The organism is Enterobacter chinensis, from assembly GCF_034008295.1.
Taxonomy (GTDB): Bacteria; Pseudomonadota; Gammaproteobacteria; order Enterobacterales; family Enterobacteriaceae; genus Enterobacter; species Enterobacter chinensis.
Map to the genome: position 1 here is coordinate 398,190 of NZ_JARDVI010000005.1, position 56,765 is coordinate 454,954.

Annotated in this window: 56 protein-coding genes (1 of these 56 only partly in view); 21 read left to right on the forward strand and 35 right to left on the reverse strand. The window is 54.9% G+C overall.

What is annotated here, in order from left to right:
* Window positions 1–762 carry the 5' portion of a LacI family DNA-binding transcriptional regulator gene (locus tag PYW49_RS17005; RefSeq protein ID WP_134349454.1) on the reverse strand. 297 nt of this gene lie to the left of the window's left edge, so only the first 762 of its 1,059 coding nucleotides appear in the window; it begins with the start codon at window positions 760–762; the stop codon falls past the left edge of the window.
* Between the two features lie 192 nt (window positions 763–954).
* On the opposite strand from PYW49_RS17005, the gene PYW49_RS17010 reads away from it, so the two are divergent.
* From PYW49_RS17010 to PYW49_RS17030, 5 genes are all read left to right on the forward strand, one after another.
* Window positions 955–2,106: a Gfo/Idh/MocA family protein gene (locus PYW49_RS17010; protein WP_320387032.1), complete on the forward strand. Its 1,152-nt coding sequence runs from the start codon at window positions 955–957 to the stop codon at window positions 2,104–2,106.
* Between the two features lie 16 nt (window positions 2,107–2,122).
* Entirely contained in the window at window positions 2,123–3,307 is a 1,185-nt protein-coding gene (locus PYW49_RS17015) for a Gfo/Idh/MocA family protein (RefSeq protein WP_320387033.1), read from the forward strand.
* On the forward strand, window positions 3,304–4,371 hold the full coding sequence (locus tag PYW49_RS17020) for a Gfo/Idh/MocA family protein (protein WP_320387034.1): 1,068 nt from the start codon (window positions 3,304–3,306) through the stop codon (window positions 4,369–4,371). The genes PYW49_RS17015 and PYW49_RS17020 overlap by 4 nt, the downstream gene beginning before the upstream one ends.
* Window positions 4,372–4,383: 12 nt before the next feature.
* Window positions 4,384–5,406, forward strand: coding sequence for a Gfo/Idh/MocA family protein (locus PYW49_RS17025; protein ID WP_320387035.1), 1,023 nt, complete (start codon window positions 4,384–4,386; stop codon window positions 5,404–5,406).
* Window positions 5,407–5,485: 79 nt separating this feature from the next.
* The gene (locus tag PYW49_RS17030) at window positions 5,486–7,033 is read left to right on the forward strand and encodes an MFS transporter (RefSeq protein WP_320387036.1); all 1,548 of its coding nucleotides are present in this window, start codon (window positions 5,486–5,488) and stop codon (window positions 7,031–7,033) included.
* 241 nt (window positions 7,034–7,274) lie between these two features.
* On the opposite strand, the gene PYW49_RS17035 is transcribed toward PYW49_RS17030, so the two are convergent.
* Complete coding sequence (locus PYW49_RS17035; RefSeq protein ID WP_407057615.1) at window positions 7,275–7,769, reverse strand: YrhA family protein; 495 nt, start codon at window positions 7,767–7,769, stop codon at window positions 7,275–7,277.
* Between the two features lie 16 nt (window positions 7,770–7,785).
* Window positions 7,786–8,928: an HNH endonuclease signature motif containing protein gene (locus tag PYW49_RS17040; RefSeq protein ID WP_320387038.1), complete on the reverse strand. Its 1,143-nt coding sequence runs from the start codon at window positions 8,926–8,928 to the stop codon at window positions 7,786–7,788.
* A gap of 378 nt (window positions 8,929–9,306) precedes the next feature.
* On the opposite strand from PYW49_RS17040, the gene PYW49_RS17045 reads away from it, so the two are divergent.
* A complete protein-coding gene (locus PYW49_RS17045) occupies window positions 9,307–10,644 on the forward strand; it encodes a hemolysin family protein (protein ID WP_134349447.1) in 1,338 nt (445 codons plus the stop codon).
* Between the two features lie 71 nt (window positions 10,645–10,715).
* On the opposite strand, the gene PYW49_RS17050 is transcribed toward PYW49_RS17045, so the two are convergent.
* On the reverse strand, window positions 10,716–10,922 hold the full coding sequence (locus PYW49_RS17050; protein WP_008501430.1) for a DUF1107 domain-containing protein: 207 nt from the start codon (window positions 10,920–10,922) through the stop codon (window positions 10,716–10,718).
* Window positions 10,923–11,246: 324 nt separating this feature from the next.
* On the opposite strand from PYW49_RS17050, the gene PYW49_RS17055 reads away from it, so the two are divergent.
* Entirely contained in the window at window positions 11,247–11,804 is a 558-nt protein-coding gene (locus tag PYW49_RS17055) for a YtfJ family protein (RefSeq protein WP_134349446.1), read from the forward strand.
* On the opposite strand, the gene cysQ is transcribed toward PYW49_RS17055, so the two are convergent.
* A complete protein-coding gene (gene cysQ, locus PYW49_RS17060) occupies window positions 11,798–12,538 on the reverse strand; it encodes a 3'(2'),5'-bisphosphate nucleotidase CysQ (RefSeq protein WP_320387039.1) in 741 nt (246 codons plus the stop codon). The two genes, PYW49_RS17055 and cysQ, sit on opposite strands and share 7 nt — an antisense overlap.
* A gap of 190 nt (window positions 12,539–12,728) precedes the next feature.
* Here cysQ and PYW49_RS17065 point away from each other — a divergent pair, with 190 nt between their 5' ends.
* Window positions 12,729–14,672: a bifunctional 2',3'-cyclic-nucleotide 2'-phosphodiesterase/3'-nucleotidase gene (locus PYW49_RS17065; RefSeq protein ID WP_320387040.1), complete on the forward strand. Its 1,944-nt coding sequence runs from the start codon at window positions 12,729–12,731 to the stop codon at window positions 14,670–14,672.
* 38 nt (window positions 14,673–14,710) lie between these two features.
* Here PYW49_RS17065 and PYW49_RS17070 read toward each other — a convergent pair whose 3' ends face one another.
* A complete protein-coding gene (locus PYW49_RS17070; protein WP_320387041.1) occupies window positions 14,711–15,097 on the reverse strand; it encodes a winged helix-turn-helix transcriptional regulator in 387 nt (128 codons plus the stop codon).
* An 84-nt stretch (window positions 15,098–15,181) separates the two neighbouring features.
* On the opposite strand from PYW49_RS17070, the gene PYW49_RS17075 reads away from it, so the two are divergent.
* From PYW49_RS17075 to PYW49_RS17085, 3 genes are all read left to right on the forward strand, one after another.
* Window positions 15,182–16,030, forward strand: a complete 849-nt coding sequence (locus tag PYW49_RS17075) for an SDR family oxidoreductase (RefSeq protein WP_134349442.1) — start codon at window positions 15,182–15,184, stop codon at window positions 16,028–16,030.
* 81 nt (window positions 16,031–16,111) lie between these two features.
* Window positions 16,112–16,936: an AraC family transcriptional regulator gene (locus PYW49_RS17080; RefSeq protein WP_320387042.1), complete on the forward strand. Its 825-nt coding sequence runs from the start codon at window positions 16,112–16,114 to the stop codon at window positions 16,934–16,936.
* Between the two features lie 75 nt (window positions 16,937–17,011).
* Window positions 17,012–17,977, forward strand: coding sequence for a DMT family transporter (locus tag PYW49_RS17085; protein ID WP_320387043.1), 966 nt, complete (start codon window positions 17,012–17,014; stop codon window positions 17,975–17,977).
* A 79-nt stretch (window positions 17,978–18,056) separates the two neighbouring features.
* On the opposite strand, the gene PYW49_RS17090 is transcribed toward PYW49_RS17085, so the two are convergent.
* Window positions 18,057–19,706 (reverse strand): methyl-accepting chemotaxis protein, encoded by a 1,650-nt coding sequence (locus tag PYW49_RS17090; protein WP_320387044.1) that lies wholly within the window; start codon window positions 19,704–19,706, stop codon window positions 18,057–18,059.
* A gap of 244 nt (window positions 19,707–19,950) precedes the next feature.
* Between PYW49_RS17090 and ytfE the strand changes: the two genes are divergently transcribed.
* On the forward strand, window positions 19,951–20,613 hold the full coding sequence (ytfE, locus tag PYW49_RS17095) for an iron-sulfur cluster repair protein YtfE (protein WP_320387045.1): 663 nt from the start codon (window positions 19,951–19,953) through the stop codon (window positions 20,611–20,613).
* Window positions 20,614–20,699: 86 nt separating this feature from the next.
* Here the strand turns inward: ytfE and cycA are convergent, their stop codons facing one another.
* Complete coding sequence (gene cycA / locus PYW49_RS17100) at window positions 20,700–22,109, reverse strand: D-serine/D-alanine/glycine transporter (protein ID WP_024907315.1); 1,410 nt, start codon at window positions 22,107–22,109, stop codon at window positions 20,700–20,702.
* 311 nt (window positions 22,110–22,420) lie between these two features.
* On the reverse strand, window positions 22,421–23,041 hold the full coding sequence (fklB, locus tag PYW49_RS17105) for an FKBP-type peptidyl-prolyl cis-trans isomerase (protein WP_208527916.1): 621 nt from the start codon (window positions 23,039–23,041) through the stop codon (window positions 22,421–22,423).
* Between the two features lie 233 nt (window positions 23,042–23,274).
* On the opposite strand from fklB, the gene PYW49_RS17110 reads away from it, so the two are divergent.
* Window positions 23,275–23,919: an OapA family protein gene (locus PYW49_RS17110; protein WP_320387046.1), complete on the forward strand. Its 645-nt coding sequence runs from the start codon at window positions 23,275–23,277 to the stop codon at window positions 23,917–23,919.
* 68 nt (window positions 23,920–23,987) lie between these two features.
* Here the strand turns inward: PYW49_RS17110 and rplI are convergent, their stop codons facing one another.
* From rplI to rpsF, 4 genes are read right to left on the reverse strand one after another with little or no spacing between them, the layout of a single operon-like run.
* The gene (gene rplI / locus PYW49_RS17115) at window positions 23,988–24,437 is read right to left on the reverse strand and encodes a 50S ribosomal protein L9 (protein WP_047346138.1); all 450 of its coding nucleotides are present in this window, start codon (window positions 24,435–24,437) and stop codon (window positions 23,988–23,990) included.
* A gap of 41 nt (window positions 24,438–24,478) precedes the next feature.
* Window positions 24,479–24,706: a 30S ribosomal protein S18 gene (gene rpsR / locus PYW49_RS17120; RefSeq protein ID WP_000135199.1), complete on the reverse strand. Its 228-nt coding sequence runs from the start codon at window positions 24,704–24,706 to the stop codon at window positions 24,479–24,481.
* Between the two features lie 4 nt (window positions 24,707–24,710).
* Window positions 24,711–25,025 carry a primosomal replication protein N gene (priB, locus tag PYW49_RS17125; RefSeq protein WP_008502895.1) on the reverse strand — a complete coding sequence of 105 codons (315 nt, stop codon included), beginning with the start codon at window positions 25,023–25,025 and terminating at the stop codon, window positions 24,711–24,713.
* Between the two features lie 6 nt (window positions 25,026–25,031).
* Window positions 25,032–25,427, reverse strand: coding sequence for a 30S ribosomal protein S6 (rpsF, locus tag PYW49_RS17130; protein ID WP_014068637.1), 396 nt, complete (start codon window positions 25,425–25,427; stop codon window positions 25,032–25,034).
* A gap of 340 nt (window positions 25,428–25,767) precedes the next feature.
* Between rpsF and yjfY the strand changes: the two genes are divergently transcribed.
* Window positions 25,768–26,043 carry a DUF1471 family protein YjfY gene (gene yjfY / locus PYW49_RS17135; protein ID WP_320387047.1) on the forward strand — a complete coding sequence of 92 codons (276 nt, stop codon included), beginning with the start codon at window positions 25,768–25,770 and terminating at the stop codon, window positions 26,041–26,043.
* Between the two features lie 141 nt (window positions 26,044–26,184).
* Here the strand turns inward: yjfY and PYW49_RS17140 are convergent, their stop codons facing one another.
* The 6 genes from PYW49_RS17140 to ulaA are packed head-to-tail and all read right to left on the reverse strand — an operon-like array spanning window position 26,185 to window position 30,592.
* Window positions 26,185–26,871, reverse strand: a complete 687-nt coding sequence (locus tag PYW49_RS17140) for an L-ribulose-5-phosphate 4-epimerase (RefSeq protein WP_320387048.1) — start codon at window positions 26,869–26,871, stop codon at window positions 26,185–26,187.
* Window positions 26,864–27,724, reverse strand: a complete 861-nt coding sequence (locus PYW49_RS17145; RefSeq protein WP_320387049.1) for an L-ribulose-5-phosphate 3-epimerase — start codon at window positions 27,722–27,724, stop codon at window positions 26,864–26,866. Before PYW49_RS17145 ends, PYW49_RS17140 begins: the two co-directional genes overlap by 8 nt.
* A gap of 9 nt (window positions 27,725–27,733) precedes the next feature.
* Window positions 27,734–28,384: a 3-keto-L-gulonate-6-phosphate decarboxylase UlaD gene (ulaD, locus tag PYW49_RS17150; protein WP_134349434.1), complete on the reverse strand. Its 651-nt coding sequence runs from the start codon at window positions 28,382–28,384 to the stop codon at window positions 27,734–27,736.
* A 12-nt stretch (window positions 28,385–28,396) separates the two neighbouring features.
* Complete coding sequence (gene ulaC, locus PYW49_RS17155; protein ID WP_320387050.1) at window positions 28,397–28,864, reverse strand: PTS ascorbate transporter subunit IIA; 468 nt, start codon at window positions 28,862–28,864, stop codon at window positions 28,397–28,399.
* Between the two features lie 9 nt (window positions 28,865–28,873).
* On the reverse strand, window positions 28,874–29,179 hold the full coding sequence (gene ulaB, locus PYW49_RS17160; RefSeq protein WP_000218355.1) for a PTS ascorbate transporter subunit IIB: 306 nt from the start codon (window positions 29,177–29,179) through the stop codon (window positions 28,874–28,876).
* 12 nt (window positions 29,180–29,191) lie between these two features.
* Window positions 29,192–30,592, reverse strand: coding sequence for a PTS ascorbate transporter subunit IIC (gene ulaA, locus PYW49_RS17165; protein WP_320387051.1), 1,401 nt, complete (start codon window positions 30,590–30,592; stop codon window positions 29,192–29,194).
* A gap of 359 nt (window positions 30,593–30,951) precedes the next feature.
* On the opposite strand from ulaA, the gene ulaG reads away from it, so the two are divergent.
* A complete protein-coding gene (ulaG, locus tag PYW49_RS17170) occupies window positions 30,952–32,016 on the forward strand; it encodes an L-ascorbate 6-phosphate lactonase (RefSeq protein ID WP_134349431.1) in 1,065 nt (354 codons plus the stop codon).
* Window positions 32,017–32,126: 110 nt separating this feature from the next.
* Window positions 32,127–32,882, forward strand: coding sequence for an HTH-type transcriptional regulator UlaR (gene ulaR / locus PYW49_RS17175; RefSeq protein WP_134349430.1), 756 nt, complete (start codon window positions 32,127–32,129; stop codon window positions 32,880–32,882).
* On the opposite strand, the gene yjfP is transcribed toward ulaR, so the two are convergent.
* The gene (yjfP, locus tag PYW49_RS17180; RefSeq protein ID WP_320387052.1) at window positions 32,879–33,601 is read right to left on the reverse strand and encodes an esterase; all 723 of its coding nucleotides are present in this window, start codon (window positions 33,599–33,601) and stop codon (window positions 32,879–32,881) included. The two genes, ulaR and yjfP, sit on opposite strands and share 4 nt — an antisense overlap.
* Before the next feature lie 137 nt (window positions 33,602–33,738).
* Between yjfP and bsmA the strand changes: the two genes are divergently transcribed.
* The 3 genes from bsmA to PYW49_RS17195 all read left to right on the forward strand — a co-directional run bounded on the left by bsmA (window position 33,739) and on the right by PYW49_RS17195 (window position 36,596).
* Window positions 33,739–34,068, forward strand: coding sequence for a biofilm peroxide resistance protein BsmA (bsmA, locus tag PYW49_RS17185; RefSeq protein ID WP_134349428.1), 330 nt, complete (start codon window positions 33,739–33,741; stop codon window positions 34,066–34,068).
* A gap of 136 nt (window positions 34,069–34,204) precedes the next feature.
* Window positions 34,205–34,492, forward strand: a complete 288-nt coding sequence (gene yjfN / locus PYW49_RS17190; RefSeq protein WP_021240708.1) for a DUF1471 family protease activator YjfN — start codon at window positions 34,205–34,207, stop codon at window positions 34,490–34,492.
* Between the two features lie 172 nt (window positions 34,493–34,664).
* Window positions 34,665–36,596 (forward strand): methyl-accepting chemotaxis protein, encoded by a 1,932-nt coding sequence (locus PYW49_RS17195; protein WP_320387053.1) that lies wholly within the window; start codon window positions 34,665–34,667, stop codon window positions 36,594–36,596.
* On the opposite strand, the gene PYW49_RS17200 is transcribed toward PYW49_RS17195, so the two are convergent.
* A complete protein-coding gene (locus PYW49_RS17200; RefSeq protein WP_320387054.1) occupies window positions 36,593–38,215 on the reverse strand; it encodes an isovaleryl-CoA dehydrogenase in 1,623 nt (540 codons plus the stop codon). The genes PYW49_RS17195 and PYW49_RS17200 overlap by 4 nt on opposite strands.
* Before the next feature lie 194 nt (window positions 38,216–38,409).
* Between PYW49_RS17200 and PYW49_RS17205 the strand changes: the two genes are divergently transcribed.
* Entirely contained in the window at window positions 38,410–39,684 is a 1,275-nt protein-coding gene (locus PYW49_RS17205) for an MFS transporter (RefSeq protein ID WP_320387055.1), read from the forward strand.
* 91 nt (window positions 39,685–39,775) lie between these two features.
* On the opposite strand, the gene rlmB is transcribed toward PYW49_RS17205, so the two are convergent.
* The 14 genes from rlmB to nnr form a co-directional block, all read right to left on the reverse strand.
* Window positions 39,776–40,507, reverse strand: a complete 732-nt coding sequence (gene rlmB / locus PYW49_RS17210; RefSeq protein ID WP_023334255.1) for a 23S rRNA (guanosine(2251)-2'-O)-methyltransferase RlmB — start codon at window positions 40,505–40,507, stop codon at window positions 39,776–39,778.
* Between the two features lie 68 nt (window positions 40,508–40,575).
* Window positions 40,576–43,017: a ribonuclease R gene (gene rnr, locus PYW49_RS17215; protein WP_134349424.1), complete on the reverse strand. Its 2,442-nt coding sequence runs from the start codon at window positions 43,015–43,017 to the stop codon at window positions 40,576–40,578.
* A gap of 38 nt (window positions 43,018–43,055) precedes the next feature.
* On the reverse strand, window positions 43,056–43,481 hold the full coding sequence (gene nsrR / locus PYW49_RS17220) for a nitric oxide-sensing transcriptional repressor NsrR (protein ID WP_320387056.1): 426 nt from the start codon (window positions 43,479–43,481) through the stop codon (window positions 43,056–43,058).
* A 201-nt stretch (window positions 43,482–43,682) separates the two neighbouring features.
* Window positions 43,683–44,981, reverse strand: coding sequence for an adenylosuccinate synthase (locus PYW49_RS17225; RefSeq protein WP_047346433.1), 1,299 nt, complete (start codon window positions 44,979–44,981; stop codon window positions 43,683–43,685).
* 104 nt (window positions 44,982–45,085) lie between these two features.
* Window positions 45,086–45,283: a DUF2065 domain-containing protein gene (locus PYW49_RS17230; RefSeq protein WP_003855996.1), complete on the reverse strand. Its 198-nt coding sequence runs from the start codon at window positions 45,281–45,283 to the stop codon at window positions 45,086–45,088.
* Between the two features lie 71 nt (window positions 45,284–45,354).
* Complete coding sequence (hflC, locus tag PYW49_RS17235) at window positions 45,355–46,359, reverse strand: protease modulator HflC (RefSeq protein ID WP_028016442.1); 1,005 nt, start codon at window positions 46,357–46,359, stop codon at window positions 45,355–45,357.
* 2 nt (window positions 46,360–46,361) lie between these two features.
* Window positions 46,362–47,621 carry an FtsH protease activity modulator HflK gene (hflK, locus tag PYW49_RS17240; RefSeq protein ID WP_134349422.1) on the reverse strand — a complete coding sequence of 420 codons (1,260 nt, stop codon included), beginning with the start codon at window positions 47,619–47,621 and terminating at the stop codon, window positions 46,362–46,364.
* Between the two features lie 56 nt (window positions 47,622–47,677).
* Window positions 47,678–48,958 carry a ribosome rescue GTPase HflX gene (gene hflX / locus PYW49_RS17245; protein ID WP_047346122.1) on the reverse strand — a complete coding sequence of 427 codons (1,281 nt, stop codon included), beginning with the start codon at window positions 48,956–48,958 and terminating at the stop codon, window positions 47,678–47,680.
* A 74-nt stretch (window positions 48,959–49,032) separates the two neighbouring features.
* Window positions 49,033–49,344, reverse strand: coding sequence for an RNA chaperone Hfq (gene hfq / locus PYW49_RS17250; RefSeq protein WP_045284414.1), 312 nt, complete (start codon window positions 49,342–49,344; stop codon window positions 49,033–49,035).
* Window positions 49,345–49,429: 85 nt separating this feature from the next.
* Window positions 49,430–50,380 (reverse strand): tRNA (adenosine(37)-N6)-dimethylallyltransferase MiaA, encoded by a 951-nt coding sequence (gene miaA, locus PYW49_RS17255; RefSeq protein ID WP_320387057.1) that lies wholly within the window; start codon window positions 50,378–50,380, stop codon window positions 49,430–49,432.
* A complete protein-coding gene (gene mutL / locus PYW49_RS17260) occupies window positions 50,373–52,217 on the reverse strand; it encodes a DNA mismatch repair endonuclease MutL (RefSeq protein WP_320387058.1) in 1,845 nt (614 codons plus the stop codon). Before mutL ends, miaA begins: the two co-directional genes overlap by 8 nt.
* A 9-nt stretch (window positions 52,218–52,226) precedes the next feature.
* Window positions 52,227–53,567, reverse strand: a complete 1,341-nt coding sequence (amiB, locus tag PYW49_RS17265; RefSeq protein ID WP_320387059.1) for an N-acetylmuramoyl-L-alanine amidase AmiB — start codon at window positions 53,565–53,567, stop codon at window positions 52,227–52,229.
* Window positions 53,568–53,583: 16 nt separating this feature from the next.
* Complete coding sequence (tsaE, locus tag PYW49_RS17270; protein WP_134349419.1) at window positions 53,584–54,045, reverse strand: tRNA (adenosine(37)-N6)-threonylcarbamoyltransferase complex ATPase subunit type 1 TsaE; 462 nt, start codon at window positions 54,043–54,045, stop codon at window positions 53,584–53,586.
* Entirely contained in the window at window positions 54,038–55,561 is a 1,524-nt protein-coding gene (gene nnr, locus PYW49_RS17275; RefSeq protein WP_320387060.1) for a bifunctional ADP-dependent NAD(P)H-hydrate dehydratase/NAD(P)H-hydrate epimerase, read from the reverse strand. Before nnr ends, tsaE begins: the two co-directional genes overlap by 8 nt.
* Here nnr and queG point away from each other — a divergent pair.
* A complete protein-coding gene (gene queG / locus PYW49_RS17280) occupies window positions 55,560–56,699 on the forward strand; it encodes a tRNA epoxyqueuosine(34) reductase QueG (RefSeq protein ID WP_134349417.1) in 1,140 nt (379 codons plus the stop codon). The genes nnr and queG overlap by 2 nt on opposite strands.
* The last annotated feature ends 66 nt before the right edge of the window (window positions 56,700–56,765 follow it).

Consider the following 56,765-nt stretch of genomic DNA (forward strand, 5'->3'; position numbering starts at 1 on the left):
GGTACTGTTCGGGAAAATCACCTCCGGCCACTGGGATCTGTCATGACTCAATAGCCACGCATCCAGCGCCCGCTCGGCCTCTTCTGCTGTAAACCACTCCGTCACGAGCAAATCGCGCTGGGGATCAAAGGCAACGTGAAAATGGCGGTATGCCTCCTTTATGCCGTCCAGACGCGCGTAGAGCGTATCCCGGCGCAGGCAGGTGAGCGTGAGCACCCGGCGATGCCCCTGCTCAAAAAGGTACTGCATGGCGGTGAAACCAATCGCCCGGTGGTCGGGTGACACGGAATCCAGCACCCGATCCCGGTCAACGGAGTTAATCAATACGCAGGGCTTATTCAGCGTGCTTGCCAGTTTAAATATGGTGGAATCATCCGTCCCAATAATAATTATCGCGTTGATATTCTTATGACTGGCCTTTTCCATAAATAATTTCACATCGGCGTGCTGTTCTTCTAACCCACAGCAGCTGACCCACACGTTGTGCGGCGCGCAAGCTTCCGCAATGCCTTTCGTCACTTCCAGATAAAAAATGTCCCCACGTCCCTGAAAGGTTCTTTCCGGAGCAAAGACCGCAATGCCGTTAATCAGCAGCCGACCGCTTGCCATCGACTCAAGTACGCCCAGCTTTCGCGCGGTACGCACAATCGCTTCTCTCGCTTTCTCGCTGGTGTACGACTTGCCGCTCAGGACCCGCGAAACGGTGCTGACGGAATAGCCCGTGAGCGCCGCGATCTCCTCCATTTTTAACCTTCCCGACATAGTGTGACCTCGCTCTCAATCAGTTTTTGCAAATATTTGCAGAAACAGCACGTTGATTTTAAAACCAAATTTCACAAAGCCTGGAGATTACTTAACCACCCTGCGAGTATTCTCACAAAAACACATTGTCGCTGCGGCTCCCCTTTCCTATTTTCCGGTCATCACTCATTTCAACTGAAATTAAGGTGTGACATGGAGAAGGTACGTTTTGGCATTATTGGAATAGGTAATATCGGTACGGTCCACGCGCGTTATTTACTGGCGGGGACAGTCAGCGACGCCTGCCTTACCGCCGTTTGCGATAATGCGCCGGAAAAACATCCGGCCATTCGCCAGTTGGTCGGCACCCTCCCCCTCTTCAGTGACGCGCAGGAGATGCTCCAGAGCGGGCTTATCGACGCGGTGATTGTCGCGACGCCGCACTACGACCACCCGCGCCTGTCGATGCTGGCAATGCGCCACGGCATCCATACCCTGTGTGAAAAACCGGCTGGCGTATATACCGCCCAGGTTCAGGAGATGAACGCCTGCGCCCAGGAGTGCGATGTGGTGTTCGGCATCATGTACAACCAGCGCCCGAACCCGCTCTACCAGAAGGTGAAAGATCTGATCGACAGCGGCGAGCTGGGCGAGATCCGCCGCTCCAACTGGATCATCACCAACTGGTATCGCTCGCAGAGCTACTACAACTCCGGCGGCTGGCGCGCCACCTGGAAAGGGGAAGGCGGCGGCGTACTGCTCAACCAGGACCCGCATCAGCTCGATCTCTGGCAGTGGCTGGTCGGCATGCCGGTTCGTCTGCGCGCGTTTTGCCAGTTCGGTAAGCATCGAGATATCGAAGTGGAAGACGAGGTCACCGCCTATGCCGAGTATGCCAACGGTGCGACGGGCGTGTTTATCACTACCGTGGCGGAAACGCCGGGAACCAACCGGCTGGAAATCGTCGGCGATCGCGGCAAGGTGGTCGTCGAAGAGGGGAAACTGCGCTACTGGCGACTGCGTGAGTCCGAAACCGTCTTCAACGCCCGCTGGCAAAACGGTTTTGGTGAACCTGAATGCTGGGAGGTCACGCTTCCCGTCGCCGCGGAGTACAGCGAACACCACGTTATTATCGCCAATTTCTGTGCCGCCATCCTGCGCGGCGAGCCGCTTATTGCGCCCGGCCAGGAAGGGATCCGCGGGTTGACGCTCTCCAACGCCATGCACCTCTCCACCTGGACCGACGACTGGGTCGAACTCCCGCTCAACGAGAAACAGTATCTGCGCCTGCTTCAGCAGCGCATCAGCACCTCAGTGGCTAAAGAGACAACCAGCGTCACGCTGGATGCCTCCGGCACCTGGTAACTCCGGAGAAGAAACGATGTTAAATGTCGCTATCGTGGGAACAGGGAATATCTCGCATAACCATATTCAGGGCTATTTGCAGTTTGGCCAGCGCTGCCGGATCGTCGCGCTGGTGGATATCTACCCGGAAAAAGCCCACGAGAAAAAAACGCGCTACGGCCTGACGGACGCCCGCGTGTACGAAAGCCACCAGCAGATGCTGGCGTCAGAGCCGGGTATCGACATCGTCGACGTCTGTACGCCGCCCTACGTTCATGCAGAGATAAGCATTGATGCCCTCAATGCCGGTTGCCATGTGCTGTGCGAAAAGCCGATGGCCGCCTCGCTGGAGGAGTGCGACGCCATGCTCGCCGCAGAGAAGGCCAGCGGCAAAACGCTCGCCATCATTGCCCAAAACCGCTTTACCGATGCCTTCTGGCGTTTAAAAGCGGCGCTGGATTCAGGTCTGGCTGGCAAGGTCTGCCATGCCCAGGTGGATTCGTTCTGGTGGCGAGGACACTGCTACTACGACCTGTGGTGGCGCGGTACCTGGGAAAAAGAGGGCGGCGGCTGCACGCTTAACCACGCGGTTCACCACATCGACGCCATTCAGTGGATGCTGGGCTTCCCGTCCGAGGTGGTGGCGATGATGACCAACGTGGCGCACGACAATGCCGAGGTGGAAGACCTCAGCGCCGCGATATTTAAATACCCCAACGGCGCGATCACCCAGCTTACCGCCTCGGTCGTGCACCACGGGGAAGATCAGAAAATCATTATCCAGGGTGACAAGGCGCGCATTTCCGCCCCGTGGCAGGCCTTTGCCAGCGTCAGCGCCGATAACGGCTTCCCGCAGGAAACCAACGACCAGCAGAGAGAAACACAGCTCAACGCCGTTTTTCAGGAGACGCCGAAGCTCGAATGGACGCTGCACACCGGGCAAATTAACGACCTGCTTTATGCCATCGAGCACGGCACGACGTCGTTAGTGGATGGCCTGCAGGGCAAACGCTCCCTGGAGCTAATTACCGCGATTTATAAATCCGCCATTACCCGCACGGTGGTCTCGCTGCCGATTCAGCGCGATGACCCGTTTTACCGCACCGGCGGGACGAACGCTCTCGCCCCCCGTTTTTATGAAAAATCCGCAAGCGTCGCCAACTTCAGCGAAGTCGGTGCGATTCCCCTCGGCAAAGATCTGGATGAAGGAGTGACACCATGAACAAAAATGACGGTATGAACTACGCGCCGGTCGGTAAACCACAGCCGGTAGTGAAGGAAGGCGAATTTGTCTTTGCCGCCGCCGCGCTCGACCACGGCCATATCTACGGCATGAGTAACGGCCTGATTGAAGCTGGCGCCACGCTCAAATGGGTGTACGACCCTGACCCGGCAAAAGTGGATAAATTCATCCAGCAGTATCCGCAGGCCAGGGTTGCAGAATCCCTGGATGTGATACTCGCCGACGACGAAGTGCGGCTGGTGGCAGGGGCCGCTATTCCCTCCGAGCGCTGCGCGCTTGGGCTGAAAGCGATGGCCGCCGGCAAGGACTACTTCACGGATAAAGCGCCGCTCACCACCCTTGAGCAGCTGGAAGATGCCAAAGCGATGGTGGAAAAAACGGGCCGGAAATACGCCGTGTACTACAGCGAGCGCCTGCACGTTGAGAGCGCGGTCTTTGCCGGACAGATGGTGCAGCAAGGGGCCATTGGCCGCGTCGTACAAACGCTGGGGACTGGCCCGCATCGGGAAGGGACCGGCCGCCCGGACTGGTTCTACGATCGACGCTATTTCGGCGGCATTCTGTGCGATATCGGCAGCCACCAGATTGAGCAGTTCCTTTTTTACACCGGCAACAGTAACGCTACCGTGGTTACCAGCCAGGCACGCAATTTCAACCATCCGCAGTATCCGGCATTTGAAGATTTCGGCGACGCGACAATCAGAGGCGAAAACGGTGCCAGCGGCTATTTCCGCTGCGACTGGTTTACCCCTGACGGACTCTCTACCTGGGGCGATGGCCGTCTGACGCTGCTTGGTACCGAAGGCTATATCGAGATCCGCAAATATGTCGATCTCACCCGCGGCGAGCAGGACGTGGTGTATCTCGTGAATAAAGAAGGAGAATTCCGTTATCCGGTCGCCGGACAGGTGGGGTTCCCGTTCTTTGGCGAACTGATCCTCGACTGTCTGCATCGCACTGAAAACGCCATGACCCAGGCACACGCCTTCAGGGCGGCGGAGCTCTGCGTGAAGGCTCAGATGCTGGCCAACGCGACGGAATAACGGGAGGCGACGATGACGATCCTGAACTCGGCGATTATCGGTGCAGGGGCGATTCACGGCTGCCATGTGAACGCGCTGCGCCTGCTCCCCAACGTTGCGCTGCGCGCGCTGGTAGATATCGACAGCGTCAAAGGGCTGAAGCTGGCAATGGGCTACCAGTGCCGCTTTTATCAGGATTACCGGGAAATGCTGCTGGATGACGCCATCGACGTGGTTCATATCTGCACGCCGCATGTTGAGCATAAAAGCATGATTCTGGCGGCGCTCGCCGCCGGGAAGCATGTTTTCTGCGAAAAACCGGTGGGCATGAACAGCAGCGAACTCGTGGATATCACCCGCGCCGCTGAACGGGCACCGGGCCTGCTCGGCGTGTGCTATCAGAACCGGCTCAACCCCACCAGCCTGCGCATTCGCCAGACGCTGGACGACGGCGAGCTGGGGAATATGCTCAGCATCAAAGCGGTGCTGACGTGGTCACGCTCGGGTGCGTACTACACCGAAAGCCCGTGGCGTGGGCGGCTGGCAACGGAAGGCGGGAGCCTGCTCATCAACCAGGCCATTCATACCCTCGACCTGATGCAGTGGTTCGCCGGCGGCGTGACGCGTGTGAAAGGCGTTGTTGATAGCGGTGAGCTGGCGGACGTGACCGAAGGCGAAGACAGCGCGATGGCGACGCTGCATTTTGTCAACGGCGCGCGCGGGCTGTTTTACGCCAGCAACTGCAACACCACCGATTCCCCGCTCCTGATGGAGATCCACTGCGAGCGGGGCTCGCTGCTGCTGAACGACAATGTGCTCTGGCGCGTGACGCCGGACGAACGCGTAAGGCTGGCGACCGACGACTCGCCTGACGGCTCGGTCAAAAGCTACTGGGGGCTGGGACATGAGCAGGCGATCCGCCGTTTTTATCACGCTATCACCCACCCGGGAAACACGGGCTACACCGACATCCGTGAAGCCGGAAAATCACTCACCCTTGTGGAGGCTATTTATCGCTCATCTCAATTAAGACAATGGATAGAAATCAATAATTAGAACGTAATTTGTATTCCAGCAGTAAATAAAAAACGACCCGGAAATACGGGTTAATCATTACCCTACACTGGAAATTATTATGGTCAAACCAACTGAACGTAGAGTGGGTTATGGCGTGGCGCTTGGCTACGGCGTAACCGATCTGTTTGGCGGGGGTGCGTTTACTATTATCGGCACCTGGCTGCTCTTTTTTTACACCACCTATTGCGGACTCTCGGTGATTGAAGCGGGCTCTATATTTGCCATTGCCCGCGTAATTGATGCGCTATTAAGCCCGATTATGGGATATATCACCGATAATTTCGGCGATACCTGGCTTGGGCGTAAATTTGGCCGTCGCCGCTTCTTTTTATTGCTCAGTTCCCCGTTAATGTTTTTGTATGCCCTGCTGTGGCTGACGGACATGGGCTACTGGTATTACCTGGGCACCTACCTCTCGATTGAATTGCTGTCGGCGATGGTGCTGGTGCCCTGGGAGACCCTGGCGGCTGAGATGACAAACCGGTATGAAGAGCGTAGCCGTCTTTCCGGCGTGCGCATGATCTGCTCCCAGCTGGGCGGTTTTCTTGCGGTTTCCGTTCCGGGCGTGATTATGCAGTTCACCGGTAAAGATAACCCGTTTACCTATATCCTCACCGGGTTGATATTCTCCTGCGTATTCTGCCTTGCGGTATTTATTACCTGGTACACCACCTGGGAAGCGAAGGATGTACAACAGGAGTCCACGTTTAAAGTAGAGAATCATCGCAGCAGCGGGATACTCAATCACCTGAAATATCTGGTGCTGGATCTCTTTTCCTCCTTCCGTATTCGCGCGTTCCGCCTGCACATTATTATTTATATTTTTTCGTTTACGGCGATGGACGTCTTCGGGTCGGTCTTTACTTATTATGTCGTTTATTGCCTGAGCCAGGATGCGGCTGCCGTGTCGGGTTGGCTAAGCATTGCGGCTTTCGCCTCGGTACCCGGCACGTATGGATTTATGCTGCTGTTGAACCGTCTGAACATGACGCCGTCTGCCGCCCTGCGTCTTTCCTACAGCTGTATTTTCCTGGTACTGGCCTTCCTGTTTACGGTCTACCTGACCAAAACCCAGGTACCGACGCTGCTGTTCTCGGCGGTCTTTATCCTGCTCGGCGCCGCCCGCTCTGGTCTCTATTACATACCGTGGAACATCTACAGCTTCATTCCGGATATTGACGAAATGGTGACCCAGCAGCGCCGCGAAGGTATTTTTGCCGGCGTGATGGTCCTGACCCGCAAAAGCACCGTGGCGATTGCGATCATGATTATTGGCCTGGTGCTGCAGGAGTCCGGCTTTGTGAAGGGCAGCGGCGCGCAGCCTGAAAGCGCGCTCGGGGCGATTATAGGCCTGATGATTTTCGCGACGGCAGCCCTGCTGGCGGTAAGCTTCCTCACTACCTACAAATTTAAGCTCACCCGCGAGACGCATAAGCTGCTCCTTAAGGAGATTGCACGCCGTAAGCTGGGCGGTGATTACCGCGACTGCGACGCGAGGACCCGCGTGGTGATCAAACAGCTCACAGGCTATGAGTATGACCAGGTCTGGGGAGGCGATGCCGCACGACGGGCGGAAGGAAACGCCCGTTTATCCACCGCGAAATAACCCCTCGTCCCGGACAGCGCCATGCTGTCCGGTCTGTTTTATGCCAAAAATGTGAATGGCACTATTATGCGGGATACTTACAGGCGGACTGGGTTTCGATTATTTTTCGAACTAAAGGTTGGTAACTTTATCGAGATTAAAAAAAACAGCATTAAATCAATGATATACTTATGAATCTAAATCCCTAAAACTACCTGTAAGGTTAGGCCTATAAGTGGATTTAGATTCACTGAAATAATGTTTATTTTACGGAGTCAAGTATTTCACTTAAAAAGTCATTGAAATTATCAAAGGAACCATATATCGACTCTGTAGAGGCATTGTCACGAATTTGAAATAAATTCATTTTTGTATCATAAGTAAACAATGACATTCCATCCTCCCCAATAACTAATCGCCCTTGTAATTCGGAATCTAAATAATCATTATTGCGATAAAACTCATTCATAATGAACAAGTTTTTAACTATTGGTTCTGGAATTGATAAACTGAACATTATCAGCCCGTTATACTCAAATCCATCCATTGTTTCGATGAATGTAGTATAATCAGGTTGATTAACTAAAAGAAGACAAGTTTCATTTCCGATTTGGTCCAGTATTGGTGATGCGGTTTTTCTGCGTCCTTTTGTTAGACTGTCAAGAAATGATGCGTTAATAGGTTTCTCGATTGGGTACTCTAAATCGGTCATCATTTTTCTTAATTCGATTAGCATATCTGTTACATTTGATTTCATTTTCATACCCATCAAATTATTTAAGCGGATAAATCGAGCCAGTAGGCATAACCCATGGAGTTACTTTGCTCTCTCCCGGAAGCATACCTCTTGTCGATGTTCTCTGCATATTTGTTAACACCTTATGAAACGGTTCTTTTTCAATCAATGAAAGGTTTTCAAAGGCATTTTTGCCACCATCATCCAATGGTAGTTTATGATGAACTTCCCAGCCATCTGGTACTGTACCCTTACTCATTTTAAACAAATCCGAAGGTTCGAAGACGTTAGCTGCATCTGAGGAATTGGATAATTGATTAAGGAATTTACTCCTCACTGTATTATTAAATTCTTTTCTCAGTAACATAGTTTCAGAGGGATCTCGTTTTATGTAGTTTATTTCTTTTACTTCTATATTATCTAATAGTTTTGTTTCTCCCCTTACTTTGCCCAAGTAACTATACACTTCGTCAAAAGACTCACTATTAGGTCGTTTCGCTAACAGAATTGAAGCCGCAACAATAGCTGTACCAGCCGTTTGTTCATTTAGTACTTGTTCATACCCCTTAACAGCATCTCCACCTAACTGCTCAGCTGTTTTCCTGAAGCCCTCAACGTTACCATTGTAGACACCGCCAGCAGCCAGTAAACGACCTGCGGCCTTGCTGTTAATTGTCTGGTATGACGGCTCAGAAGCTGATGCTAATGTTCCACCTGAGAAAGATAATGCAAACGAAGTTGGGCGGGGCTTTCCTGTACGGTGGTACCTGCATCCGACAGAATTCCTGTACTCTCGCAGGATCTGTTCAGCCCCGTTCATTTCAAACACATGGTAATTCTTACAGATAAGCTGCCCTTCTTCATCGATATAGAAAAGCTCTCCAGGGGAACCGTAACGGTTTAACATCACAACTTCACCTCTGAAGACCAGGTATCTCAGCCGTCTTTCTGTGTTGAATCCATTAGAATGATTGTTCTGATAAGCGTAGCTACGCGAATATGATGGTCGTGGCCTGAGCCCTTCAACGTGATAATGATCGCGATATCTGTCATCAAACTCATACTCCTGGCTGATGTAATCCCATGTGACAGAAGGGCGAGTTATCAATTCATACTTTTCTGGTTCAAGGTTATCCCTTGATAGGTAGAACAAGTTAAATCCCGGTAAGCTAAAACTCATAACCAACTCCATTTGGTAACGATCTGCGCATTTTATAACCGCATCCTCTTGAAAAAAAATGATTGTTTTGCCCTGCTCCTCATGGATTTTCCCAATAGTTGAGAGTGTCTTATAAAGGCTCCTGTAGGCTTTATGGCACGTCACTGAGCCCAGTTTTATCCAGTCGTAGGCTTATCCGTAGAAGTTCCCCAGAAAATTCCAAAGACCACACTAATCGGGGCATCAACACCAAAATGTGACCTCTGGCAGATTTACATCTCTTTACGCTATACTACCGCTGAAATAATCGGCTCAACGCTACGAGCTGACGTTCAATGTGTCTTCACACAAATGGTATCAACTCCCCTTCTGAGGATCTGGCGAGAAGCCGGATAAACTATGTTAAACAGTATTTTAGTAATACTTTGTCTTATTGCCGTCAGTGCATTTTTCTCGATATCTGAGATCTCGCTGGCCGCGTCCCGTAAAATCAAACTGAAGCTGCTTGCTGACGAAGGCAACATCAACGCCTCACGCATTCTCAAAATGCAGGAAAACCCCGGTATGTTCTTCACCGTGGTGCAGATTGGCCTGAACGCGGTCGCCATTCTCGGCGGTATCGTGGGCGATGCGGCGTTTTCCCCGGCGTTTTATAGCCTCTTTGTTAAGTACATGTCCGTTGAACTGGCCGAACAGCTGAGCTTTATTCTCTCCTTCTCGCTGGTGACCGGGCTGTTCATCCTCTTCGCTGACCTGACCCCGAAACGCATCGGTATGATTGCGCCAGAAGCTGTAGCTTTGCGTATCATCAACCCGATGCGCTTCTGTCTGTACGTGTTTCGTCCGCTGGTGTGGTTCTTCAACGGTCTGGCAAACGTGATTTTCCGCATCTTCAAGCTGCCAATGGTGCGTAAAGACGACATCACGTCTGACGACATTTATGCGGTCGTGGAGGCCGGCGCGCTGGCCGGGGTACTGCGTAAGCAAGAACACGAGCTGATTGAGAACGTATTCGAACTGGAATCCCGTACGGTGCCCTCTTCCATGACGGGCCGTGAGAACATTATCTGGTTCGATTTACACGAAGACGAGCAGAGCCTGAAGAACAAAGTGGCGGAGCATCCGCACTCTAAGTTCCTGGTCTGTAATGAGGATATCGACCATATCATCGGTTACGTCGACTCCAAAGACCTGCTGAACCGCGTACTGGCTAACCAAAGCCTGGCGCTCAACAGCGGCGTACAGATCCGTAATACCCTGATTGTGCCGGACACCCTGACGCTCTCAGAAGCGCTGGAAAGTTTCAAAACCGCCGGGGAAGATTTCGCGGTTATCATGAACGAATACGCGCTGGTGGTGGGTATTATCACCCTCAACGACGTGATGACCACGCTGATGGGCGATCTCGTTGGTCAGGGGCTGGAAGAGCAGATTGTTCAGCGTGACGAGAATTCATGGCTGATTGATGGCGGTACGCCGATAGAAGACGTGATGCGCGTGCTGGATATCGACGAGTTCCCGCAGTCCGGTAATTACGAAACCATTGGCGGCTTTATGATGTTTATGCTGCGTAAAATCCCGAAACGTACCGACTCGGTGAAGTTCTCCGGCTACAAGTTTGAGGTGGTGGATATTGATAACTACCGCATCGACCAGCTGCTGGTGACGCGTATAGACAACAAACCGACCGTCCTGGTGCCGAAGCTGCCGGATGCGGAAGAGAAGGTGTCGGCGTAAGGTTCCTGCCCCCACAAACATCAACGGCTCCCATCGGGAGCCGTCTTTTTAACTACTGCATAGCACGTTGGTTAAGCCATCTCAGTTTGCAGACGCATAACCTGACGGTTGACTTCGGACATCACAGACAGGTGCTGTTTGTCCTTCACTTTTGGGACAAGGATCTTGCCCTTATCAAACTCAAAAGCGCCAACATCCTTGATATACAACCGTCCACGGAACAGGATCTTCACGTACTTCGCCACCTGAAGCGGGTTGTAGCGTTGGAAAATTTTCATTCTTGTATCTCCTGCGAATCATACGCTCTTGCGGTGCCACAATCGGCCCGACTGTCCTGAGCGCAAATTTTAATGCCCAATGACTATAGACCAGAACTACGTTGTTACCCAGTATGCATAAGTTTATTTACCGTTTGATTACAATTATTCAGAATAATCTTTGCAAACCATCACTAAGGGCAGTATAAGCCGTCGTTTTTTCATGGATATGTGCGTTGACCCGCAAACTGGCATCGGGATTGCGGGAAAACCACATTGATCGCACTTATCATTAAAAGCGTATGACCAAGTGGTCGGATCACCTGCAAACAATAAGGAAACGCCATGACCCTACGTAATATCCTTGCGGCAGCCTGCCTGCTGCTGCCTCTGTGGGCTTGCGCTCACAGTATTGAAAAAGGACAACGTGTACCGCCAGTCGGCATTGCTGACCGGGGAGAATTGATTCTCGACAATGATAAGTTTAGCTACAAACCCTGGAATAGCGCGCAGCTCGCAGGCAAAGTGAGAGTTGTACAACATATTGCCGGTCGTACATCCGCAAAAGAGAAAAATGCCAACCTGGTGGAAGCGATCAAGGCCGCAAAATTCCCTCATGACCGCTACCAGACGACCACCATTGTTAATACCGATGACGCCATTCCTGGCTCCGGGATGTTTGTGCGCTCAAGCCTTGAGAGCAATAAACAACTCTACCCGTGGTCGCAATTTATTGTCGACAGCAACGGCGTGACGCGTAAAGCCTGGCAGCTGGAGGAAGAGAGCTCCGCGATTATCGTGCTGGATAAAGAGGGTCGCGTACAGTGGGTGAAAGACGGTGCGTTAACCCAGGAAGAGGTGCAGCAGGTTGTCGACCTGCTGCATAAGCTGCTGGCTCAATAAATAGAGACGCGGAAGCCGGGGTTGAGGAACGATTCGCGCGGAGTGTAGTCCAGCGGTTTACCCTGCCAGTCATGAACATGTGCCCCGGCGGCCGCGGCAACGGCATGCCCGGCGGCGGTATCCCAGACGTTGGTTGGCCCAAAACGAGGGTACAGCTGCGCCTGGCCTTCCGCCACCAGGCAGAATTTCAGCGATGAGCCAATCGAGGTGGTCTGGTGTTCACCCAGCTGTTGCAGATACTCCTGCAGCTCGCTGTCGCTGTGCGAGCGGCTAATCACCACCAGCGGTGGACGTGCATCGCGCACCTGGATCTGCTTACGCACGCCGCACTCTTCCTTCCAGGCCTTCCCTTCTGCGGCGCTGTACATCACGTTCATCACCGGCGCGTAGACCACGCCCAGCACCGCTTTGCCTTTCTCAATCAGGGCAATATTGACGGTGAATTCACCGTTACGCTTGATGAACTCTTTTGTCCCGTCCAGCGGATCGACCAGCCAGTAACGCTGCCAGTGCTGGCGCTCGTCCCAGCTTTGCGGCGCTTCTTCAGACAAAACAGGAATGTCCGGCGTTAAGGCCTGTAACCCTTGCAGGATCACCTTATGCGCCGCGATATCTGCCGCCGTGACCGGAGAGTCGTCTGCTTTGCTGACAACCTCCATGGGTTTATTACCGTCATAGACCTGCATGATGGCATCGCCCGCATCCCGTGCGAGCTGACAAATTTTATCTAGCATTTTCCACCTCTTTGTTAACGCAGTGAGGTTAACTCTTTGTTTTAGTTATATCGTAATGTGAACAATTCCGCTATCTGTGAAGCAATTCCGGTTTCAGGTTGCTTTTTTCTGTCAGGATTCACATTTCTGTAAGCAACACGTTATAGATACATACTCTTTTGTGGCCTGGATCGAAAAAAGGACTCCTCTGATGATTAAGTTTAGCGCAACGCTCCTGGCGACGCTGATTGCAGCGAGCGTACAGGCGGCGACGGTCGATCTGCGTATTCTGGAAACGACCGATCTGCACAGCAACATGATGGACTTCGATTACTACAAAGATACCCCTACGGAAAAATTCGGACTGGTACGTACGGCAAGTTTGATCAACGCCGCGCGCGGTGAAGTGAAAAATAGCGTGCTGGTCGACAACGGCGATCTTATTCAGGGTAGCCCGCTCGGCGATTACATCGCGGCGAAAGGACTGAAAAAAGGCGAGATCCACCCTGTTTATAAAGCGATGAACACGCTGGACTATACCGTTGGCAACCTCGGCAACCACGAATTCAACTACGGTCTGAAGTATCTGCATGACGCGCTGGCAGGCGCCATATTCCCGTACGTTAACGCCAATATCATCGACGTTAAGACCCAAAAACCGCTCTTTACGCCTTACCTGATTAAGAAGACAGAGGTGGTTGACCAGGACGGTAAAAAGCAGACGCTGAAAATCGGCTACATCGGTTTTGTACCGCCGCAAATCATGACGTGGGATAAGGCGAACCTCAGCGGCAAAGTCACCGTTAACGACATTACCGAGACGGCGCGTAAATACGAGCCGGAAATGCGTGAGAAAGGAGCGGATCTGGTTGTCGTCGTCGCCCATTCCGGCCTCTCTGCCGATCCATACCAGGCCATGGCCGAAAACTCCGTTTACTACCTGAGTGAAGTCCCGGGCGTTGACGCGATCCTGTTTGGCCACGCTCACGCGGTCTTCCCGGGCAAAGATTTTGCCAGCATCAAAGGGGCGGACATCGAAAAAGGGACGCTAAACGGCGTGCCGTCGGTGATGCCGGGCATGTGGGGCGACCATCTTGGCGTGGTGGATCTGGTGCTGAATAACGACGGCGGCAGCTGGAAGGTCACCCAGTCAAAAGCCGAAGCGCGCCCGATTTACGACGCTGCGGCTAAAAAATCACTGGCGGCGGAAGATAAAAAACTGGTCGACGTGCTGAAGCACGATCACAACGCCACGCGCGAATTCGTCAGCAAACCGATCGGCAAATCCGCCGACAACATGTACAGCTTCCTGGCGCTGGTTCAGGACGATCCGACCGTCCAGGTCGTCAACATGGCGCAGAAAGCCTATGCCGAACACTTTGTTCAGGGCGATCCGGATCTGGCAAAACTGCCGGTGCTTTCAGCCGCTGCGCCATTTAAGGTAGGTGGGCGCAAGAATGACCCGGCAAGCTATGTAGAAGTCGAAAAGGGTCAGCTGACCTTCCGTAACGCCGCAGACCTTTACCTCTACCCGAACACGCTGGTGGTGGTAAAAGCGACCGGACAGGAGGTAAAAGAGTGGCTGGAGTGCTCTGCCGGACAGTTTAACCAGATTGACCCGCGCAGCAGTAAGCCGCAGTCGCTGATTAACTGGGACGGATTCCGCACCTACAACTTCGACGTGATCGACGGCGTGAATTACCAGATTGACGTCACCCAGCCGGCGAAATATGACGGCGAGTGTCAGACGATTAACCCGCAGGCGGAGCGCATCAAAAACCTGACCTTCAACGGCAAAGCGATCGACCCGAGTGCCACCTTCCTGGTCGTGACCAATAACTATCGCGCCTACGGCGGTAAGTTTGCCGGTACCGGAGACAGCCACATCGCCTTTGCCTCACCGGATGAAAACCGCTCGGTGCTGGCAGCCTGGATCAGCGCCGAATCGAAAAAGGCGGGGGAAATTCACCCAGCAGTGGATAACAACTGGCGTCTGGCACCGATCCACAGCGATACGCCGCTGGACATCCGCGTTGAAACGTCACCGTCCGATAAGGCAGCCGCGTTTATTAAGGATAAGGCGCAGTATCCGATGAAAAAGGTGGCGACAGATGATATCGGGTTCGCGATTTATCAGGTGGATTTGAGCAAGTAGCGGTGATTGTGCCGGGTGGCGCTTCGCTTACCCGGCTTTTACGCCGCGCGATCGTCCCGATTCGCCATCACTTTTGGCGTATTCACCTCAATCCAGTCCGCCAGCGCGGCGACTTTCTCGCTGACCTCAATACCCAACGACGTCAGGCTATACTCTACGTGCGGTGGCACAACCGGATACGATACGCGATCGACAAACCCATCCAGCTCCAGCGCCTGAAGTGACTGGGACAGCATCTTTTCGCTTACCCCACCCATTTTACGGCGCAGATCGCTAAAGCGGTGCGTTCCCTCTCGCAGGGCCAGCAAAATCAGTACTCCCCAGCGGCTGGTCACGTGTTTGAGGACCTCCCGTGAAGGACACTGTTCCGCGAAGAGATTGCCATCGCGCATTTGTTCGCTGAGCGTCGGAATCGATGTTTTCATACTTACCTTTTTGTACGTACTTACTAAAAGTTAGCTATGGTGCTAGTGTGCCACAACACCAGACAAACACGAAGGAGATTCATCATGATCGCAATTACCGGCGCTACCGGCCAGCTTGGCCATCTCGTTATCGAACAGCTGTTAAAAACCGTACCGGCCAACCAGATTGTGGCCATCGTACGTAACCCGGCTAAAGCTGAAGCATTAAGCCAGCAGGGCATTGTGGTTCGTCAGGCAGACTACACGGACGAAGCCGCCTTCACTGCCGCGCTGAGCGGCGTGGATAAACTGCTGCTTATCTCTTCCAGCGAAGTCGGCCAGCGCGCGACCCAGCACCAGAACGTGATTAACGCCGCCAAAGCCGCCGGCGTGAAATTTATCGCCTACACCAGCCTGCTGCATGCGGACACCTCTCCGCTGGGCCTGCACGTTGAGCATGTTGACACGGAAAACGCGCTGGCGGCGTCCGGCATTCCTTATGCCCTGCTGCGCAACGGCTGGTATACCGAAAACTATCTGGCGAGCGCGCCGCCTGCGCTGGAACATGGCGTCTTTATTGGTGCGGCAGGTGAAGGCAAAATTGCTTCTGCCACGCGCGCAGACTATGCCGCGGCGGCCGCCAAAGTGATCGCTGAAGAGGGCCATGCGGGCAAGATCTACGAACTGGCGGGCGACCACGGCTGGACGCTGAGCGAACTGGCGGCTGAACTCAGTAAACAGAGCGGGAAGCCGGTAACCTATCAGAATCTCAGTGAAGCGGATTTTGCCGCCGCGCTGAAGGGCGTTGGCCTGCCTGCAGGGCTGGCAGATATGCTGGCAGACTCCGACGTGGGGGCCTCGAAAGGCGGCCTGTTCGACGACAGCCGTACCCTGAGCAAGCTGATCGGCCGCCCGACCACAACGCTGGCGGAAAGCGTCAAAGCCATCCTGTAATTGTTAAGAACTGGTTATTTTTTGTGGCATCCCCTCGGGTCATCTTTGATAATGAAGAGATGACCCATGAGGAGGCTCACCGTGCAAGGCGTACCGGAACAGTTCATTGATGAGAGAGACAGCGCGCGCTTTCGCCATCTGGCGCAGGTGCCGGGCATCGAACTCTATCACGCGCATATTTCCCGCTATGCCTTTGAGCCTCACACTCATGAAGCCTTCGGTATCGGCACCATCGAAACCGGTGCCGAACGCTTTCGCTATCGCGGCACCCAGCATCTCGCGCCTGAAAAATCCGTCGTGACCATGAACCCGGACGAGATCCATACCGGCGAATCCGCCACCGAAGACGGCTGGCGCTACCGGATGGTTTATATCGAACCCGACCTGCTGGAAGAGGTGACCGGCCTCCGGCACTGGTGGTTTAGCGATGTGACCCGTTATGACCCGCTGCGCTCGCAGCAAATCGGCAGGCTTATTTATGGTTTGTGGCACACGGACGATCCGCTGGCGCAAAAAGGGCTGCTGCTGGATCTGATTGAGACCTTCCAGCCGTTAGCCCGCCACGCGCCGGTCATTCACGAAGGTGCGCACCGGTTCGAACGGGTACGCGAGTATCTGCACGATAACTATATGCACGCCCTGACGCTGGACGAGCTGGCAAGCGTCGTCTCGCTGAGCCCATACCATTTCCAGCGCCAGTTCAAAGCCCATTTTCACGTGACGCCGCATCAGATGCTAATGGCCATCCGCCTGTGGCGAGCAAAAGCGTTCCTCACGCACGGCATGCCCGCAGCCGAGGTCGCCGCCGCTACCGGGCTGACCGACCAGTCACATTTAACCCGCGCGTTTACCCGCCGCTACGGCATTACCCCCGTGCGCTACCAGAAACAGGTCACCCGGCGCTAATGCGCAATCTCATACAATACGCGCCCCTTTCCCCCGCCTAGACTGAGCGCAACGTGAATCAATGTGGATGGAAAAATGATTAGTGGTGTGTTGTATGCCCTGCTGGCCGGGATGATGTGGGGACTGATATTTGTCGGCCCGCTGATCGTGCCCGAGTATCCGGCAATACTGCAGTCGACCGGACGTTATCTGGCGCTGGGGCTGATTGCCCTGCCCCTGGCGTGGCTGGGACGCGCGCGCCTGCGTCAGCTTAGCCGTCAGGACTGGGGCACCGCGCTGGCGCTGACCATGATGGGCAATCTTATCTACTACGTTTGCCTCGCGAGTGCCATTCAGCGTACCGGTGCGCCGGTATCTACCATGATTATCGGCACGCTGCCGGTCGTCATCCCCGTCTTTGCTAACCTGCTCTACAGCCACCGCGATGGCAAGCTGGCGTGGTCAAAAATGGCGCCGGCGCTGATCTGCACCGCCGTGGGTCTGGTATGCGTCAATATTGCCGAGCTGCGTCATGGGCAGGCGGATGTTGACCTGTGGCGTTACGGTTCTGGCATTGTGCTGGCTTTCATTTCCGTAGCGTGCTGGGCCTGGTATGCCCTGCGCAATGCTCGCTGGCTACGGGAGAACCCGGACAAGCACCCGATGATGTGGGCGACGGCCCAGGCGCTGGTCACGCTGCCCGTCTCACTGGTGGGATATGTCGGGGCGTGCATCTGGTTAGGCCATCAGCAGCCGGACTTCTCCCAGCCCTTCGGGCCAAGGCCGTGGGTCTTTATTGGCCTGATGGTGGCGATTGCGGTGCTGTGTTCATGGGTGGGTGCGCTGTGCTGGAACATTGCCAGCCAGAAGCTGCCGACGGTGATCTTAGGGCCGCTGATTGTCTTCGAAACCCTGGCCGGCCTGCTTTACACCTTCCTGATGCGCCAGAGCGTGCCGCCGCTGTTAACGGCCTGCGGGATCGCGTTGCTGGTGGTGGGGGTGGTGATGGCGGTAAGAGCGAAGCCGGAAAAACCGAGAGTCGTTCCGGCGTCAGAGATGTGAGCATTGCCCAGCGGCGCTGCGCTTGCAGGGCCTACAAAACCGTAGGCCCGGTAAGGCGAAGCCGCCACCGGGCAAGCCCTTAAAACGTTTCCCAGTTCCCTTCAGACGCCGCCGCAACAGGCTGCGCTTTTGGCACATAGGTTTTCACCGGCGCCGCTTTAACCGCCTGGTTGCGGGTGATTTTGAACACCGCTACCGCTTCGTTCAGGCGTGCAGCCTGATCTTCCAGCGCCGCCGCCGCCGCCGCAGACTCCTCTACCAGCGAGGCGTTCTGCTGGGTCACGCGGTCCATCTCGGCGACCGCCTGGCCTACCTGGTCGATACCGCGGCTTTGCTCGTCAGAGGCCGAGGCAATCTCGCCCATGATGTCGGTAACGCGGGTGACCGCATTAACGATCTCTGCCATCGTGGCACCGGCTTCGTTAACCAGCTGCGAGCCAGCGTTCACGCGTTCACCGGAATCGTCGATCAGCGCTTTGATCTCTTTCGCCGCCTGGGCGCTGCGCTGAGCAAGGGTACGCACTTCACCGGCCACAACCGCAAAACCACGACCTTGTTCGCCTGCACGCGCCGCTTCCACCGCCGCGTTCAGCGCCAGGATATTAGTCTGGAAGGCAATCCCGTCGATCACGTTAGTAATTTGCGCGATTTTGCTGGAACTGGTGGCGATCTCGTCCATCGTACGCACGACGCCTTCAACCACATTCCCGCCCTTCTTCGCGGTTGAGGAGGCATCCAGCGCCAGACGCGAAGCCTGACGCGCGTTATCGGCGTTCTGCTTCACGGTTGCCGTCAGCTGTTCCATGCTGGCTGCCGTCTCTTCCAGAGAAGCGGCCTGCTGCTCGGTACGGGAAGAGAGATCGTTGCTGCCAGCAGAAATTTCGCCTGCACCGGTGTAAATGGTATCTGCACCTTCCCGCACCACGCCCACGGTGTTCGCCAGCGAGGTTTGCATTTCCTGCACGTTGCGCGCCAGGATCGCCATTTCATTTTTACCGTCTGCCTGAATCGGCTGGGTCAAATCCCCTGCCGCAATGGCGCGGATATGGTTAATCACCTCTTCCAGAGGCAGCAGCAGCACGCGACGCATTGCAATCCAGCTGGAGATAATCACCACGATCACCAGCAGCATGACCGCAGAAAGGATCCACAGGATGTGCTTGTAATCACTTTCATTATCCTGAATGCCCTTATCGGTGAGCGCGGCCTGCGCTTCACGCCATTCACGATAAACCGTCTGCATCGCGTTTTGTTTTTGTTCGGCATTCTGCTTAAACATATCTTCCAGATTGCCCTGGCTCAGCAGAACGTTCATTTGCGTCAGCGTAGAAGAGTATATGCGGTACTGTTCTTCGAGTTGGTTAGTCAGGTTCTCATCCAGGCCAGGCGTATTCGGCAAGGCATAGTATTTATCGTAATGAACCTGGGCTTCAGTCAGCAGGTTTTTCGCTGTGGTCACCAGCTCATTCAGCTGACCACCGTTAATTTGAGAGGCCATGCTGCTTTGCAGACGCAGCATCCCGCGGTTCAGGGTGACGCGTGCCTGGTTCAGACTGATCCACGCATCGGTAAACTCCGCCACATTCTTGCTGGAGAGCTGCGACACGGTGAAGTTGTCTTTATCGTTATTCAGCGCGTTGATAAAGATACCGGCGGAAATCACTTGCATGATGCCGAGCACAAGCAGCACCGAAATAAGAAGGGTAATGACTTTTATACGTTTAAACATGCTTTGCCTTTGTTATATGCAGGTTTGTCTGACGTGGATATATCGGCAGGCGCGGCGAGTTGTTTACTGTTTCTACACATTTAAAAAGTTTCTAAACCATTTTCCTGAGCCCATTCAGGGAGTTAAAAGTGGTGATTTTTTGTGATCTGCATCTCATTTTTACCCTTGCCTCTAAAGGGTTATAGCGCCAACTTAAAGATGCATTTAATATGCATCTTATATTATTAATGACGAGGTAACTGATATGGCCTTTCGCGACCAACCCCTCGGCGAGCTGGCGCTCTCCATTCCTCGCGCTTCTGCGCTGTTCCGTAAATACGATATGGACTACTGCTGCGGCGGTAAGCAAACCCTGTCGCGTGCGGCTTCACGCAAGGAGCTGGACGTTGAGGTGATTGAAGCAGAGCTGGCGCAGCTGGCCCAGCAACCTGTCGATAAAGACTGGCGAGCCGCCCCGCTCGCGGAAATCATCGACCATATCATCGTGCGTTACCATGACCGTCACCGTGAACAGCTGCCGGAGCTGATCCTGCAGGCAACCAAAGTTGAGCGCGTTCATGCCGACAAACCTTCCGTACCGCGCGGTCTGGCAAAGTACCTGACCCTGCTGCACGAAGAACTTTCCAGCCACATGATGAAAGAAGAGCAGATCCTCTTCCCGATGATAAAACAGGGAATGGGAAGCCAGGCGATGGGGCCCATCAGCGTGATGGAAAGCGAACATGATGACGCCGGCGAGCTGCTGGAAGTGATCAAACACACCACCAACAACGTCACACCGCCGCCAGAAGCGTGCACAACGTGGAAAGCGATGTACAACGGCATTAACGAAACGATCGACGACCTGATGGAACACATCAGTCTTGAGAATAACGTTCTGTTCCCGCGTGCGTTATCCGGGGAATAAAAAAGCCCGGTGGCGCTAGCGCTTACCGGGCCTACAACATCCTGGAACGTAGGCCGGGTAAGCGCTAGCGCCACCCGGCAACATGCTTAACGCACGCCTGCCATACGTTTCTTACCGATAAACACCCAGCCCAGCCCCAGCGCGATAAACCACAGCGGCGTGACGATCAGCGCCTGACGGGTATCATCTTCCAGCGTCAGCAGAACCAGCACGAATACGAAGAACGCCATGCACACCCAGCACATGAGCTTGCCCAGCGGCATCTTGTAGATCGATTTCTCATGCAGGTGTGGACGCTGCTTGCGGTACACCAGGTATGAACACAGGATGATGGTCCAGACGAACATAAACAGGATCGCAGAGACCGTGGTAATCATGGTGAACGCGCCAATCACGCTTGGGTTCACGTAGAGCATCACCACACCACCCAGCAGACACATGCAGGAGAAGGTCAACCCTTTCGCCGGTACCGCACGCTTAGACAGCTTGGCGAACGCGCTCGGCGCCACGCCTTCCTGCGCCAGACCAAACAGCATACGGCTTGTCGAGAACACGCCGCTGTTGGCAGACGAAGCCGCAGAGGTCAGCACCACGAAGTTAATCAGGCTCGCGGCAGCAGGCAGACCTACCAGCACGAACAGTTCAACGAACGGGCTCTTGGTTGGCACCACGGAACTCCACGGCGTCACGGACATAATAATGACCAGCGCGAAGACGTAGAACATGATGATACGAACCGGAATGGAGTTAATAGCGCGCGGGAGAGACTTCTCGGGATCTTTGGTCTCCGCTGCCGTGGTTCCCACCAGCTCAATCCCCACGAAAGCAAACACCGCAATCTGGAAGCCGGCAAAGAAGCCGCTAATGCCTTTCGGGAACCAGCCACCGTCATTCCACAGATGGGTAAACGAGGCCTGAACGCCCGTTGGCGACTGGAAGTGGGTGAGGACCATCACCAGCCCAACAACGATGAGCCCGACAATCGCCACGATTTTAATCATCGCGAACCAGAACTCCATCTCACCGAACATTTTAACGGTGGCGAGGTTCAGGCTCAGAAGCAGAACAATGACCGCCAGCGAAGCCACCCAGTCCGACAGCCCGGGGAACCAGAACTGTGCGTAAGCCGTAATCGCCACGACATCCGCCATACCGGTCACAACCCAGCAGAACCAGTAGGTCCAGCCGGTGAAATAGCCCGCCCATGGCCCGAGCAGGTCTGAAGCAAAGTCGCTGAAGGATTTGTATTCGAGGTTCGAGAGCAGCAATTCCCCCATTGCACGCATCACGAAGAACAGCATAAATCCGATAATCATATAAACGAATATGATTGACGGCCCGGCCAGACTGATGGTTTTGCCTGACCCCATAAACAGCCCGGTACCGATGGCACCCCCAATGGCAATGAGCTGAATATGACGGTTTGTAAGATTGCGCCGTAGCGACTGTTCAGACGACGCCTCTTCGTCGGCGACGACTTTGACCTGATCTACCATTTGATATTTTCCTGTTTATGCCTGTCTGTGTTGTTAAGGCTCTTCTGGCCTTTAAATACGTCAAAGGATGACGTTCCCTTGTAAGGGCTAATCGATATTAGGTAAGAATCGGCGGGATGAATACTATGATTTAGATATTATGTTAATAATATGTTGAAAGTGAGTGTCATATCACTCATACAGCGCGAAACAGCTCACAAAAATACACGCAACTGTTTCGTTTGCAAGATAAAATGTTGATTGCATCGTAACTATAGGTTTTAACACTATTTTCCTCTCCCCAACCGGGAAGAGGAAATAAGAAAATTCGATTACAGAATTTCCAGCAGCTCGACTTCAAACACCAGGGTGCTGAATGGCGGAATGGATGCGCCAGCACCACGTTCGCCGTAAGCCAGGTTATGCGGGATAGTCAGTTCCCATTTGGAGCCCACTGGCATCAGGGTCAGCGCTTCGATCCAACCCGCGATAACGCCATTAACCGGGAATTCAGCTGGTTCGCCACGTGCCACGGAGCTGTCGAAGACGGTACCGTCGATAAGCTTACCGGTGTAGTGTACGCGAACGTGGTCGGTACGCGCCGGGATTGCGCCATCACCCTGGTTGATCACGCGGAACTGCAGACCGGACTCGGTGCTGCTCACGCCTTCACGCTCACGGTTCTCTTCCAGATATTTCACGCCTTCGGCTGCCATCTCTTCAAAGCGTGCACGACGCACGGCGTCAGCGCGTTCGTGGATTTCACGCAGCGCGCGGTGTACAACGTCAACCGGAACGGCAGGCTGTTTGCCTTCCAGCGCGTCAGCGATACCCGCCACCAGCGCTTCTGGTAACAGACCTTCCAGGCCGGATTCGCTCAGTTGCTGTCCTACCTGCAAGCCGATACCGTAACTTGCCTGCGCTTCGATAGTGTCAAAAGTCGGGGTGGTCATGGGTTTTCCTTCCATCACATTTAAAGTAGCGGGCAGCATATCAGCCATGCCCTTATGGGTAAAACTTTGTCTGAAGTTAAGGTGACAAACCACGACGAAACAGAAACAATAGAGATAACCAGGATTAATCCCGAACTGATGTCACGGATGTCGGGTTTGCTACGCCGTTCAGGCAGTTAGCAAACTATACTTCGGAGCACAGGATAAAAAATACGCGGAGCAGGAGGAGTGCCATGCCCGGGCGATTTGAACTGAAACCTACCCTGGCGAAAATCTGGCAGGCGCCGGACAATTTTCGCATCATGGACCCGCTGCCTCCTTTGCATCGCAGAGGGATCATCATTGGCGCGCTGATGGTGATCGTGGGCTTCCTGCTTCCTTCCGGGGGCGATGATGTCGATACCGCCCCCGTCACCCGCAATGCCCAACTGGACATTCAGTCGCAAACGCGACCGCAGCCTGATGCACAGCCGATGCAGACGCAGCTCGTCGCCCCGTCTAACGATCCGGGTCAGGTCGCGCCGGTTGAGCCAGAGCCCATTCAGGATGAACAGCCGCAGGAGCAGGCCACTGCTGAGCCACAGCCACAGACGCAGCAGCCCACCGGCATTGAGCAACAGTGGCGTTCCTATCGCATAGAGCCGGGCAAAACCCTGGCACAGCTGTTCCGCGACCATAACCTGCCGCCGACCGACGTATATGCCATGGCAAAAGTGGAAGGTGCGGGTAAACCGCTCAGTAACTTGCAGAATGGTCAGATGGTGCAGATTCGCCAGAATGCCAGCGGTGTGGTGACAGGCTTAACGATTGATACAGGCAATGGTCAACAGGTGCTGTTTACCCGCCAGCCTGACGGCAGTTTTATCAGGGCGCGTTAAAAACCCGGTTCTGTAAAAAGCAAAACGCCGGCACAAGGCCGGCGTTTCAACGTGAGCAGAGTAAAAAATTACTCAGCTACAACGTTAACAACCAGTTTAGCGAACACTTCGCTGTGAACCTGGAAGTCAACTTCGTGCTCACCAGTGGTACGCAGAACGCCGTTCGGCAGACGAACTTCGCTCTTAGCCACTTTAACGCCTGCTGCAGAAACTGCATCAGCGATATCGCGGGTACCGATGGAACCGAACAGTTTACCTTCGTCGCCAGCTTTGGAAGCGATGGTAACAGTGCCCAGTGCGTTGATTGACTCAGCGCGAGCATTAGCAGCCGCCAGAACGTCAGCCAGTTTGGCTTCCAGTTCAGCGCGACGTGCTTCGAAAAACTCTACGTTTTTCTTGGTAGCAGGAACAGCTTTACCCTGTGGAACCAGGAAGTTACGAGCGTAGCCCGCTTTAACGTTTACCTGATCACCCAGGCTGCCCAGGTTTGCTACTTTATCAAGCAGAATAACTTGCATTACCTTATCCTCTTAAAGTCGTATTAATGGACCGTGCCCGATTACTGATGACGATCAGTGTACGGCAGCAGGGACAGGTAGCGAGCGCGTTTGATAGCGCGAGCCAGCTGACGCTGGTATTTTGCACGAGTACCGGTGATACGGCTTGGGACAATCTTACCGCTTTCGGTGATGTAGTTTTTCAGCGTTGCGATATCTTTATAGTCGATCTCTTGAACGCCTTCCGCGGTGAAACGGCAGAACTTGCGACGACGGAAATAACGTGCCATATGGCTAGTCTCCAGAATCTATCAAATCAATCTGCTCGGCATGCAGAACCATTTTGCTCAGGCCGTTCTTTGCCTTGTGGCAAGAGATGAACCCCTGAACGATTACTGCGCTACCGACCGTTAAACTGTGAGTAATGGCCTGGTTTTCGTGTCCGCTAATGATAACGGGCATTTGGCACCACGCCTGCCGGTGAAACCCGGCTTCCTCTTGCACAGAACGATGCTCAAGCACGAACTGGCAATGCGGAATTCCTGATGGACTGACCTTTCGAAGGGGAGCCCTGCATACGATGCCGGACAACGCCAGACGGTTGGTCATCAGAAATTACTCTTCAGAATCCCCAGCATCAGAATCATCTGCGGTTTCGTTTGCGAAATCATCGCGACGCTCACGGCGCTCGTCTTTCGCTTTAACCATCGGAGATGCTTCGGTAACTGCGTTTTTGGTACGCATAACCATGCTGCGGATAACGGCATCGTTGAAGCGGAAGGTAGTTTCCAGCTCATCGATCACTTCCTGCGGCGCTTCAACGTTCATCAGAACGTAGTGTGCTTTGTGCAGTTTGTTGATCGGGTAAGCCAGCTGACGGCGGCCCCAGTCTTCCAGACGGTGGATCGTACCTTCTGCACCAGTGATGGCAGCAGAGTAACGCTCGATCATACCCGGAACCTGTTCGCTCTGGTCAGGATGGACCATAAAAACGATTTCGTAATGACGCATCGAATTGCTCCTTACGGATTATTCAGCCTCCTGTCTGGGTCAGCCGAGGCCCGGGGAGGCAAGGAACGTGTTAAAGGTCGGCTGAAAAATTGACGCGTCATAATACTTGCGCGCCCCAGGAAACTCAAGCTGATTGCATAAATAATTCGCACAAAGCGCGAAGCGGGTCTAAGTGGGTGATTTAAAATTAATCGCATCAGGAAGCGTTGTTTTTTTGAACAACTGCATCAGAAATGGTCACGCATCCTCGCCGGATGAGTGATTACACTTTAATCAGAGATCACCTGAATTCAAGAAGGAGCATCCCCCTCTCACAGCACGCAGTCGTGGAGCGCATATCATGAAAAAAATCGCATTAGCCATTATGGCGGCGCTTTTGCTCAGTGCAAACGCGATGGCAGCCATCAAAATAGACAGCCGACAGGCCAGGAACATGGATGATGTGCAAAGCTTGGGCGTAATTTACATCAATCATAATTTCGCCACGGAAAGTGAAGCAGATCAGGCACTAAACGAAGAAACCGATGCGCAGGGCGCAACCTATTACCACGTGATATTAACCCGTGAGCCCGGCAGCAACGGCAATATGCACGCCAGTGCAGATATTTACCGATAACGCTTTAACGCTAGCACCAGGAAAGCCAACAACGAGAACATAGCCATAGTTTACGTTGCCCCCTGCCCGGGGGCTTTTTTTTATGAATGGCTCCGGAATACCACCGGTTACAACTGTTTTTCGGTATTCCAGAGCGCTTATTCACTTCTGCCCGTAGTAGGCATTCGGGCCGTGCTTGCGCATGAAATGCTTGTTCATCAGGTAGTCATCAATGCCCTGAAGCTGTGGGTTGATGCCGCGGGCAATCCACGCCATACGTGCCACCTCCTCCATGACGACCGCATTATGGACGGCGTCGTGGGCATCTTTTCCCCAGGAGAACGGACCGTGCTGGTACACCACAATACCCGGCGTATGCAGCGGTTCGCTTTCGCCCAACGTTTCGATGATGACCTTACCGGTGTTGAGCTCGTATTCGCCTTCCACTTCAGTCTGCGTTAATGCGCGCGTGCAGGGAATGTCGCCAAAGAAGTAGTCCGCGTGGATCGTGCCCAGCGCCGGGATGGGCAGCCCCGCCTGTGCCCAGGCCGTCGCGTGCGTGGAGTGGGTATGTACCACACCGCCAAGGGACGGATAACGCCGGTACAGCGCCAGATGCGTGGCCGTATCTGAAGAGGGTCGCCATTTTCCCTCCACGACGCGTCCTTCAAGATCCACCACCACCATATCGTCTGCTTTCATGGTGTCATAGGCCACACCGCTCGGCTTAATCACGATCAGCCCCTGCTCGCGGTCAATAGCGCTCACGTTGCCCCAGGTGAACGTGACCAGGCCATAGCGTGGCAGATCCATGTTAGCCTCAAAGACCTGCTGTTTAAGCTTAAGCATGTTCAGCCTCCAGCAACCCCGCCCGCGCCATACGTTCGCGCACCCAGTCCCGCGCCTTCGCCACTTCCGCAGCCGGGTCGTCCGACGTCTCGCTCCACATCTCAATCAGGTAAGGTCCGCAATACCCTGTCTGTTTGAGCGTCTGGAAGCACCGTTCGAAATCCACCACCCCGGTGCCGAACGGAACATTTTTGAATACGCCACGGCGGGTGTCTTTGACGTGAACCGCCACGATATGCCCGACGCCCGCCTGCAGTTCCATCTGCACGTCGTTATCCCATGCCGAAAGGTTGCCGATATCGGGATAAAGCTGGAACCATGGATTATTGAGATAGTGCGCGTAGCCCAGCGCCTTGCTGATGGAGTTCATCAAGGGGTAATCCATGATTTCCATCGCCAGCGTGACCTGTGCGCGGCTTGCCATCTCAACGCTCTCTTTCAGGCCGTCACGGAAACGACGGCGCGTTTCATTGTTGGCTTCCTGATAATAAACGTCATAGCCCGCCAGCTGGATCACGCGGATACCGACATCCTGGGCAAAGCGAATGGCTTTACGCATGATCTCCAGCCCCTGCGCACGCACGGCATCATCTTCACTTCCAAGCGGAAAACGACGATGGGCGCTGAGGCACATAGAAGGCACGCGCACACCCGTTTCAGCGATAGCGCTCACCAGTGCCAGACGCTGTTCGCGACTCCAGTCGAGGCGAGAGAGGCGTTCGTCCGTCTCATCCACTGACATTTCGACAAAATCGAAACCCAGCTGTTTTGCCAGCTGCAGCCGCTCCAGCCAGCACTCCCCAGCGGGGAGTGCCTTTTCATAGATGCCAAGCGGGACCTGTTTTGACAACATACCCGCTCCTTAGCCCCAAAGCTGAGCGATAGAGCGTTTGAACTGACGCGCAGCTTCCACCGGAGACGCCGCATCACGAATGCTACGACCGGCAATAAAGACGTGAATCGGGATGCCCCTGAACAGCGGCAGATCTTCCAGCGCCAGGCCGCCCGTGACGGTCACTTTAAAGCCCATATCCGCCAGACGTTTAATCGCGCTGATATCCGCATCGCTCCACGCCACACCCGCGGCCTGAGCATCACGGCTGCGGTGATACACCACCTGCTGAATGCCCGCGTCGCGCCACGCCTGCGCCTGCTCCCAGGTCCAGAAACCGGTCAGTTCGATCTGCACGTCGCCATTAAATTCTTTTGCCACGTCCAGCGCGCCTTTCGCGGTGTTGATATCCGCACAGCAGATGACGGTGACCCAGTCGGCGTTAGCTTCGAAGCACATGCGGGAGAGAATTTTACCTGCGTCAGCAATTTTGGCATCCGCCAGCACGATTTTATGTGGATAAAGGGCTTTCAGGTCACGAACGGCGCGAACGCCCTCGCCGACGCACAGAATGGTGCCCACTTCGATGATGTCGACTTCTTCCGCGATCAGACGGGTCGTTTCGTATGCGTGGGACAACGTCTGGTTATCGAGCGCAACCTGCAACATAGGTAATGACATTTTCAATTCCTCTTAGACTGCCGCCGCAGTGGCGGTATCAATTAAATCCAGCACTTCCTGCTCGGTGCGGCAGGCGCGTAAACGGTCAAAATTGGCTTCATCATCAAACAGATTGACGATCTGCATGATGCCCACTTCCTGGTGGGTGTTGGCATCAACGGCCGCCATGGTGATCAGGATGTCAACCGGGTCGTTATCTTCATGGTTAAAGACCAGCGGTGTTTTCAGCGTCACCAGCGCGAAGCCGGTTTTCTTCACGCCCTCTTCCGGCCGGCCATGCGGCATGGCCAGACCTGGCGCAATGACAAAGTAAGGACCGTGCTGCGCCACGCCATCAAGAATGGCCTGGTAGTAACGCGGCTCGACCACGTCAGCCTTGACCAGCAAATCCACGCTCAGCTTTACCGCTTCCTGCCAGGTGCTGGCCTCAGCCTGTAAAAGGATGGAATGATTGTCTGCCAGCGAATCTCGTAGTTTCATAGGACTTCCTTACTTCACGTCTTGTGGGAAGTGTTCTTTGATCACTTCCAGCAGCTTGGGACCGAAATCCGCAGGCGACAGCATGTTGCGTACCCCCACGACATATTTATTGCCCGTCACGGTGATTTCACCGGCGATATGGGTAGAGGCGATAATGATGTCCGCGCCGTTCAGCTCGCTTTTATATTCACCCACTGCGCAGCTGTTCACCGTGTGGTCGATGTTTGACTGGGTTAAAAACTGGTCCACTTTCATCTTCATGATCATGGAGCTACCTTGCCCATTGCCACAGACAGCCAGGATACGTACGGTCATAATCGAAACTCCTTAATGAGCAGAAACTTCTGCTGTTTGTTTTTCCGCATCTTCTTCAGCGCGCAGCGTGCGGCCCGCGAAGAACATATAAGCCAGAGCAATCAGGATGATGACGGCCATAAAGACCAGTCCGACGGAGGCGAAGCCCTGCATCATCGGTGGTGCCAGAATTGACCAGTCCGCCATGCCCATCCATGCGCTCATACCAGTGAGCTTGACCGCCCACACGCAACCGAAGATTTCAACCATGCCCATCACCAGGCAGATCTTGAGCGCCGCGCGCCAGCCACCAAAATGGTTCGCAAAGACGCCGATGGTGGCGTTGGAGAAGAACATCGGGATAAAGCCAGGAATAATCAGAATGGATGAGCCGCAGCCCACCAGGATGCCCACTGCAATCAGCTGGCCGATGGTGCCCCACATAAAGCCCCAGACCACTGCATTTGGCGCGAAGCTGTAGATAGCGGCACAGTCGATGGCCAGAACCGCGCCGGGGATAAGGCGTTGGGAGATGCCGTTGAAGGCTTCCGACAGCTCGGCGACGAACATGCGCACGCCCTGAGTAATAATGAAAATCGCCACCGCGAAGGAGAAACCGGTCTGCAGGATATAAACCGTCCAGTGGGTTTTCCCCGCCATCGCCTGCACCACGTCAATACCGAAAGAGAGCAGAATGGCGCCGAAGAAAATAGTCATCACAATGGCAGTTGAAACGATGTTGTCTTGGAAGATATTCAGCCAGCCAGGCAGCTTAAGGTCTTCAACGCTTTCTTCTTTTTTACCCAGATACGGTGCGACTTTGTAGGCAATCCAGGAGGCGAACTGCTGCTGGTGGCCGATGGAGAAGCCACAACCGTCGGTCACTTCCTGGGTTGGCTTGTACATCATGTTAGAAGTGATACCCCAGTAGAGCGAAACCAGCACCGCGGTGCAGATAATCGTGGTCCACATGGGGTAGCCGAAGATATAGAGAGAAACCGCGATCAGCCCCGCCTGCTGGAACATGATGTGTCCCGTCAGCATGATGGTGCGAATGCCGGTAATACGGCGCAGAAGAACGTAAATGATGTTCAGCGCCAGGGCGAGCAAAACCGCATAACCCACCCAGCTATAGGCATCACCCATGCGTTCAATGGTCGCCATCATTGAGGCGTAGGTGTCAGAGATGGCACCGTTGATGCCGTATACCTCTGACATTTTGGCGACGACCGGCTTAAAGGTGCTGGTCAGAATGCCTGACCCCGCCTGCAACAGCATGAAGCCGATGATGGTTTTGATGGTGCCTTTGATGATCACACTGACGCTTTTACGCAACAGGATATAACCCAGGCACGTCACAATCCCCAGCAACAGCGGGGCGTTGGTCATTACCTGATTAAAGAACACGGTAAAGACGTTGTAGAGGATCTCCATAACACTCTCCAGAAATGAGAACACGAGGGGCAATCCCTGTGTGGTTGGTGCCATCACTCTATTAATCACAAATAATCACCACAAGATTGAATTTGATTATTTGTGACGCATCACGCAATTTATTTCCATGGTGTTAGTAATGATTTTCACTACCGCATAATGAAAATAAATTAATCCTTATTATTCATGTAATTAATCTTTAATACACAATAGTCTAACAAGGAAAAAGCGGATACTCAGTGAAGTCGAACAGATAAAATTCCTCATTTTAGCCATTGCAAAGCGCATCAAATGGTGCCAGCATTAATCACAACAAATCACCAAATGATTACTTTTGATTAAAACCAGGAGCCAAAACGATGAGTAAAGTAAACACCATCACCCGTGAGTCATGGATTCTGAGCACTTTCCCGGAATGGGGTAGCTGGCTGAATGAAGAGATCGAGCAGGAAAATGTAGCTCCTGGTACCTTTGCCATGTGGTGGCTGGGCTGCACCGGCATCTGGCTGAAATCAGAGGGTGGCGCCAATATCTGCGTCGATTTCTGGTGCGGCACGGGCAAACAGAGCCACGGCAACCCGCTGATGAAAAAAGGCCATCAGATGCAGCGCATGGCGGGCGTAGAAAAACTGCAGCCGAACCTGCGAACGACGCCTTTTGTGCTTGATCCGTTTGCCATTCGTCAGATCGATGCCGTTCTCTCCACTCACGATCACAACGATCATATCGACGTGAACGTGGCGGCAGCGGTCATGCAAAACTGCGCTGCGGATGTGCCGTTTATCGGGCCACAGACCTGCGTGGATCTCTGGATTGGCTGGGGTGTGCCGAAAGAACGCTGCATCGTGATGAAGCCTGGCGACGTGGTGAAAATCAAAGATATTGAAATCCATGCGCTGGATGCCTTTGACCGTACGGCATTGATTACTCTGCCAGCCGACCAGAAAGCCGCTGGCGTATTGCCGGACGGTATGGATGAACGCGCGGTGAACTACCTGTTTAAAACCCCTGGCGGTTCCCTGTACCACAGCGGTGACTCTCACTACTCCAACTACTATGCGAAGCATGGTAACGAGCACCAGATCGACGTGGCGCTGGGCTCCTACGGCGAGAACCCGCGCGGCATTACTGACAAAATGACCAGTGCCGATATGCTGCGCATGGCGGAAGCATTGAATACTAAAGTGGTGATCCCGTTCCACCACGATATCTGGTCAAACTTCCAGGCCGACCCGCAGGAAATCCGCGTGCTGTGGGAGATGAAAAAAGATCGCCTGAAGTACGGCTTCAAGCCGTTTATCTGGCAGGTCGGCGGCAAGTTCACCTGGCCGCTGGATAAAGACAATTTCGAATATCACTACCCACGTGGCTTCGATGATTGCTTCACCATTGAGCCCGATCTGCCGTTCAAGTCCTTCCTCTGATTGTGCAACCACATCGCCAGACGTGATGTCTGGCGATGCCATATTTCTTTTAGTAATTTCACGCTATTTCAAATATCATCTTTTCAAATCAATTCTTATCGGAATAGCTCATGACGGAAGCGCAACGGCATCAAATTCTCCTGGAACTCCTGGCGCAAACAGGGTTTATCACCGTCGAGAAAGTGATCGAACGTTTAGGGATCTCCCCGGCAACGGCGCGGCGGGATATCAATAAGCTGGATGAAAGCGGCAAACTGAAAAAAGTTCGCAATGGGGCGGAAGCGATCAGCCAACAGCGCCCCCGCTGGACACCGATGAATATTCATCAGGCGCAAAATCATGATGAAAAAGTGCGGATCGCCAGAGCCGCGTCGCAGCTGGTGAATCCCGGTGAGAGTGTCGTCATCAACTGCGGCTCCACCGCGTTTCTGCTGGGCCGCGAAATGTGCGGCAAGCCGGTGCAAATCATTACTAACTACTTACCGCTCGCCAACTATCTTATCGATCAGGAACATGAGAGCGTCGTGATCATGGGCGGCCAGTACAACAAAAGTCAGTCCATTACGCTCAGCCCTCAGGACAGTGAAAACAGTCTCTATGCCGGGCACTGGATGTTTACCAGCGGCAAAGGCCTTACCGCAGATGGCCTCTATAAAACCGATATGCTCACCGCGATGGCGGAACAAAACATGCTCAACGTCGTGGGCAAGCTCGTTGTGCTGGTCGACAGCAGCAAAGTGGGCGAGCGCGCAGGGATGTTATTCAGCCGTGCCGAACAGATCGACATGGTGATCACCGGCAAAGGGGCCAACCCTGAAATCCTCAAGAAGCTGGAAGATCAGGGCGTGAAAGTCCTTCGCGTTTAGAGATGCTGGCGGAAAAACGCCACCGTGGCGTCCAGCGCCGTTGGAGTGATACGGTGGCGAACGCCCTTTTCCCAAAGGCAGGTCAGGTTTCCATCCAGCCCCTCATGCTGCAGAGCCTGCTGAAGACGGAAGGTTCCGTCGGGCGGAACCACATCATCTGCATCACCGTGCCACAGTAGTAGCGGGCGATCGGCCAGGCGCGGTAATGCCCGGGTCACTTCCCACTCTGCCAGCATCGCCGTTATTTCCGTTAAATCCTGAGGGGGAAAAAGCGTCTTCGCCAGCGAAGTAAAGTAGCCCGAGCCCATCAGACAGGCGACAGACTTCACTTCAGGATGATGCGTCATAATCCCCAGCGCCGTCATACCGCCCATCGACGCCCCGGCTACTGCCAGCTGATTATCGGCCACCAGCCCGGCCTCATAAAGCGCATCGCGCAGCCCGGCAAACTCGGTCAGACTACCGTGCAGAATGTGCCAGAACTGCCCAAGCCGCGCCTGTTCATTGCCTTTAAAGCGTGCGCCGTGGTCGGGTGCATCCGGCATCACCACCCGGAAACCCGCCTGCGCCAGCGCCACCGCAAAATAACTGTAAACCAGCTTCGATGACGTAAACCCATGATAAAAAACGATAACAGGCAGCGGTTTATCACGTTTTCCCGCGGGCATCGCGTGTAAAATTTCATGGTCGCCGAGGTGGCGTATTTCAATTTCAATCATTGTCGACCCTGTGCGAATGTATGATTCATAATGTTGAGAACTGGGTTACGCTTTCACGTCATTTTCATTCGAAATATACGTCCCAGATAACACTTCGGGAACATTCCCCCAAAACTAAATTCACAGACAACTACACTATGGCTATCAGGAAACGAGATATGGTTATGCGCAGGTTTGCTGCTTTATTGCTGGTGTTTCTGCTCAATGGCTGTAGCGCGCTGCAGGGAACGCCGCAACCCGCTCCACCGGTCGCCGATCATCCACAGGAGATTCGTCGTAATCAGACGGAAGGATTACAACGAATGGGCACCGTCTCCGCGCTGGTTCGCGGTTCTCCGGATGACGCAGAAGCGGCAATAAAAGCACAGGCCGTCGCCGCCAAAGCAGATTATTACGTCATCATCATGATCGACGAAACCATCATAACGGGACAATGGTACTCGCAGGCTATTTTGTACCGTAAGTAATGGTTTGCCTTTGAACGAGATTTACACTGCTTTGCGTCCATAGACATTTTCCTGTCCACAATAAACTCCATGCCCGCGTCAATGGAAGGGAGTTTATTTGCGAAGGATTGCCCGGCGGATACCGGAGATATGTGAAATGGAGCTGACGATGAAACGAACTCTTGCTTTGACCTCTCTGTTGCTCTCTGCAGGCCTTGTGAGCACCACCGCGCAGTCTGCAGAATTCGCCAGTGCTGACTGTGTGACTGGCCTGAATGAAATTGGCCAAATCTCCGTGAATAATATCTCGGGGAGCCCGCAGGACGTTGAACGTGTCGTGGCATTAAAGGCCGATGAGCAGGGTGCTTCATGGTATCGCATCATCCAGATGCAGGAAGATAACCATATCGACCACTGGCGGGTACAGGCCATTCTCTACGTGTAATATCCCTTCCGATAAAAGCCACTTATTTTTAGTGGCTTTTTGTTTTTGCAAATTTTTTATCTTATATAAAACCAATCAAGAACAATAAAATAACATTTTGTTACATTAATGAAGTAAACGTAATCCCCGCTCTGCCGTTGAAGAACCATACCTTTTCAATGATGAGCAATTTATGATCAACGTTTTTCGCCGTGCAGGCCTGGGTGCGAAGCTATCGCTGCTGACGGGCGTCAGTGTCGCTACACTGTTTCTGCTTTTCACTTTTCTGCTCAGTCAAAAAGCCAGCCAGCAGCTTGAAGCCCTTGCGGTAGAAGATCTGCATAATCAGTCCACCGGTATGGTCGACATGGTGCAGATGTTTAACACCAGTCTGAGTGAAGAGGTTGAGAGTTATACCCGGCTGTTTACCACCTTTTTACCGCAGCCGCTGAACGTTGATAATTCCCAACCCCAGACGATTAACGGGCTCAGCGTTCCACTTCTTAAAGGTGGAGAAACCGGGCTGCATGAAAACAACACCCTGTCGGACGAGTTCCTGAACCGTACGGGAGCCATTTCTACGCTGTTTGTCCGCAGCGGTAATGACTTTGTGCGCGTGGCCACGTCTCTTCGCAAAGAGAATGGCGAGCGGGCCATGGGTACCATTCTGGATACCTCCAGCCCGGCCTTTGCCGCCGTAAACAAAGGTGACGTCTACCGTGGCCTGGCGCGGCTGTTTGGCAAACGCTACATCACCCAGTACCAGCCCGTTAAAAACGCCGAAGGACAGGTCATTGCGATCGTCTTTGTCGGGGTGGACATTACTCACTCCTGGAACGTAATGCGTGAGAAAATCCTCAATCGCCGCCTGGGCGAGAGCGGTCACTTCTTTGTGCTGGATCGCAGCAGCGGCAAAACGCGCGGACAATACCTGTTCCATGCCAGTGAAGAGGGACAACTGCCGAAGTGGGACGGCGCGACGCAGCAACAGCTTCTGAGTGATAAACCCGGCACGCTGGAGCGCGTAAGCGACGACGGTCGCACGCTGAAAATGGCCTATACCCCGCTGCCAGGCTGGAACTGGACTATCGTGGGCGAAGTGGATAAATCAGTGCTGCTCTCAAGCGTTACCGCCATGCGTGACCGCTTCCTGCTGGCTGGCGTGGTCTTATCCATCCTCTTTGCTGGCCTGTTCGCGGTGCTTATTCGCCGCATACTGACCCGACCGCTGCGCAATGTGATCCACCTTGCCCGGCAATACGCCGCAGGCGATCTCCGTTCCAGCCTGCCCGTGACGCGCCAGGACGAGGTCGGCCAGCTGATCGATGCCATCAACGGCATCGGCGGCGGCCTGCAAAAAATTGTGCTGCAGGTTCGCGAGGCCGCAGGCGAGATCCATTTGGGTACCAATGCGCTCGCCTCCGATACAGGAGAGATTTCCGAGCAGATCAACAAGCAGGCCAGCAGCGTGGAAGAGACTTCCGCCAGCATGGAGCAGTTGGCCGCGACCGTACAGCAAAATGCCGCCAACATGGAGCAAACGCAGCAGCTGGTGGGTGAAACCTCGCTCGCAGTCCATCAGGGCGGTGAGACGGTCACCCATGCGGTGTCGACCATGGACGACATTCGCGAAGCGTCAAAACGCATTGAAGACATCACCCGCGTGATCGAGTCCATCGCTTTCCAGACCAATATCCTGGCTCTGAATGCAGCAGTGGAAGCGGCCCGTGCAGGCGAGCACGGAAAAGGGTTTGCGGTCGTCGCGCAGGAAGTTCGTGCCCTGGCGGGACGCAGCGCTAACGCGGTGAAGGAGATTGAACAGCTGATCGGCGATACGCTCAGGAAAGTGAGTGAGGGCCATGCGCTGTCTGAACAGACACGCCTGGCGATGGATGACATCATCATTCATATCGATAACATCAGCCAGCTGGTCACCGAGATTAACCATGCGTCACGCGAGCAATCCGCAGGGATCGGCCAGGTGAATCTCGCCATGACCCATATTGGCGAGGCGTCGCATATCAATGCCGATCGCATCTCACGCAGCGAGCAAACCGCCCACACGCTGCGCGAGAAGGGTTCACACCTGACCCAACTGGTCAGCTTGTTCCAGCTTAAAAACTAGCCAACTCTGCCCGTGGCTCGCAACAGCAGGTCACTTTGTACCTGCTCGCTCATCAGCGTACCGCCACGGGTATCCAGCATCATGCGGCACCACGCCTGCGCCACCGGGGGTGACGCGTGTCGCAGCATTTGGCTCCCGGCCCCCAGCAAGAACAGCTGCTGGGCTATTTCCCGCCCCTGAGCCTCCTGCGGCTTGCGCATTTTTTGCTGAAGCTGCCGCCAGCAGCGGTCAAAATGTCTGTCCTGCCCTTTTACCTGTGCAAACTCATCGGCAAGCAGGTCGTGAATACCTGGCTGCTTCGCCAGCACGCGCAGCACGTCCAGGCACATGATATTGCCGGACCCTTCCCAAATGCTGTTCACCGGCATCTCGCGGTACAGGCGGGGAAGTTCACTCTCCTCGCAGTACCCGATTCCTCCCAGCACCTCCATCGCTTCGGCCACAAACGGAATGCCCGCTTTGCACACGCTAAATTTCGCGGCCGGTGTAAACAACCGCGCCCAGGCAGCTTCTTGTGGATCCGCGCGTTTATCCCACGCCCGGGCCAGACGGAACAGCAGCGCCGTTTGTCCTTCCAGCACCAGCGCCATACGGCTCAGCACATCGCGCATTAACGGCTGATCGACCAGGTTTTTCCCGAACGTCTGACGCTGATGCGCATGGTACAGCGCCACCGAAAGCGCCCGGCGCATCAGTCCGTGGCTGCCCAGCGCGCAGTCGAAGCGCGTCAGCCCACCCATTTTCAGTATCTGCCGAACCCCTTCGCCCTCTTCCCCCAGCAGCCAGCCGGAGGCATCAAGGAACTCCGCCTCGCTGCTGGCATTGGAGCGGTTGCCGAGCTTCTCTTTCAGACGCTCCAGCCGGACGGCGTTGCGCTGTCCGTCAGGTAAAAATCTCGGGACAAAAAAGCAGGACAACCCGCCCTTCGCCTGGGCCAGCACCAGATGGGCATCGCTTTGCGGGACGGAGAAAAACCATTTGTGCCCCACCAGCCGGTAGCTGCCGTCGCTGCATTTCTCCGCCCTGGTGGTGTTGCTGAGCACGTCCGATCCGCCCTGCTTCTCCGTCATCCCCATGCCGATCAGCAGGCCGCGCTTTTGCGCGCCGGGGGCGAGATGCGGATCGTAGCGATCGCTAAGTAGCGGCGTCAGCCAGTCGTGAAAGGCTTTGGGGAGCGCCTGCTGCAGCAGCGGCGTCGCGGCAAACGTCATGGTGACGGGACAAAGCGTGCCCGCCTCAACCTGAGCATGCAGGACAAAACGCGCGGCCCGGGCGACAAATGCACCTTTTCGCGCCTCCTCTTCCCATGCCAGGTTATGTACGCGGTTGGCACACAGTCCCTGCATCAGCAAGTGCCATGCCGGGTGAAAGCGAACGTCATCCAGCCGCTCTCCGGTGGCGTCATAGCGTAGTAGCTCCGGCGGATTAACATTTGCCAGCCGGCCCAGTTCCAGCGACTCAGCGGTACCCAACTGCTGTCCGATGCTGGCGAGCAGCTCACTATCCCACTCGGCACCTTCACGCGAAACCGCGTCACGCAAGGCGCAATCCGAGAGAAAAAGGTTGCTGTTAGAGAGCGGTGCGGGTTGATTGAAAACGGTATGCGTTTGCCAGTGCATGCTGTCTCCCTCCTTCAGTGGCAATGACGATAAGTATGGACAGACCGCGCGCACACTGCATGGGAGGGGGGTCACACGTTCGCGATCCCGCTGATATCATTCGTGAAATAGCTCACAGAATATAAGAATAAACTATTTCATCCCTTCTGCTTTGTTGAATAATTTATTCTCTCCCCCTTTCAGTGAGGAAAGTTATGCAACCGGATGCGCACAAGCGAGCATTAATTGCAGGCTCCATTGGTAACTTTATCGAGTGGTATGAGTTTGCGGTATACGGTTTTCTGGCGACCGTCATTGCGAAAAATTTCTTCCAGCTTGAAGGGGAAGCGGGCCTCACCAGCCTGATCCTCACCTACGCCTCATTTGCCATCGCTTTCTTCTTCCGTCCGCTGGGTGCGGTGGTGTTTGGCCGCATCGGCGACCGGATTGGCCGAAAACCGACGCTGATTATTGTGCTGGTGCTGATGACGCTCGCCACTGCCGCCATCGGTCTTGTGCCGGTTTACGCCAGCATCGGTATCGCTGCACCGCTGATTATCACCCTACTGCGCATCCTGCAGGGGTTGTTCGCGGGTGGTGAGTACGGCGGTGCGGTCTCGCTGATGACGGAGTTTGCCCCACGCGGCAAGCGCGGGCTCTATGGTGCGTGGCAGTCCTTCACCGTGGCACTGGGCCTGTTAGCGGGCGCAGGCATCGTAGCGCTGCTCTCCGCCCTCCTCACGCCTGCGGCATTGCACGACTGGGGCTGGCGCATTCCGTTCTTCCTGGCGCTGCCTATGGGCGTTGTTGCGCTGTGGCTGCGTGTCAGTATGGAAGAGACGCCAAGCTTTGTGCAGCAGCAGGAAAAACCGGTTGCCGCTCAGGCGGATACCGTCGCTACGGTCAAAGCCATCGTAATGGGGATTGGCCGGGTAATGGTCTGGTCCGCGGCGGGGTATACCTATCTGGTCATTATGCCGACCTATCTGCAGTCGGCGCTGCACACCGGGTTTAACCAGGCGCTGCTGATTGCGGTGATTTCGAATATCGGTTTTGCGCTGACGATTATCCCGTCGGGGATCCTGAGCGACAGGATTGGCCGCCGCACGGTGATGATTATCGCCACCGTACTGCTGCTGCTCCTCGCCCTGCCGCTGCTGAAAATTTTGCAGGCGGAGTCCAGCACGCTGGCGGTGAAAGCGGTCGTGGTATTGATTGCCGGCGGCCTGGTGGGGATGCTGGCAGGTCCAGGGCCGGCGATGCTCTCGGAGATGTTCCCAACGCGCGTACGCTATACCGGGCTAGGGCTGGCTTACTCCCTGTCGAATGCGATTTTCTCAGGGTGCGCGGGGCTGATTATCACCGGCCTGATTAAAGAAACGGGGAACCTGGATATTCCGGCGTATTACGTGATGGCGACGGCGGTAGTGAGTATTGTCGCGCTGTTAACGCTGAGGAAAGATGACCATTTGCGGTCACTGGAGGAGTGAGGTAAATGCCCGGTGGCGCTGCGCTTACCGGGCCTACGGTACCGTGTCTTTGTCGGCCGGGTAAGGCGAAGCCGCCACCCGGCATAACAGGCTATCCGCGCTGACGCACCGCTTCAAACAGGCAGATGCCCGTCGCGACAGAAACGTTCAGGGACGACACGCTGCCCGCCATCGGGATGCTGATCAGCTCGTCGCAGTGCTCGCGCGTCAGGCGACGCATACCTTCACCTTCCGCCCCCATCACCAGCGCCAGACGGCCGGTCATTTTGCTCTGATACAGGGTATGGTCCGCTTCACCGGCGGTACCGACGATCCAGATGTTCTCTTCCTGCAGCAGACGCATGGTGCGCGCCAGGTTGGTCACGCGGATCAGCGGAACGTTTTCCGCCGCGCCGCAGGCCACTTTCTTCGCCGTCGCGTTCAGCTGTGCAGAACGATCTTTCGGCACGATCACCGCGTGCACGCCCGCCGCATCCGCGCTGCGCAGACACGCGCCGAGGTTGTGCGGATCGGTTACGCCATCGAGGATCAGGAAGAACGGATTATCCAGTTCAGCAATCAGATCCGGCAGATCGTTTTCCTGATACTGACGGCCCGGCTTCACGCGGGCGATAATCCCCTGGTGAACCGCGCCTTCACTTTTCTCATCCAGGAACTGGCGGTTTGCCAGCTGGATCACCACGCCCTGCGCTTCCAGCGCGTGGATCAGCGGCATCAGACGCTTGTCTTCACGCCCTTTCAGAATAAACACTTCCTGAAAACGCTCCGGTGCGCGCTCCAGCAGGGCCTGCACCGCGTGGATGCCGTAAATCATTTCACTCATTGATGGTTCTCATTATGACTGTTCTTTTCCCTCTCCCCATTGGGGAGAGGGTCAGGGTGAGGGGAGGATTACTCCGCCTGCTTTTTCTTGGCCGCGCGCTTCGCTTTGGTGGCGGCAGCTATTTTCTGTGTCTTAGCGGAAGGCTTTTTCGCTGAGCGAGCCTCTTTCTTTTCCGCCTTCGGCTTCTGCTTTTTCTCGCCACGGAACGCGCTGTCCGGCTCGAAGTTTACCTTCTTACCGGCCTGACGGCGCTTGCCGTTCGCTTTGCCATTTCCGCCTTTTTTCGCCCTTTCACGCTCGGTTTTACCGACGTTACGCGGCGCGCGCTCGCTGGAGATCAGACTGAAGTCGATTTTGCGGTCGTCCATATTGACGGCCTCGACCTTCACTTCCACACGATCGCCCAGACGATAGGTCTGACCGCCGGATTCACCAATCAGGCGCTGACCAACCTGGTCGAAACGGTAATAGTCGTTATCCAGGCTGGAGACGTGCACCAGACCGTCGATAAACAGCTCATCCAGACGAACGAAGAAGCCAAAGCCGGTCACGCTGGCAATCACGCCTTTGAAGATGTTACCGACCTGGTCCAGCATAAAGTCACACTTCAGCCAGTCCGCCACGTCACGAGTGGCTTCATCAGCACGACGTTCGGCCATGGAGCAGTGCTGACCGAGCTGCAGCATCTCTTCCATCGAATAGTGGTAGCCACCGGTTTCGGTGGTGTTCCCTTTATGGCCCTGCTCCTGCGCAAGCAGATACTTGATCGCGCGGTGCAGAGACAGGTCAGGATAACGACGGATCGGCGATGTGAAGTGGGCATAAGACTGCAGCGCCAGGCCGAAGTGGCCGCGGTTTTCCGGATCGTAAATCGCCTGCTTCATAGAGCGCAGCAGCATCGTCTGCAGCATTTCGGCATCCGGACGGTCGCCAATGGACTCCAGCAGCTCAGCGTAATCGCGCGGCTCGGGTTTGTTACCGCCCGGCAGCTCCAGGCCAAGCTCAGCCAGTACAGAGCGGAACGCAGTGATGGCTTCCGTTGACGGCTTATCGTGAATACGGAACAGCGCCGGTTCTTTGGCTTTCTCGACGAAGCGTGCCGCCGAGATGTTCGCCAGTATCATACACTCTTCGATCAGCTTGTGCGCATCGTTACGCTGGGTCTGTTCGATACGCTCAATGCGGCGTTCAGCATTGAAGATAAACTTCGCCTCTTCGCTTTCAAACGAGATCCCGCCGCGCTCTTCGCGTGCCTGATCCAGCGTTTTGTAGAGGTTATGCAGCTCTTCAATATGTTTGACCAGCGGCGCATATTGCTCGCGCAGATCCTGGTCGCCCTGCAGCATATGCCAGACCTTGGTATAGGTCAGACGCGCATGTGAGCTCATTACTGCTTCGTAGAACTTGTAGCCTGTTAAGCGCCCTTTGGTGGAGATGGTCATCTCACAAACCATACAGAGGCGGTCAACCTGCGGGTTCAGGGAGCACAGGCCGTTAGACAGCACTTCCGGCAGCATCGGTACAACCTGCGACGGGAAGTAGACTGAGGTGCCACGGCTACGCGCTTCGTTATCCAGCGGGGTATGCGGACGAACATAGTAACTTACGTCTGCAATCGCCACCCACAGACGCCAGCCGCCACCGCGTTTTTTCTCGCAGTAGACGGCATCATCGAAGTCGCGGGCGTCTTCACCATCGATAGTGACCAGCGGCAGGGAGCGCAGATCCACGCGGCCCACTTTGGATTCTTCCGGGACTTCTTCACGCAGGCTTTCGATCTGGTCTTCAACCGCTTTCGGCCAGATGTACGGAATTTCATGGGTACGCAGCGCCATATCAACGGCCATCGTGGTACCCATATTGTCGCCCAGCACTTCGACGATTTTACCTACCGCTTTGGTACGACGGGTTGGACGCTGGGTGAGTTCAACCACCACCACAAATCCCATGCGTGCACCCATCACCTCTTCAGGTGGGATCAGGATGTCGAAGCTCAGACGGCTGTCGTCCGGTACCACGAAGCCCACGCCCGCGTCGGTAAAGTAGCGACCGACAATCTGGCTGGTTTTTGGCACCAGAACGCGCACGACGCGCGCTTCGCGGCGACCTTTACGGTCGGCGCCCAGCGGCTGCGCCAGGATCTGGTCACCGTGGATGCACATTTTCATCTGTTCAGATGAGAGGTACAGATCGTCTTTACGCCCCTCAACGCGCAGGAAGCCGAAGCCATCGCGGTGACCAATGACGGTCCCTTTCAGCAGATCGAGGCGTTCTGGCAGCGCGTAGCACTGGCGGCGGGTAAAGACCAGCTGCCCGTCGCGCTCCATCGCGCGCAGGCGGCGGCGAAGGGCTTCAATTTGCTCTTCACCTTCAATGTTTAATTCAACGGCAAGTTCTTCACGATTGGCGGGTTTTTCGCGTTTTGTTAAGTGTTCAATGATGAACTCACGGCTGGGAATAGGATTCGCGTATTTTTCGGCTTCGCGTTCCTGGAAAGGATCGTGTGACATGTCGGTTCCTCCGTTGTCAGCTCCGGTGGAAATTTTCTTCATTCCACCAGCAATAATTTATAAAGCGGTTGATTCTCTTCAACCAAATCGGCCAGCGTGTAGTTATCCAGCTCCATAAGAAAACTTTGCACGGCCTTAGAAAGCGCCTGTTTCAGGCGGCAAGCGGGCGTAATGTGGCAGAACTCGCTACTGCAGTTCACCAGAGACAACGGCTCCAGTTCACGTACCACATCCCCAACGCGAATACTCTGTGCCGGTTTACCGAGACGGATCCCACCATTCTTCCCGCGGACGGCAGTAACGTATCCGGCACGGCTAAGTTGATTGATTATTTTGACCATATGATTACGGGATACACCATAGACCTCTGTTACCTCAGAGATGCTGGTCATCTTTCCATCGGGTAACGACGCCATGTAAATCAGGGCGCGTAAGCCGTAATCGGTGAAACTTGTTAACTGCACATCAACCTCAGGAAAAAGGGAAATCGCGGACAAACCGCACAGATATTCATTAATGATGATAAACCAGCCAGATAGTTAGGGGCTAATTTATTTGAACTGAAAGGAGGAAGGAGGACGAAAAAGCCGGATGCGCGTTGCTTATCCGGCCTGTGATGGGTTTTGTAGGCCCGGCAAGCGCAGCGCCGCCGGGCGAAACCATCATTATGCGTCGAACGGGTCGCGCAGGATCATCGTTTCAGTACGATCCGGGCCGGTAGAGATAATGTCGATCGGCACTTCGGTCAGTTCTTCAATGCGCTTGATGTAATCCAGCGCCGCCTGCGGCAGGCCGCTACGCTCTTTCACACCGAAGGTGGTCTCAGACCAGCCCGGCATGGTTTCGTAGATTGGCTCGATGCCTTCCCAGTCGTCAGCCGCCAGCGGAGTGGTGGTCACTTCGCGGCCATCTGGCATACGGTAGCCTACGCAGATTTTCACTTCTTTCAGGCCGTCCAGTACGTCCAGCTTGGTCAGGCAGAAGCCAGACAAGGAGTTGATCTGCACTGCACGACGCACGGCAACCGCATCCAGCCAGCCGGTACGACGACGACGACCGGTGGTCGCGCCAAACTCGTTACCCTGCTTGCACAGGAACTCGCCGGTTTCATCAAATAGCTCTGTCGGGAATGGACCCGCACCCACGCGAGTGGAGTACGCTTTGATGATGCCCAGAACGTAATTCACATAACGTGGACCCAGGCCAGAGCCGGTCGCCACGCCACCTGCGGTGGTGTTAGAAGAGGTTACGTACGGATAGGTACCGTGGTCGATGTCCAGCAGCGTACCCTGCGCACCTTCAAACATGACGAAATCGCCACGCTTGCGCGCCTGGTCCAGCAGATCAGACACATCAACAACCATACCGGTCAGAATGTCTGCAATCGCCATGACGTCATCCAGCACTTTCTGGTAGTCAACAGCGTCAGCTTTGTAGAAATTCACCAGCTGGAAGTTGTGATATTCCATCACTTCTTTCAGTTTTTCAGCGAAGGTTGCTTTGTCGAAGAGGTCGCCCACGCGCAGACCGCGACGTGCAACTTTATCTTCATAAGCCGGGCCGATACCACGACCGGTGGTACCGATCGCTTTCGCGCCACGTGCTTTTTCGCGCGCAACGTCCAGCGCCACGTGATAATCCAGGATCAGCGGGCAGGCTTCAGAGAGCAGCAGACGCTCACGAACAGGGATACCACGGTCTTCCAGACCTTTCATCTCTTTCATCAGCGCAGCAGGAGACAGCACAACGCCGTTACCGATGATGCTGGTGACGTTTTCGCGAAGAATGCCTGATGGAATAAGATGGAGGACGGTTTTTTCACCGTTGATTACGAGAGTATGGCCTGCGTTGTGACCGCCCTGGTAGCGTACAACATATTTAGCCCGTTCAGTCAGAAGATCAACAATCTTCCCTTTACCTTCGTCACCCCATTGGGTGCCCAGTACGACGACGTTGTTACCCATTTTTTTCAAAATCACCGTTTGCTTAAAAATGGATTCTACCATCGCTTTTTCAGATATACAGCACTTTTTGACCTCAAAGCACGCCAAATCCGACCACTTTTTGATCAGCCAATCGTTTTCCTCAACATGTAGTAGATCACAATGCCAGCAACCACAAGACCGCCGCCAAAACGACGCAAAATATTATCCGGAAGTTGGCTCATCGTGGCGATCATACGACGCCAGGCGCGCGGATAAAGCATCGGACCCAGTCCTTCCAGGACTAAAACGAGCGCCAGTGCCAGCCAGATCGTTGAATTCATTTTTAATCCTTATAAAAGAAAACCACCGCTCCGTTGGGAGCGGTGGTTTGAGTACTCAAACGAGCCTGAGTTTATCGCGTTGCGTTAGTCGGCGTCTTCATATAACGGAAGAAATCGCTGTCCGGGCTGAGCACCATCACATCCTGGTTGCTCTGGAAGCTATTCTCGTAAGCACGCAGGCTACGGATAAAGGCGTAGAAGTCGGGATCCTGGCTGAAAGCATCGGCGAACAGCTTCGCGGCTTCAGCATCACCTTCACCGCGCAGAATACGGCCCTGACGCTCAGATTCCGCCAGCGTCTTCGTGACTTCATAGTCCGCAGCGGCACGCAGTTTCTCAGCCTCTTCCTGGCCCTGTGAACGATGACGACGGGCGACCGCTTCACGCTCGGCGCGCATACGGTTGTAAATCGCCTCAGACACTTCCACTGGCAGGTTGATCTGCTTAATACGCACGTCAACCACTTCAATACCCAGCGCGGCCATACTGTTAGGGTTGATCACCGGCACTTTGCCGTTGGTTTCAGCCTGAACACGTTCTGCTGCTTTGGCAATCGCATCATCTGCAGCCGGCGTTGAGACTTCGTCTTCCGTGCCCGCTGTACCGGAGTTCAGCGCATCACGCACTTCCAGCGTCAGACGACCACGGGAGTCGGTCACGATATCTTTCACATCCAGACGACCAATCTCAGAGCGCAGACGGTCAGAGAACTTACGTTTCAACAGTACTTCCGCCTGAGAAACATCACCGCCGCCTGTCGCCAGGAAGTAACGGCTGAAATCACTGATGCGCCATTTGATATAGGAATCAACGATCAGGTCTTTCTTCTCTTTGGTCACGAAACGGTCGGCCTGGTTATCCATCGTCTGGATACGTGCATCGAGCGTTTTCACCGACTGAATGAAAGGCACCTTGAAGTGCAGGCCCGGCTCATAAATCACCGGACGCTTGTCACTGTCACGAACGACGCTGCTGAACTGGAACTTAATCCCACGTTCACCCTCTTTCACAACGAAGATAGAGGTATAAAGCACGACCAATACGATGATGATGATCGCAATAACTGACTTACGCATCCTTATTCCCCCTGACGCTGGTAGTCGTTACGCTGCGCGTTAGCACGGCGTTGGTCCATGATGTCACCATCGTTCGAAGAAGGCGTTGTGTTCGCGCTGGAGCTGCCTGATGAAGCAGGCGGCAGACGCAGCAGGTTGTTCGCACCGCTGGTGTCTTTCGCGGCTGGCGCAGAACCGCCTTTCAGCATCTGATCCAACGGAAGAACCATCAGGTTTCCGCCTTTGCTGTCGTTAACCAGCACTTTGCGGGTATGGCTCAGCACTTTTTCCATGGTCTCAATATAGAGACGCTCACGGGTGATTTCCGGCGCCGCTTTATATTCCGGCAGGATGCGCGCGAAGCGAGCCACTTCACCCTGAGCTTCCAGGATGGTCTGGGTCTTATACGCGCGTGCTTCTTCCAGAATACGCTGCGCCTGACCGTTAGCACGTGGCTGAACTTCGTTGGTGTACGCTTCTGCTTCACGGATGTACTGCTGTTCGTTCTCACGGGCAGCAATCGCATCGTCAAATGCCGCTTTCACTTCTTCCGGCGGACGTGCAGCCTGGAAGTTGACGTCCAGCAGGGTAATACCCATGTTGTACGGACGGATGGTCTCTTCCAGCTCGCGCTGGGTATCGCTACGAATAACGGTACGACCTTCGGTCAGGATGCGGTCCATGGTGTATTTACCGATCACACCGCGCAGGGCGCTGTCGGTCGCCTGACGCAGGCTGTCATCCGCACTGGTCACGCTAAACAGATAACGTTCAGGATCGGTCACGCGGTACTGCACGTTCATCTCAACGCGCACCACGTTTTCATCAGACGTTAGCATCACACCAGACGCCGCCAGTTCACGGACGGACTCCACGTTTACCGCGGTGACGTCGTCAATGAAGGTCGGTTTCCAGTTCAGACCCGGCTCAACCAGATGGCTGAATTTACCAAAACGCGTAACGACACCGCGCTCCGCTTCTTTAATGGTGTAGAACCCGGTAGCAGCCCAGATGATAACCACAGCAGCGGCAACAATGCCCACCACGCGGCCACCCATTTGCGGGCGCGGCCCCTGGGTGGAATTTCCACCTGAGCCAGAACCTTTACCTCCGCCAAGACCACCAAGCTTCTTGCTTAGCTTGCGGAAGATATCATCCAGATCTGGCGGCCCCTGCTCGCGACCACCTTTGTTGCCATTTCCCCCAGAGTTGCCGCCTTGATTATTGCTGCTTCCCCACGGGTCGCGGTCCTGTCCGTTATTACCGGGCTGATTCCACGCCATGTATATGCTCCATATTTGTTATGCAAGGGCGAATTATTCAGGCATACCCTTTCTGATCAGACGATATAGTCGACCAGCGCAGGTTCTTGTTTACAGAGGCGACGCCAGTCAACGATCGGCATACGCACCTGCATCCCCACGCTGCCGTCATCCTCCATCCACTCTTTTTCTATCGCCTGAAGCTGATAAAACCGGCTGCGCAGCCTGCCTTCCTGTGGCGGCAATCGCAGCGTGTGCTGGGCTACCTCACCGGAAAGACGTTCTGTCAAAGCCTGGAAAAGCAGTGGCACACCAATACCGGACTGGGCAGAAAGCCAGACCCGAATCGGTTTGTTCTCTTCATCTCGGTCGATACGCGGCTCGAAATCCTCCAGCATATCGATCTTGTTCATCACCAACAGGGTTGGGATCTCGTGGGCGTCGATCTCTTCGAGCACCACGTTTACCGCGTCGATGTTCTCCTGCACGCGGACGTCTGCAGCATCAATCACGTGCACCAGCAGGGTCGCCTGTCGCGTCTCCTGCAAGGTGGCTTTAAACGCCGCCACCAGGTCGTGCGGCAGATGGCGGATAAACCCTACGGTATCCGCCAGCACCGTCTCGCCGACGTCGGCAACGTCGATACGACGCAACGTCGGGTCCAGGGTCGCAAACAGCTGGTCTGCGGCATATACCTGGGCCTCAGTAATCTGGTTAAACAGGGTGGACTTACCGGCGTTGGTATACCCCACCAGCGACACCGTCGGGATGTCGGCTTTTGAGCGCGCGCGGCGCCCTTGCTCACGCTGTTTCTCAACGCGTTCCAGACGTGAAAGGATCTGGGTAATACGGCCACGCAGCAAACGGCGGTCGGTTTCGAGCTGGGTCTCACCCGGACCGCGCAAACCAATCCCGCCTTTCTGTCTTTCAAGGTGGGTCCAGCCACGCACAAGCCGCGTCGCCAGATGGCGCAACTGCGCCAGCTCAACCTGCAGCTTACCTTCGTGGGTACGTGCACGCTGAGCAAAAATATCTAAAATCAAACCCGTGCGATCGATAACACGGCATTCGCAAAGACGTTCCAGGTTACGTTCCTGAGCCGGAGACAGCGCATGGTCAAACAGCACGACTGACGCGCCGGTTGCTTTTACGGCATCCGCAATTTCAACTGCTTTACCTTCACCAACAAAATACTTTGGGTGCGGCGCTTTACGGCTACCGGTAATCACCTGCATTGCTTCGACACCGGCGGAAGAGACCAGAGATTCAAACTCCTGGAGGTCTTCCATATCTTTGTCTTGCGAAAAATAGATGTGTACCAGCACCGCCTGCTCACCGGCATCATAACGGTCAAACAAGCGTAAAATCCTCAAAAAAGATCAGCGGGGAACGCAGGATCGCTGGCTCCCCGTGTGGATAACAGCGCGAAACCTTATTCGGTGTCTTCGCTGTCCTGCGCTGGAGCAGAAGAGCCCTGCGCGTTGCTGCCATGATGGTAGTTACTACCAGTGCCGCCGCCAGCGTTATTGCTGTGATGAGAGACCGGACGAGACGGAACAACAGTAGAAATAGCGTGCTTGTAAACCATCTGGCTGACCGTGTTTTTCAACAGGATCACAAACTGATCGAAAGACTCAATCTGACCTTGCAGCTTAATACCATTCACCAAATAAATAGAAACTGGAACACGTTCCCGACGCAATGCGTTCAGGAACGGATCTTGTAAAGATTGCCCCTTAGCCATTCTATCTTTTCCTTATATGCTTGTTTTGTACTTAGAACCTTGCGATTCTGAAAAATTGCGCACGATACGACTCAATTGTACACATTCAGTGAGCGATATCACCAACAACCTCAATCACTTCGTTTAACGCCTGTTGTGGTTTTTCACTGTCTAACCAGTGAACCCCCTCCCAACCGCGCAACCAGGTGATCTGGCGCTTCGCTAACTGTCTCGTGGCGCAAACACCTCGATAAACCATTTCATCGTATGAAATCTCACCTTCAAGATACGACCACATCTGGCGGTATCCCACACAACGAATGGAAGGCATGTCCGTATGCAAATCTCCACGGGCAAATAGCGCCCGCACTTCTGCTTCAAAATCTGAAGCTAACATCTGATGAAAACGCTGCTCAATTCGCTGATGGAGCAGTTCACGGCTCGCCGGGGCGATGGCGAACTGATGCACCTGATACGGCAGAGCGTCTCCTGACGTTTGCGTCAGTTCCGTTAAAGTTTTACCCGAAATGAAAAAAACTTCCAGTGCCCGGGAAAGCCTTTGCGGATCATTTGGATGGATTCGTGCTGCCGCAACCGGGTCTATCTCCGCCAGTTGCTTATGCAAAACGTCCCAACCCTGCTCTACCGCCTGCTGTTCGATTTTCGCTCTTACTTCCGGGTCCGCTGATGGCAGAGGAGAGAGCCCCTCCAGCAACGCCTTGAAATAAAGCATGGTTCCGCCAACCAATAGCGGTATACGTCCCGCCGCCGTTATTTCGGCCATCTCGGCTAAGGCATCCCGCCGGAAATCCGCTGCGGAGTATGCCTGAGCCGGGTCGAGAATATCCAACAAACGGTGCGGTGCCGCGCGCAGCTCTTCTGCGTCCGGCTTCGCCGTGCCGATGTCCATCCCTCGGTAGATGAGGGCGGAGTCGACGCTAATCAACTCTACAGGCAAAACTTTACGCAACTCAATGGCTAGCGCGGTTTTGCCGGAGGCCGTTGGGCCCATTAAAAAAATTGCCTTAGGCAGGCTCGCCTTACTTACGTCAATCATGTTTCAGGGCGTTCATCGCCGTTTGTAATTCAACAGGTTGTAATAACCCACCCGGCGGTGTCTTCACCAGATGCGGACAGAGGCGTTCAACCTCCGCCAGCACGCTAATGGCCTGTGCCATACTCCACGGCGCATGTTCACTTGCCAGGTGGCGGGCGATCCACTGCGCGGTGTTAGCGGCATCAAACGACGTTTGCTGCGCCAGGTAGCCTATCAGTTCAGGAATCAAGTTTTGTAAATTTTGTTGGCGTAAGGGTAAAGGCACTGCACGAATTGTCACATGTTGTGGTTCGAGCACAATTTCAATACCCATTTGCGCCAGCTGCGGCTCGGCGCGCTGCAATATCCTTGTTTCTTCAGAGGATATTTTCAGACGAACCGGGATCAACAGCGGCTGCGCACAGGCCGCATTTTCGCCCGGCGTGAGCTGCACCTGTTTGAGCCAGCGTTCAGCTACCGGCAATGCCAGAAGCATCAATTTACCGTCACGTTCAAGCAGTGCCATATCCGGCGCGATAATAGTCAGCACCCTGCCAAAACTCTGGCTGTGACCGTCAAGAGAAGGTGGCGATGCCAGGACAGGCTCTTTACGTTCCACGGCCGGCGTATCCAGCAGTTTGCGATACAACGCCCCCTGCTGCTTTTGATAGCCAGGCTGGGCATGCGGGTAGTTCGCTCCCGTCGGGCGCGGTGCGGCTCCTGCTGAGGAGAAACGCGGGGCTTCAGGTTCACGCGCGACGGCAGGCTCCGCAAAATGGTTACGGCCCGCAGCGACACGGTTTTCCGGGAACGGGCGCGGCGAAGGCTCCGTGTTTTCCAGCGGCAACGTGGCGTCAACCTGCTGTTGCAGCACGCTCCGCACGCCCTGATAGATAAAATCATGCACCAGTCGTGACTGGTGGAACCGCACTTCGTGCTTGGCTGGATGAACGTTCACATCGACCTGATGCGGGTCGATCTCCAGATACAGCACGAAAGCGGGTTGCTGATCGGCCCCGAGCTTGTCTTCGCAGGCCTGGCGAATGGCGTGATTAATGAGACGGTCGCGCATCATGCGACCGTTCACGTAACAATACTGAATCTCCGCGAACGCCGCACTGCTGGCGTTCGGGTCAGCCACCCAACCGCGCAGCGCCAGATCGCCATGCTGCCACTCAATGGCCAGCGCCTGTTCCAGGAACGGCGTACCGCAGATTGCCCCCAAACGGCGCTCTTTCTGCCCGCCTTCTGCTACCGCGCGATACTGCCGCATCACCTTGCCGTTGTGGCTGAGGTTAATGGTGACATCGAAACGGGCCAGGGCGATGCGACGTATGATCTCGTCGATATGGCCGAACTCGGTTTTTTCGGTACGCATAAACTTGCGTCGGGCGGGAGTGTTGTAGAACAAATCCAGAACTTCCAGCGTCGTACCGACAGGATGCGCCGCGGGTTTGACCGTCACATCCATATCGCGCCCTTCGGCGTAAGCCTGCCAGGCTTCCTGCTGTTCAGCGGTGCGGGAGGTCAGCGTTAAACGCGAAACCGAGCTGATACTGGCCAGCGCTTCACCGCGAAAACCGAGGCTAAGGATCGCTTCCAGGTCATCCAGAGAGGCAATTTTACTGGTGGCGTGTCGGGCCAGCGCCAGCGCCAGCTCGTCTTTTTTAATGCCGCAGCCGTTGTCGCGAATGCGAATGAGCTTCGCGCCACCGCGTTCGATATCAATATCGATGCGGGTCGCGCCCGCATCGAGGCTGTTTTCCACCAGCTCCTTCACCACCGACGCAGGGCGTTCCACCACCTCACCGGCGGCGATTTGGTTCGCAAGCTGCGGCGGTAGAACCTGAATCGGCATGAATTCTCCTTAGTTTGTCGCTGTCGTCTCGCCCGGCAGCGCGGCACTGGCCGTCTGGGCTGCTCCGCCCTGCGGCGCGGACTGCAGAGGATGCGCCTCAAAATATTTGCGCAAGCCGTTATAAATCGCTTCGGCAATTTGTTGCTGATAGCTGTCGCTACCCAACAAACGCTCTTCACTGTTATTGCTGATAAAGCCCGTTTCCACGAGGATCGATGGAATATCCGGCGAACGCAGAACCCCCAGGCTCGCATGCTCCGGACGGCGCTTGTGCAATGCCCCAATGCCCTGCAGCTGGTTCAGTACGTTAGTGGCGACATCATACCCGACGCGCTGGGAATGACCGAACTGTAAATCCAGCACCGCCTGGCTGAGATATGGGTCAGACTGGCTATTAGCCAGCACATCACCCGCACCGCCTAACAGTTCAGACTGTTTCTCATGCTCTTCAAGCCAGTTTGCCATTTCACTGTTCGCCCGGCGGTTTGACAGCACCCAAACCGAGGCGCCAGTTGCGCTACGATTCGGTGCGGCATCCGCATGAATGGAGACCAGGAAATTGGCATTTTGCTTACGCGCCACATCCGAGCGTCCCATTACGGAGATAAAGTAATCCCCGTCGCGGGTTAACACGCCTTTAAACATCGGGTCGTCGTTTAACAGCGCCCTGAGCTTGCGAGCCACCGCGATTGTGACGTTTTTCTCCCGCGTACCGCCCGGGCCAATCGCCCCCGGATCTTCCCCGCCGTGACCCGCATCAATGGCGATAATCACCTTGTCACCGCTGACCGTCGCGCGTCGCGCACTGGCCGCAGGACGTGTCACCGTATTGCTGCTGGTTGCCGCAGTAATGCGATCGTTCTGAGATTTAAACGGATTACGCGCAGGTTCTGAAGGACGCGGCGTATACACCGGTTCTTCCACACGTTTAGCAACGACCGGCGGCGGTGGAGGCGGTGGCGGTGCGTCGGCACTGATGGTAAAGACCACCGTATAGTTCGCCCCGTTTTGCTGCTTCACCGCCTTCGTTTTACCCTTTTCGGTCAAATCGACCACCAGGCGTAACGACTGACTATCCTGCGGCGTGCCCGAACGGATACTTTTCACCAGGTTGTTACCGCTGAAGCGCAGCGGTAACCCCTGGATCACGCCTGTCTGTTTGATATCCAGCGCCACGCTGTGGCTGTCTGGCTGTGAGAACGCATATTCAGGATCGCCCATAAAGCTGAACGTGATCCGGGCCTGGCTTTCGCCGTTTGATACCTGAATATCTGAGAGGTTTGCGGCCCCGGCCTGCGCGCACAGCAGCACCGTGGCAGCCAACAACCAACCTTTAACGCGATTTATCATCCCGTCATCCCTACGCTTAACCGGCCAGACGGGCCAGTAAGGAACAGCCTGATGAGGAAACTGCACTGATGCGTGCCTCACGCCCTTGTGCCTGGTAATCTAAGTGAATTTCGACATCCGGGTCAGGCAACACACCCGCACCTTGTTGCGGCCACTCCACCAGGCAGATGGCATCATTGGCAAAATAATCACGGATCCCCATAAATTCCAGCTCCTCAGGATCCGCAAGGCGGTATAAATCGAAGTGGTACACCATAAGATTCTCAAGGGTGTACGGTTCCACCAGCGTGTAGGTTGGGCTTTTCACATTCCCGTTATGCCCTAACGCCTGCAAAAAACCCCGGCTGAAGGTGGTTTTACCCGCACCTAAATCACCATACAGATAAATGACGGTTGCCCCCTGACAGGCCTGCGCCACGCGCTTGCCGAGTTCTAAAGTGGCTTGTTCATCAGGTAAAGGAATCGCTCGATTAGTCATTTTCTACGTCAATCACATCCGGGTTAACAACACGCCGCAGCGTGCAAAAGAGATCGGTGGCCAGCATACCGCGTGTACCGTAACGCGCAGCCAGTTTATCTGCCGCGGCACCGTGGGCCACGCAGCCCGCACAGGCTGCATCATAAAGGGGAAGTTTCTGTCCAAGCAACGCGCCAATGATACCGGAAAGCACGTCGCCCATTCCGCCACTCGCCATGCCCGCATTTCCGGCATCAATAATGCCCTGCGCCTCATCGCTGGCGACAACGGTTCCTGCCCCTTTCAAAACAGCAACACCTCCGTAACGTTTTACCAGACGCTGAGCAGAAAGTAAGCGATCGCTTTCAATTTCTGCCACGCTGCAGTTAAGCAGCCGCGCGGCTTCGCCGGGGTGTGGCGTCAGAATGCGATTGTGACGCTTATCCGGATTGATTGCCAGAAGGTTCAGCGCGTCGGCATCCCACAGCATCGGTTTACGAAAATTCTCGACCTTTTGCAGGGCCTGTTTACCCCACGCCTGCTGTCCAAGCCCGGGACCAATGACGACCACATCCGCCCATTCAAGGCTTTCCTCAAGGGTCTGAAGCGTAAGCTCATGGACCATCAGTTCCGGTCGGGCTGTGATTATCGGCGCAATATTCTCAATGCGAGTGAGTACTCGCACTAAACCGGCACCGCTTCGCAATGCCGCTTCACCGGCCATACGGATAGCGCCCGCCGTGCCGTGGTCACCGCCAACAATCACCAGCTTGCCGTGATCGCCTTTATGGGATGTCGGACGTCGGGGCGGAAGCCATTCGGCAAGCTGAGACGCATCAAACCGCGCGAGGTGCGTTTCCTGCCCGGCCAGCCAGCTCTCCAGCCCCAGCGCAGCGTGGTGCAACACGCCGACCACCTCCCGCGCTTTGCCGGTCAGTAACCCCGGCTTCAGGGCGATGAAGGTCACCGTATGCGCAGCCTGAATCACCGCCCCCGGCGTCGCCCCCGTTTGAGCGATCAGGCCTGACGGGATATCCAGGGCGACCACTGGCGCGGAATGTCTGTTGGCGTGTGCAATGAGCGCGGCAATGTTTTCGCGAGGCGCACTGTGTAGCCCGGTACCCAGCAGACCATCAACAATCAGATCAACATCCTCTGGCCAGACGATATCAGCCGCATGAATCACACCGCCTGCATTCAGCCATGCGTCTCGCGCCGCGCCGGCCTCTTCCGGCAGCGGTTTATCACTCTCAAGAGCCAGTAACGTAACGCGCAGACCTGCTGCAACCGCAAGACGGGCAACGACGTAGCCGTCACCGCCGTTATTACCGTGTCCGCACAAAATCAGCCAGTGGCGGGATTGCGGGAACGCGCTGCGAGCAACGTTGAATGCGGCCTCGCCTGCGCGCTGCATCAGTTCATAAAGGGTAATACCGAGACTGTCTGCAGCCTCTTTTTCGGCACGCCGGAGCGCGTCCGCATGCCAGATGGAATGTGGTATACTTGCGGGGTTTTTCTTCACCGTATGGTCCGTCATGTCACAGCCCCTCGATCTCAATCAGTTAGCGCAAAAAATTAAACAGTGGGGTGCTGAGCTCGGCTTCCAGAAGGTGGGTATTACCGATACCGACCTCTCCGCCAGCGAGCCGAAACTGCAGGCCTGGCTGGATAAACAATACCACGGCGAGATGGAATGGATGGCGCGTCATGGCATGATGCGCGCCCGTCCACACGAGCTTTTACCGGGCACATTACGCGTCATCAGCGTGCGCATGAACTACCTGCCCGCCAACGCGGCCTTTGCGCGCACGCTTAAAAACCCCTCTCTGGGTTACGTCAGCCGGTACGCCCTGGGGCGTGATTACCATAAGCTCTTGCGTAACCGTTTAAAAAAACTCGGGGAAACTATTCAGCAGCACTGTGTTTCGCTGAATTTTAGACCCTTTGTCGATTCTGCGCCCATTCTTGAGCGACCGATCGCTGAAAAAGCCGGGCTAGGCTGGACAGGTAAGCACTCACTTATCCTTAGCCGTGACGCCGGATCGTTCTTCTTCCTGGGTGAACTGCTGATTGATTTACCGCTGCCGGTAGACGGCCCGGTAGAGGAAGACTGCGGGCGCTGCGTGGCCTGTATGACCATCTGCCCGACGGGTGCCATCGTCGAGCCTTATACTGTTGATGCGCGCCGTTGTATCTCCTACCTCACCATCGAACTGGAAGGGGCGATCCCTGAAGAATTTCGACCGCTTATTGGCAACCGAATCTACGGCTGTGACGACTGCCAGCTCATTTGCCCATGGAACCGCTATTCGCAGCTTACGGATGAAGAGGATTTCAGCCCGCGTAAGGCGCTGCATGCGCCGCAGCTCATTGAACTGTTCGCCTGGACCGAAGCCTGGTTCCTGAAAGTGACGGAAGGTTCGGCCATTCGCCGCATCGGTCATCTGCGCTGGCTGCGTAATGTTGCCGTTGCGCTGGGGAATGCCCCGTGGGATGAAGCGAATATCCGGGCGCTTGAAAGCCGTAGAGGTGAGCACCCACTTCTTGATGAACACATAGAATGGGCGATTGCGCAGCAAATCGAGAAGCGTAATGCCTGCGTGGTCGAGGTGCAGTTACCGAAGAAACAGCGGCTGGTGAGGGTGATTGAAAAAGGGCTTACGCGGGATGCCTGAACTATTCACAGCCTGTGAATAAAATTACAAACTCAAGCGCCATCTGGCTTAGGGTAGAGGTCAAGT

Bases quoted from the DNA above. Each gene is read 5' to 3' on its own strand.
- miaA (WP_320387057.1), bottom strand. From the start codon at position 50,380: ATGATTGACGTAAGTAAGGCGAGCCTGCCTAAGGCAATTTTTTTAATG.
- PYW49_RS17030 (WP_320387036.1), top strand. From the start codon at position 5,486: ATGGTCAAACCAACTGAACGTAGAGTGGGTTATGGCGTGGCGCTTGGC.
- bsmA (WP_134349428.1), top strand. From the start codon at position 33,739: ATGGCTATCAGGAAACGAGATATGGTTATGCGCAGGTTTGCTGCTTTA.
- PYW49_RS17230 (WP_003855996.1), bottom strand. From the start codon at position 45,283: ATGAATTCAACGATCTGGCTGGCACTGGCGCTCGTTTTAGTCCTGGAA.
- PYW49_RS17035 (WP_407057615.1), bottom strand. From the start codon at position 7,769: ATGAAATCAAATGTAACAGATATGCTAATCGAATTAAGAAAAATGATG.
- ulaA (WP_320387051.1), bottom strand. From the start codon at position 30,592: ATGGAGATCCTCTACAACGTCTTTACCGTGTTCTTTAATCAGGTAATG.
- PYW49_RS17110 (WP_320387046.1), top strand. From the start codon at position 23,275: ATGCCCGGGCGATTTGAACTGAAACCTACCCTGGCGAAAATCTGGCAG.
- cycA (WP_024907315.1), bottom strand. From the start codon at position 22,109: ATGGTAGATCAGGTCAAAGTCGTCGCCGACGAAGAGGCGTCGTCTGAA.
- hfq (WP_045284414.1), bottom strand. From the start codon at position 49,344: ATGGCTAAGGGGCAATCTTTACAAGATCCGTTCCTGAACGCATTGCGT.
- ulaD (WP_134349434.1), bottom strand. From the start codon at position 28,384: ATGTCATTACCTATGTTGCAGGTTGCGCTCGATAACCAGACGTTGTCC.
- queG (WP_134349417.1), top strand. From the start codon at position 55,560: ATGTCACAGCCCCTCGATCTCAATCAGTTAGCGCAAAAAATTAAACAG.
- PYW49_RS17085 (WP_320387043.1), top strand. From the start codon at position 17,012: ATGATTAGTGGTGTGTTGTATGCCCTGCTGGCCGGGATGATGTGGGGA.
- ulaG (WP_134349431.1), top strand. From the start codon at position 30,952: ATGAGTAAAGTAAACACCATCACCCGTGAGTCATGGATTCTGAGCACT.
- PYW49_RS17050 (WP_008501430.1), bottom strand. From the start codon at position 10,922: ATGAAAATTTTCCAACGCTACAACCCGCTTCAGGTGGCGAAGTACGTG.
- tsaE (WP_134349419.1), bottom strand. From the start codon at position 54,045: ATGACTAATCGAGCGATTCCTTTACCTGATGAACAAGCCACTTTAGAA.
- PYW49_RS17070 (WP_320387041.1), bottom strand. From the start codon at position 15,097: ATGAAAACATCGATTCCGACGCTCAGCGAACAAATGCGCGATGGCAAT.
- PYW49_RS17025 (WP_320387035.1), top strand. From the start codon at position 4,384: ATGACGATCCTGAACTCGGCGATTATCGGTGCAGGGGCGATTCACGGC.
- ulaR (WP_134349430.1), top strand. From the start codon at position 32,127: ATGACGGAAGCGCAACGGCATCAAATTCTCCTGGAACTCCTGGCGCAA.
- PYW49_RS17200 (WP_320387054.1), bottom strand. From the start codon at position 38,215: ATGCACTGGCAAACGCATACCGTTTTCAATCAACCCGCACCGCTCTCT.
- nnr (WP_320387060.1), bottom strand. From the start codon at position 55,561: ATGACGGACCATACGGTGAAGAAAAACCCCGCAAGTATACCACATTCC.
- PYW49_RS17045 (WP_134349447.1), top strand. From the start codon at position 9,307: ATGTTAAACAGTATTTTAGTAATACTTTGTCTTATTGCCGTCAGTGCA.
- rpsF (WP_014068637.1), bottom strand. From the start codon at position 25,427: ATGCGTCATTACGAAATCGTTTTTATGGTCCATCCTGACCAGAGCGAA.
- hflC (WP_028016442.1), bottom strand. From the start codon at position 46,359: ATGCGTAAGTCAGTTATTGCGATCATCATCATCGTATTGGTCGTGCTT.
- PYW49_RS17075 (WP_134349442.1), top strand. From the start codon at position 15,182: ATGATCGCAATTACCGGCGCTACCGGCCAGCTTGGCCATCTCGTTATC.
- yjfY (WP_320387047.1), top strand. From the start codon at position 25,768: ATGAAAAAAATCGCATTAGCCATTATGGCGGCGCTTTTGCTCAGTGCA.
- PYW49_RS17065 (WP_320387040.1), top strand. From the start codon at position 12,729: ATGATTAAGTTTAGCGCAACGCTCCTGGCGACGCTGATTGCAGCGAGC.
- rpsR (WP_000135199.1), bottom strand. From the start codon at position 24,706: ATGGCACGTTATTTCCGTCGTCGCAAGTTCTGCCGTTTCACCGCGGAA.
- PYW49_RS17225 (WP_047346433.1), bottom strand. From the start codon at position 44,981: ATGGGTAACAACGTCGTCGTACTGGGCACCCAATGGGGTGACGAAGGT.
- priB (WP_008502895.1), bottom strand. From the start codon at position 25,025: ATGACCAACCGTCTGGCGTTGTCCGGCATCGTATGCAGGGCTCCCCTT.
- PYW49_RS17020 (WP_320387034.1), top strand. From the start codon at position 3,304: ATGAACAAAAATGACGGTATGAACTACGCGCCGGTCGGTAAACCACAG.
- cysQ (WP_320387039.1), bottom strand. From the start codon at position 12,538: ATGCTAGATAAAATTTGTCAGCTCGCACGGGATGCGGGCGATGCCATC.
- fklB (WP_208527916.1), bottom strand. From the start codon at position 23,041: ATGACCACCCCGACTTTTGACACTATCGAAGCGCAGGCAAGTTACGGT.
- amiB (WP_320387059.1), bottom strand. From the start codon at position 53,567: ATGATAAATCGCGTTAAAGGTTGGTTGTTGGCTGCCACGGTGCTGCTG.
- ulaB (WP_000218355.1), bottom strand. From the start codon at position 29,179: ATGACCGTACGTATCCTGGCTGTCTGTGGCAATGGGCAAGGTAGCTCC.
- PYW49_RS17145 (WP_320387049.1), bottom strand. From the start codon at position 27,724: ATGTTGTCAAAACAGGTCCCGCTTGGCATCTATGAAAAGGCACTCCCC.
- yjfN (WP_021240708.1), top strand. From the start codon at position 34,205: ATGGAGCTGACGATGAAACGAACTCTTGCTTTGACCTCTCTGTTGCTC.
- yjfP (WP_320387052.1), bottom strand. From the start codon at position 33,601: ATGATTGAAATTGAAATACGCCACCTCGGCGACCATGAAATTTTACAC.
- hflK (WP_134349422.1), bottom strand. From the start codon at position 47,621: ATGGCGTGGAATCAGCCCGGTAATAACGGACAGGACCGCGACCCGTGG.
- PYW49_RS17040 (WP_320387038.1), bottom strand. From the start codon at position 8,928: ATGAGTTTTAGCTTACCGGGATTTAACTTGTTCTACCTATCAAGGGAT.
- PYW49_RS17195 (WP_320387053.1), top strand. From the start codon at position 34,665: ATGATCAACGTTTTTCGCCGTGCAGGCCTGGGTGCGAAGCTATCGCTG.
- ytfE (WP_320387045.1), top strand. From the start codon at position 19,951: ATGGCCTTTCGCGACCAACCCCTCGGCGAGCTGGCGCTCTCCATTCCT.
- PYW49_RS17015 (WP_320387033.1), top strand. From the start codon at position 2,123: ATGTTAAATGTCGCTATCGTGGGAACAGGGAATATCTCGCATAACCAT.
- rplI (WP_047346138.1), bottom strand. From the start codon at position 24,437: ATGCAAGTTATTCTGCTTGATAAAGTAGCAAACCTGGGCAGCCTGGGT.
- rlmB (WP_023334255.1), bottom strand. From the start codon at position 40,507: ATGAGTGAAATGATTTACGGCATCCACGCGGTGCAGGCCCTGCTGGAG.
- PYW49_RS17010 (WP_320387032.1), top strand. From the start codon at position 955: ATGGAGAAGGTACGTTTTGGCATTATTGGAATAGGTAATATCGGTACG.
- rnr (WP_134349424.1), bottom strand. From the start codon at position 43,017: ATGTCACACGATCCTTTCCAGGAACGCGAAGCCGAAAAATACGCGAAT.
- PYW49_RS17140 (WP_320387048.1), bottom strand. From the start codon at position 26,871: ATGCTTAAGCTTAAACAGCAGGTCTTTGAGGCTAACATGGATCTGCCA.
- ulaC (WP_320387050.1), bottom strand. From the start codon at position 28,864: ATGAAACTACGAGATTCGCTGGCAGACAATCATTCCATCCTTTTACAG.
- PYW49_RS17205 (WP_320387055.1), top strand. From the start codon at position 38,410: ATGCAACCGGATGCGCACAAGCGAGCATTAATTGCAGGCTCCATTGGT.
- mutL (WP_320387058.1), bottom strand. From the start codon at position 52,217: ATGCCGATTCAGGTTCTACCGCCGCAGCTTGCGAACCAAATCGCCGCC.
- PYW49_RS17090 (WP_320387044.1), bottom strand. From the start codon at position 19,706: ATGTTTAAACGTATAAAAGTCATTACCCTTCTTATTTCGGTGCTGCTT.
- PYW49_RS17055 (WP_134349446.1), top strand. From the start codon at position 11,247: ATGACCCTACGTAATATCCTTGCGGCAGCCTGCCTGCTGCTGCCTCTG.